The 57,671-nt window shown below is 51.6% G+C and carries 52 protein-coding genes and 1 tRNA gene (1 of these 53 cut by a window edge); 29 read left to right on the top strand and 24 right to left on the bottom strand.

Annotation, left to right across the window (positions count from 1 at the left end; genetic code table 11):
- Positions 1–282 precede the first annotated feature (282 nt).
- From AUP42_RS03375 to AUP42_RS03320, 12 genes are all read left to right on the top strand, one after another.
- Positions 283–1,371: an extracellular solute-binding protein gene (locus AUP42_RS03375; protein WP_114110188.1), complete on the top strand. Its 1,089-nt coding sequence runs from the start codon at positions 283–285 to the stop codon at positions 1,369–1,371.
- 134 nt (positions 1,372–1,505) lie between these two features.
- Positions 1,506–2,618: an ABC transporter ATP-binding protein gene (locus AUP42_RS03370; protein ID WP_062949359.1), complete on the top strand. Its 1,113-nt coding sequence runs from the start codon at positions 1,506–1,508 to the stop codon at positions 2,616–2,618.
- Positions 2,615–3,496 (top strand): ABC transporter permease, encoded by an 882-nt coding sequence (locus AUP42_RS03365; protein ID WP_062948902.1) that lies wholly within the window; start codon positions 2,615–2,617, stop codon positions 3,494–3,496. Before AUP42_RS03370 ends, AUP42_RS03365 begins: the two co-directional genes overlap by 4 nt.
- Before the next feature lie 12 nt (positions 3,497–3,508).
- Complete coding sequence (locus AUP42_RS03360) at positions 3,509–4,369, top strand: ABC transporter permease (protein WP_062948900.1); 861 nt, start codon at positions 3,509–3,511, stop codon at positions 4,367–4,369.
- 445 nt (positions 4,370–4,814) lie between these two features.
- Positions 4,815–6,113: an extracellular solute-binding protein gene (locus AUP42_RS03355; protein ID WP_062948898.1), complete on the top strand. Its 1,299-nt coding sequence runs from the start codon at positions 4,815–4,817 to the stop codon at positions 6,111–6,113.
- A gap of 80 nt (positions 6,114–6,193) precedes the next feature.
- Entirely contained in the window at positions 6,194–7,072 is an 879-nt protein-coding gene (locus AUP42_RS03350; protein ID WP_062948896.1) for an ABC transporter permease subunit, read from the top strand.
- 11 nt (positions 7,073–7,083) lie between these two features.
- Positions 7,084–7,938 carry a sn-glycerol-3-phosphate ABC transporter permease UgpE gene (ugpE, locus tag AUP42_RS03345; RefSeq protein WP_062948894.1) on the top strand — a complete coding sequence of 285 codons (855 nt, stop codon included), beginning with the start codon at positions 7,084–7,086 and terminating at the stop codon, positions 7,936–7,938.
- Positions 7,939–8,000: 62 nt separating this feature from the next.
- Positions 8,001–9,071: a sn-glycerol-3-phosphate import ATP-binding protein UgpC gene (locus AUP42_RS03340; protein WP_062948892.1), complete on the top strand. Its 1,071-nt coding sequence runs from the start codon at positions 8,001–8,003 to the stop codon at positions 9,069–9,071.
- A 168-nt stretch (positions 9,072–9,239) separates the two neighbouring features.
- On the top strand, positions 9,240–9,713 hold the full coding sequence (locus AUP42_RS03335) for a GAF domain-containing protein (protein WP_062948890.1): 474 nt from the start codon (positions 9,240–9,242) through the stop codon (positions 9,711–9,713).
- A 59-nt stretch (positions 9,714–9,772) separates the two neighbouring features.
- Positions 9,773–10,297: a single-stranded DNA-binding protein gene (ssb, locus tag AUP42_RS03330; protein WP_062948888.1), complete on the top strand. Its 525-nt coding sequence runs from the start codon at positions 9,773–9,775 to the stop codon at positions 10,295–10,297.
- Positions 10,298–10,441: 144 nt separating this feature from the next.
- Positions 10,442–11,317 carry a hypothetical protein gene (locus AUP42_RS03325; RefSeq protein WP_062948886.1) on the top strand — a complete coding sequence of 292 codons (876 nt, stop codon included), beginning with the start codon at positions 10,442–10,444 and terminating at the stop codon, positions 11,315–11,317.
- 103 nt (positions 11,318–11,420) lie between these two features.
- Complete coding sequence (locus AUP42_RS03320) at positions 11,421–11,840, top strand: NUDIX domain-containing protein (protein ID WP_231858141.1); 420 nt, start codon at positions 11,421–11,423, stop codon at positions 11,838–11,840.
- Here AUP42_RS03320 and AUP42_RS03315 read toward each other — a convergent pair.
- Complete coding sequence (locus AUP42_RS03315; RefSeq protein WP_231858140.1) at positions 11,837–12,346, bottom strand: YchJ family protein; 510 nt, start codon at positions 12,344–12,346, stop codon at positions 11,837–11,839. The two genes, AUP42_RS03320 and AUP42_RS03315, sit on opposite strands and share 4 nt — an antisense overlap.
- 625 nt (positions 12,347–12,971) lie before the next feature.
- Between AUP42_RS03315 and rpoH the strand changes: the two genes are divergently transcribed.
- The gene (gene rpoH / locus AUP42_RS03310) at positions 12,972–13,841 is read left to right on the top strand and encodes an RNA polymerase sigma factor RpoH (protein WP_037992565.1); all 870 of its coding nucleotides are present in this window, start codon (positions 12,972–12,974) and stop codon (positions 13,839–13,841) included.
- 96 nt (positions 13,842–13,937) lie between these two features.
- Here rpoH and AUP42_RS03305 read toward each other — a convergent pair whose 3' ends face one another.
- Positions 13,938–14,381, bottom strand: a complete 444-nt coding sequence (locus AUP42_RS03305; RefSeq protein WP_062948882.1) for an NUDIX hydrolase — start codon at positions 14,379–14,381, stop codon at positions 13,938–13,940.
- Positions 14,371–14,637 (bottom strand): hypothetical protein, encoded by a 267-nt coding sequence (locus AUP42_RS03300; protein ID WP_062948880.1) that lies wholly within the window; start codon positions 14,635–14,637, stop codon positions 14,371–14,373. Before AUP42_RS03300 ends, AUP42_RS03305 begins: the two co-directional genes overlap by 11 nt.
- Before the next feature lie 202 nt (positions 14,638–14,839).
- On the opposite strand from AUP42_RS03300, the gene AUP42_RS03295 reads away from it, so the two are divergent.
- Positions 14,840–15,688 carry a DUF502 domain-containing protein gene (locus AUP42_RS03295; protein WP_062948878.1) on the top strand — a complete coding sequence of 283 codons (849 nt, stop codon included), beginning with the start codon at positions 14,840–14,842 and terminating at the stop codon, positions 15,686–15,688.
- A gap of 58 nt (positions 15,689–15,746) precedes the next feature.
- On the opposite strand, the gene recG is transcribed toward AUP42_RS03295, so the two are convergent.
- On the bottom strand, positions 15,747–17,834 hold the full coding sequence (recG, locus tag AUP42_RS03290) for an ATP-dependent DNA helicase RecG (protein WP_062948876.1): 2,088 nt from the start codon (positions 17,832–17,834) through the stop codon (positions 15,747–15,749).
- 233 nt (positions 17,835–18,067) lie between these two features.
- On the opposite strand from recG, the gene AUP42_RS03285 reads away from it, so the two are divergent.
- Both AUP42_RS03285 and mfd read left to right on the top strand, forming a co-directional pair.
- The gene (locus tag AUP42_RS03285) at positions 18,068–18,343 is read left to right on the top strand and encodes a succinate dehydrogenase assembly factor 2 (RefSeq protein ID WP_062948874.1); all 276 of its coding nucleotides are present in this window, start codon (positions 18,068–18,070) and stop codon (positions 18,341–18,343) included.
- Positions 18,344–18,347: 4 nt separating this feature from the next.
- Entirely contained in the window at positions 18,348–21,845 is a 3,498-nt protein-coding gene (gene mfd, locus AUP42_RS03280) for a transcription-repair coupling factor (RefSeq protein ID WP_062948872.1), read from the top strand.
- 56 nt (positions 21,846–21,901) lie between these two features.
- Here the strand turns inward: mfd and AUP42_RS03275 are convergent, their stop codons facing one another.
- From AUP42_RS03275 to AUP42_RS03230, 10 genes are all read right to left on the bottom strand, one after another.
- Positions 21,902–22,588: a DsbA family oxidoreductase gene (locus tag AUP42_RS03275; protein WP_062948870.1), complete on the bottom strand. Its 687-nt coding sequence runs from the start codon at positions 22,586–22,588 to the stop codon at positions 21,902–21,904.
- A 3-nt stretch (positions 22,589–22,591) separates the two neighbouring features.
- Entirely contained in the window at positions 22,592–23,815 is a 1,224-nt protein-coding gene (locus tag AUP42_RS03270) for a phosphopentomutase (protein ID WP_062948868.1), read from the bottom strand.
- Positions 23,816–23,872: 57 nt separating this feature from the next.
- A complete protein-coding gene (gene deoC / locus AUP42_RS03265) occupies positions 23,873–24,706 on the bottom strand; it encodes a deoxyribose-phosphate aldolase (RefSeq protein ID WP_062948866.1) in 834 nt (277 codons plus the stop codon).
- An 88-nt stretch (positions 24,707–24,794) separates the two neighbouring features.
- The gene (locus tag AUP42_RS03260) at positions 24,795–25,934 is read right to left on the bottom strand and encodes a succinylglutamate desuccinylase/aspartoacylase family protein (RefSeq protein WP_062948864.1); all 1,140 of its coding nucleotides are present in this window, start codon (positions 25,932–25,934) and stop codon (positions 24,795–24,797) included.
- A 140-nt stretch (positions 25,935–26,074) separates the two neighbouring features.
- Positions 26,075–26,821, bottom strand: a complete 747-nt coding sequence (locus tag AUP42_RS03255) for an ABC transporter permease (RefSeq protein ID WP_197468238.1) — start codon at positions 26,819–26,821, stop codon at positions 26,075–26,077.
- 3 nt (positions 26,822–26,824) lie between these two features.
- Positions 26,825–27,487 (bottom strand): ABC transporter permease, encoded by a 663-nt coding sequence (locus tag AUP42_RS03250; RefSeq protein ID WP_269451387.1) that lies wholly within the window; start codon positions 27,485–27,487, stop codon positions 26,825–26,827.
- Positions 27,488–27,604: 117 nt separating this feature from the next.
- Positions 27,605–28,402: a lysine/arginine/ornithine ABC transporter substrate-binding protein gene (locus tag AUP42_RS03245; RefSeq protein WP_062948861.1), complete on the bottom strand. Its 798-nt coding sequence runs from the start codon at positions 28,400–28,402 to the stop codon at positions 27,605–27,607.
- Positions 28,403–28,486: 84 nt separating this feature from the next.
- Positions 28,487–29,248 carry an ABC transporter ATP-binding protein gene (locus AUP42_RS03240; protein ID WP_348772122.1) on the bottom strand — a complete coding sequence of 254 codons (762 nt, stop codon included), beginning with the start codon at positions 29,246–29,248 and terminating at the stop codon, positions 28,487–28,489.
- Positions 29,249–29,677: 429 nt separating this feature from the next.
- A complete protein-coding gene (locus AUP42_RS03235) occupies positions 29,678–31,621 on the bottom strand; it encodes a methyl-accepting chemotaxis protein (RefSeq protein ID WP_062948858.1) in 1,944 nt (647 codons plus the stop codon).
- Positions 31,622–31,839: 218 nt separating this feature from the next.
- Positions 31,840–31,929 (bottom strand) — tRNA-Ser (locus AUP42_RS03230).
- Here AUP42_RS03230 and AUP42_RS03225 point away from each other — a divergent pair.
- The 8 genes from AUP42_RS03225 to AUP42_RS03190 all read left to right on the top strand — a co-directional run bounded on the left by AUP42_RS03225 (position 31,902) and on the right by AUP42_RS03190 (position 40,613).
- Entirely contained in the window at positions 31,902–33,182 is a 1,281-nt protein-coding gene (locus tag AUP42_RS03225) for a lytic murein transglycosylase (protein ID WP_231858138.1), read from the top strand. The two genes, AUP42_RS03230 and AUP42_RS03225, sit on opposite strands and share 28 nt — an antisense overlap.
- A 49-nt stretch (positions 33,183–33,231) precedes the next feature.
- A complete protein-coding gene (locus AUP42_RS03220) occupies positions 33,232–34,296 on the top strand; it encodes a septal ring lytic transglycosylase RlpA family protein (protein ID WP_062948854.1) in 1,065 nt (354 codons plus the stop codon).
- Between the two features lie 147 nt (positions 34,297–34,443).
- Entirely contained in the window at positions 34,444–35,616 is a 1,173-nt protein-coding gene (locus tag AUP42_RS03215) for a D-alanyl-D-alanine carboxypeptidase family protein (protein ID WP_062948852.1), read from the top strand.
- Positions 35,613–36,269 carry a dTMP kinase gene (gene tmk / locus AUP42_RS03210; RefSeq protein ID WP_062948850.1) on the top strand — a complete coding sequence of 219 codons (657 nt, stop codon included), beginning with the start codon at positions 35,613–35,615 and terminating at the stop codon, positions 36,267–36,269. Before AUP42_RS03215 ends, tmk begins: the two co-directional genes overlap by 4 nt.
- A 3-nt stretch (positions 36,270–36,272) precedes the next feature.
- Positions 36,273–37,376, top strand: coding sequence for a DNA polymerase III subunit delta' (locus AUP42_RS03205; protein ID WP_062948848.1), 1,104 nt, complete (start codon positions 36,273–36,275; stop codon positions 37,374–37,376).
- 86 nt (positions 37,377–37,462) lie between these two features.
- The gene (gene metG / locus AUP42_RS03200) at positions 37,463–39,028 is read left to right on the top strand and encodes a methionine--tRNA ligase (protein ID WP_062948846.1); all 1,566 of its coding nucleotides are present in this window, start codon (positions 37,463–37,465) and stop codon (positions 39,026–39,028) included.
- Positions 39,025–39,840, top strand: a complete 816-nt coding sequence (locus AUP42_RS03195; protein WP_062948844.1) for a TatD family hydrolase — start codon at positions 39,025–39,027, stop codon at positions 39,838–39,840. Before metG ends, AUP42_RS03195 begins: the two co-directional genes overlap by 4 nt.
- On the top strand, positions 39,840–40,613 hold the full coding sequence (locus AUP42_RS03190) for an MBL fold metallo-hydrolase (RefSeq protein WP_062948842.1): 774 nt from the start codon (positions 39,840–39,842) through the stop codon (positions 40,611–40,613). The genes AUP42_RS03195 and AUP42_RS03190 overlap by 1 nt, the downstream gene beginning before the upstream one ends.
- A gap of 408 nt (positions 40,614–41,021) precedes the next feature.
- On the opposite strand, the gene AUP42_RS03185 is transcribed toward AUP42_RS03190, so the two are convergent.
- Positions 41,022–41,516: a MarR family winged helix-turn-helix transcriptional regulator gene (locus tag AUP42_RS03185; RefSeq protein WP_062948840.1), complete on the bottom strand. Its 495-nt coding sequence runs from the start codon at positions 41,514–41,516 to the stop codon at positions 41,022–41,024.
- A 319-nt stretch (positions 41,517–41,835) separates the two neighbouring features.
- Here AUP42_RS03185 and ectA point away from each other — a divergent pair, with 319 nt between their 5' ends.
- The 5 genes from ectA (at position 41,836) to mazG (ending at position 46,807) form a co-directional block, all read left to right on the top strand.
- Positions 41,836–42,384 carry a diaminobutyrate acetyltransferase gene (gene ectA, locus AUP42_RS03180; RefSeq protein WP_062948838.1) on the top strand — a complete coding sequence of 183 codons (549 nt, stop codon included), beginning with the start codon at positions 41,836–41,838 and terminating at the stop codon, positions 42,382–42,384.
- A gap of 114 nt (positions 42,385–42,498) precedes the next feature.
- A complete protein-coding gene (gene ectB / locus AUP42_RS03175; protein WP_062948836.1) occupies positions 42,499–43,782 on the top strand; it encodes a diaminobutyrate--2-oxoglutarate transaminase in 1,284 nt (427 codons plus the stop codon).
- 66 nt (positions 43,783–43,848) lie between these two features.
- Positions 43,849–44,250, top strand: a complete 402-nt coding sequence (locus AUP42_RS03170) for an ectoine synthase (protein WP_062948834.1) — start codon at positions 43,849–43,851, stop codon at positions 44,248–44,250.
- 85 nt (positions 44,251–44,335) lie between these two features.
- Entirely contained in the window at positions 44,336–45,835 is a 1,500-nt protein-coding gene (locus AUP42_RS03165; protein ID WP_062948832.1) for an aspartate kinase, read from the top strand.
- 147 nt (positions 45,836–45,982) lie between these two features.
- Positions 45,983–46,807 (top strand): nucleoside triphosphate pyrophosphohydrolase, encoded by an 825-nt coding sequence (gene mazG / locus AUP42_RS03160; RefSeq protein WP_062948830.1) that lies wholly within the window; start codon positions 45,983–45,985, stop codon positions 46,805–46,807.
- 17 nt (positions 46,808–46,824) lie between these two features.
- Here the strand turns inward: mazG and AUP42_RS03155 are convergent, their stop codons facing one another.
- The 9 genes from AUP42_RS03155 to AUP42_RS03115 form a co-directional block, all read right to left on the bottom strand.
- Positions 46,825–47,631 (bottom strand): inositol monophosphatase family protein, encoded by an 807-nt coding sequence (locus tag AUP42_RS03155; RefSeq protein WP_062948828.1) that lies wholly within the window; start codon positions 47,629–47,631, stop codon positions 46,825–46,827.
- Positions 47,632–47,687: 56 nt separating this feature from the next.
- Positions 47,688–49,019: a GTPase HflX gene (gene hflX / locus AUP42_RS03150; RefSeq protein WP_062949353.1), complete on the bottom strand. Its 1,332-nt coding sequence runs from the start codon at positions 49,017–49,019 to the stop codon at positions 47,688–47,690.
- A 7-nt stretch (positions 49,020–49,026) separates the two neighbouring features.
- Positions 49,027–49,281 (bottom strand): RNA chaperone Hfq, encoded by a 255-nt coding sequence (gene hfq, locus AUP42_RS03145; protein ID WP_062948826.1) that lies wholly within the window; start codon positions 49,279–49,281, stop codon positions 49,027–49,029.
- Between the two features lie 120 nt (positions 49,282–49,401).
- Positions 49,402–50,088 carry an HAD family hydrolase gene (locus AUP42_RS03140; RefSeq protein WP_062948824.1) on the bottom strand — a complete coding sequence of 229 codons (687 nt, stop codon included), beginning with the start codon at positions 50,086–50,088 and terminating at the stop codon, positions 49,402–49,404.
- Positions 50,089–50,153: 65 nt separating this feature from the next.
- Complete coding sequence (gene trkA / locus AUP42_RS03135; RefSeq protein WP_062948822.1) at positions 50,154–51,533, bottom strand: Trk system potassium transporter TrkA; 1,380 nt, start codon at positions 51,531–51,533, stop codon at positions 50,154–50,156.
- 42 nt (positions 51,534–51,575) lie between these two features.
- The gene (locus tag AUP42_RS03130; RefSeq protein ID WP_062948820.1) at positions 51,576–52,958 is read right to left on the bottom strand and encodes a sigma-54-dependent transcriptional regulator; all 1,383 of its coding nucleotides are present in this window, start codon (positions 52,956–52,958) and stop codon (positions 51,576–51,578) included.
- 51 nt (positions 52,959–53,009) lie between these two features.
- Entirely contained in the window at positions 53,010–55,283 is a 2,274-nt protein-coding gene (locus tag AUP42_RS03125) for a sensor histidine kinase NtrY-like (RefSeq protein WP_156484560.1), read from the bottom strand.
- Positions 55,280–56,728: a nitrogen regulation protein NR(I) gene (gene ntrC / locus AUP42_RS03120; RefSeq protein ID WP_062948818.1), complete on the bottom strand. Its 1,449-nt coding sequence runs from the start codon at positions 56,726–56,728 to the stop codon at positions 55,280–55,282. Before ntrC ends, AUP42_RS03125 begins: the two co-directional genes overlap by 4 nt.
- A protein-coding gene (locus AUP42_RS03115; RefSeq protein ID WP_062948816.1) for a two-component system sensor histidine kinase NtrB crosses the window boundary here: on the bottom strand, positions 56,725–57,671 show its 3' portion. It continues 199 nt past the right edge of the window; the window shows 947 of its 1,146 coding nt (coding positions 200–1,146); the start codon falls outside the window, past its right edge — the gene reads right to left on this strand; its stop codon occupies positions 56,725–56,727. Before AUP42_RS03115 ends, ntrC begins: the two co-directional genes overlap by 4 nt.

The following is a 57,671-nucleotide window of genomic DNA, read 5'->3' as shown; positions in this document are numbered from 1 at the left end:
ATGAAGGGGCTGCCGGTTTGGCGGCCCCTTTTTTATTCGCAAACAGATACCTTTCGGTGCTGAAACCCGGAAAAATTGTTGCAGAAGTTTAACTTGCGGAAAGTCTGGTTCCGCAGCGAGAATTGAAATGAATTGTTCAAAAGAACGCAAAATGATCGATTTTGCTTTCGTTTCAACAAAGTTTCTTGCGATACTGGTGCGGTCCCGGAACGTTTGCAATGTCACAGAATACATTGACGCCGGACAGGGGAAGTGCCGTCACGTCAACAGAGAGGTAAAATAATGTCGAAAAAGCATGGCGCACTGCGCGGTTCTCTGCTTGGGCTTACCGCCCTTGCCGGAATGGTGATGCTTGGCCAAACCGCACAGGCCGAAGAACTTCGGTTGCTGACCTGGGGTGGGTATGCACCGGATGACGTCGTCGAGATGTTTGAAAAAGAGACGGGCATCGACGTTGAAGTCACGCTTTCGAACAACGAAGACATGATTTCCAAGTTGCGTGCAACGGGTGGCGGCGGTTTTGACCTCGCTCAGCCGTCACAGGATCGCATTTCAGGTGCACAGCTTGAATACGGCATTTATAAGCCGATCGACCTTTCCAAGATTGATGCCGCCAAATTCATTCCGTCGATGCTTGAAGCAACCAAGAAAAACACCACGCTTGAGGGCGAGGTTTATGGTGTTCCGCATGTCTGGGGCACCAGCGGCCTGATCGTTGACACTTCCAAGGCTGGTGACGTCAAGGATTACACCGATCTTTGCAATGCCGACATTTCTGGCAAGGTTTCCTATCGCCTGAAACGTCCGACATTGATCGGATTTGCCTTTGCAATGGGGATGGACCCGTTCGCGGCTTATGGCGACGAAGCGAAGTATCAGGAAATTCTTGATGCTGTTGAAAAGAAACTGGTCGAATGCAAACCGAACGTCAAAACCTACTGGGAAGGGGGCGATGCGCTTCTGAACCTTGTGCGTTCGGGCGAAGTGGTTGCTGCAATGGCATGGGATACCGGTGGCTGGAAGCTCAATAACGACAACGCCGATATCACGTTTGTTGCCCCGGCATCTGGTGCTCTGGGCTGGATCGATACCTTCGTGCTGCCGCGCAAATCCGAAAACGAAGATGCCGCTTACAAGTGGATCAACTTCGTTATGCAGCCTGAAATTGCTGCGAAAATTACGGCAAGTGCCGGTAACTTTACCGCATCGAAAGGTGCAGACGAGTTTGCCGATGACAAGCTGAAGGCACAGTTCCAGAGCAGCTTCCCGGCCGAAGCTCTTGATAACATTAAATGGTATCCGACAGTTCCTGCAGGTTTGGAAACCCTTGAAGGCAAAACGCTTGACCGTGTGAAAGCAGCACAGTCGTAAGCCAAGATGTTCTGGTCCTGTTTGGATCGGATGATATTGTCCCCGGCAGAAGATGCCGGGGACATTGCATTTTTTTCCTTTCTGCGATGACCGGTTTCAGGCGGACATCGGCAATTCATTTCATGCAGGCTCCCATGGCAGATCAATTCGACCTTGAATGTCGCGACGTGGTCAAAAAATTTGATGCTTTTACCGCGGTAGATTCCATTTCACTCGCGATCCCCAAAGGGTCTTTCTTTTCCATTCTGGGTCCCAGCGGTTGCGGTAAAACAACGCTATTGCGCATGCTGGCCGGTTTTCAGGCACCTACATCCGGTGACATTCTGATTAATGGTTCATCGGTGCTGGGTGTCTCGCCAAACCGTCGGCCTGTGAATATGGTTTTCCAGCATTTGGCACTTTTTCCGATGATGAATGTTGCGGAAAACGTGGCATATGGCTTGAAACGTCGCGGTGTTGACCGGTCGACAATCGAGAAGAAGGTCAATGATACGCTGGCACGTGTCGGACTGCCGGACTCAGGTCCCAAACAGATCAGCCAACTTTCAGGCGGCCAGAAACAGCGTATTGCGATCGCACGCTGTCTTGTTCTGGAACCGGCGGTGCTGCTTCTTGACGAGCCACTCGGTGCTCTGGACCTTAAATTACGAGAGCATATGAAGGTCGAACTCAAGCAATTGCAGCACGAGATTGGCACAACATTCGTTTACATCACGCATGATCAGTCCGAAGCATTGGTGATGTCCGATCAGGTGGCGGTCATGAATGCCGGCCGATTTGAGCAGGTCGGCGCACCGCAGGACCTTTATTACAATCCGCAGACGGCTTTTGTCGCCGGCTTTGTTGGCGAAAGCAATCGTTGGAAGGGAACGGTCGGCACGACACAAGACGATCAGATTATGATCAATCTGCCGACCGGTGGTTCTGTTGTCGCATCCTGCACGGTTCATCCGGAACTGAGCGAGGGCCAAACGGTTGATGTATTTGTTCGTCCCGAGGCCATTGCAATTGACGGGCAGGGCAAAACCGATAATGCCATCGGAGCAAAGGTTGAGAATGTTCTGTTTAACGGTGCCGCCAGCAGTGTGCAGGTTCGCGATAGCGCAACCGGGCACGAAATGACGGTGGCCTTGCCGCAAACAGGCGCATTCGCCAATCTGAAAGCGGGTGATACTGTCAATCTGACGTGGGCTGCGGAACAAACACGCTGTTTTGCCGCGCCTGAAAAACTGGGGACCGCAGCATGACTACCTCCGCGTCAACCGGCAAGGCAGGGGCGATGCGATTTGGTGCCTTGCTGCTTGCCATGCCCTTGCTGCTTTGGCTGTTCCTGCTTGTGATCCTGCCGCATGTGGATCTGCTTCTGGTGTCGTTGCGTGAACGGATTTCATACGGCAAGTACGAATTTAGCCTGATCAACTATATCGAGTTTTTCGTCGAACCGCTTTACTGGAATACCTATGTCCGTACCGCGGTGATGTCGCTTATGGCGACAGCACTGACCCTGATCATCGGTTTTCCGGTTTCTTATTACATTGCCAAGGTCATGCGGGGCAAAGGCAAGAATGTTTTGTTCCTTCTATGCCTGATCCCGTTCTGGGTATCGGAGCTGGTGCGTACCTTTGGTTGGATGATCCTCCTACGCGAAAGCGGCGTGATCAGCAATTTCCTGCAATGGACCGGGATCGTGGATGGCCCGGTCGAGATGCTTTACAATGATGCGACCATCATGGTGGGGCTTGTTTATACATCAATGCTGTTCATGGTTGTGCCGCTGGTGTCGGTACTTGATAGCCTTGACGACAGCCTGATCGAAGCCGGATACGACCTTGGCGGCAATGCCTTTACCGTAACCCGCGATATTGTCATTCCGCATGCCATGCCCGGTATTGCGTCCGGTTGCATAGTTGTTTTCATGCTGACACTTGGTAACTACCTGACGCCCAACCTTTTGGGCGGCAAAGATAGCCTTTGGTTCACGGAACAGATTTATACCCAGTTCATCACCCGGTTTAACTGGGAATCCGGATCGGCATTCGGGTTCCTGTTGCTGGTTCTCTCATCCCTGATTGTCTGGATCGGCCTGAAACTTAGCCGCCAGACGCTTTCAGAAACCGTGAGCTGAGGAGGCGTTATCATGATTCCAAGTATTCCCCAGCCACGTTTCTACAAGGGCATCTATACCGGGTATATCGCACTGTTTTTCATCTATCTCAGTGCGCCGCTGATTGTTGTCGGCGTGTTTGCCTTTAACGACAGCCTGTTTCCATCCATGCCGTGGGAAGGTGCCACGCTAAAATGGTTCTTTGGCAGCGAGGGGCCATATATAGGCATTTTCAATGATAGCAAACTGCTTGAAAGCGTCGGGGTTTCCGCGTTTGTCGCACTTTGTGTGACATTGCTTTCGGTTACGGTCGGAACCTGTAATGCGTTCCTGTTTGAGCGTGCTCAGTTTCCCGGTAAAAACCTTCTTTATGTCGTTGCATTGTCGCCACTGGTTATTCCGGGGGTCATTCTGGGCATATCCATCCTCGTTTTTTCCAATGCCATTGCAAATGGTGTTGAAGAAACGATTGGGTGGGATCTTGATTTCCTGCGCCCGGGATTGTTTCTGGTGATTATTGGCCAATTTGCTTTCATCACCACGATAACCACACTGGTGATATCCGCACGTCTTCGGAAATTTGATATCAGCCTGGAAGAAGCCGCCCTCAATCTGGGGGCAACACGGCAGGCTGCGCTTTGGACGATTACCATTCCATTCCTGAAACCGGCTTTGGTCGGGGCAGGGATCGTTGCATTCCTGATGTCGTTTGAAAATTTCAATACAACATTGATGCTTGTCGGCTCGGATGCACCTTTGACCATTGCCATGTTTGACCGGCTCAAACAGGGATCAACGCCAGTACTGAATGCGCTTTCGCTGTTGCTGATGATTGTTTCCGGCGGTTTGGCATTGCTTTCAGTCTTTGTTCAGCGAGACAAGAATACCTCGTAAGCCGGGCAAGTCGACAGCATGAAGCCGTGTTCGCGAATGAACATTGAACGGGCAGTCGAAAGGCTGCCCGTTTTGCACATCAAAGCCAAATCTCTGCACCAGAATATTACAGATGCACGACATCGAAATAATTATGAAAACGGCTGAAATGCTTGAAAAGCATCGAATGAATGGAATCAGCGAGAATCAAGGTCGGTTTCAATAATTGAAAACCTTTGCAAGATGTTCGATTTATGAGATGTTCATATGAACATTTGAAGGGGTCGAATGCACACTAAAAACTAAAAAACGGCAGTTTTATCGGTCATTTCGCGCATCAAAAGTAAATTTCCGAAAACTGTCACTTGAGGAAACGTCCCCCTCGAATGAAAACAAATGCGTTGTATCAAGCCGGACAACAGGCGGCTTTGGTGCGGACAAGTTTTTATTTGGGAGATAGAAGATCATGTTTCGCAAAACCCTGATGGCTGCAGCAGCAGTGTTTGCCCTTGGCAGCACCGCCAATGCCGCAACCGAAATCACATGGTGGCACGCAATGGATGGCGCACTTGGGGGTGTCGTTGACCAGATTGCAGCCGACTTCAATGCCAGCCAGGACGAGTACAAGGTTGTTGCCATCAATAAAGGTGGCTACGAAGATACGATGACTGCCGGTATCGCGGCGTTCCGCGCGAAAAACCAGCCGCATATCATCCAGATTTTTGATGCCGGTGCTGCAACCATCATTAACGCAAAGGGTGCGACCTATCCGGTTGCCGATTTGCTGCAGAAATATGGTGTTGGCTTCGACATCAATGATTATATCCCGGGTGTCCGCTATTTCTATGCTGACTCGAACGACAAGATGATCGGCATGCCGTTCAACAGTTCGACCCCGCTTTTGTATTTCAACAAGGATGCACTTGCCAAAGCCGGTGTCGAAGTTCCGAAAACCTGGCAGGAATTCGAAGAGGTAGCGCCAAAGTTGAAAGAAGCAGGCTATGAAGGTCTTGCTGAATCGCACAGCCCTTGGATTTTCTTCGAGAACTTCATGTCCCGTCATAACCTGCAGATGGCAACTGCTAATAACGGTTACGACAGCACCGATGTGAAGCTGCTCTATAACAACGATGCGCTGAAAGATCACTGGCAGCACGTCAAAGAGTGGAAAGATGCCGGTTACTTTGGCTATTATGGCCGTGCATGGGGGGCAAACCAGGATGCCTTCCTGCAGCAGAAAGCCGCAATGTGGATCGGTTCGTCCGGCTCGTTCGGTGGTTTGCAAAAATCTGCACAGTTTGAATTCGGTACCTCGACCCTCCCATATTGGGAAGGCGTTGGTGATGCGCCAAAATCCACCTTTATCGGTGGTGGGTCGCTGTTCGCTTTTTCCGGTCACTCGGATGAAGAATATAAAGGCGTTGCCAAGTTCTTCGAATTCCTGACAAAGCCGGAAACCCAGTATTACTGGCACAAGGAAACCGGCTACGTTCCTATCACGACCGCTGCTTACGAACTGGCTAAGAAAGATGGCTATTACAAGGAAAGCCCGGACGCTGAAGTGGGCATCCAGCAGCTGTCTGAAGAAGGTGGCGAGTGGACAAAGGGTTACCGTCTTGGTTTCTATGTCCAGATCCGTGAGGTCATCTATCGCGAAGTCGACAAGATGATGAATGGTGAAGCAACCATTGATCAGGCCTTTGCCGCGATTGAGGAAGAAGGCAATGCGTTGCTGAAACGCTTCAACGACACCTATTCGAACTAATCAGTATCTCGCTGACAGGGCGGCTTTAAACAGCCGCCCTGTTTTTCGATTCCTGGACCAGTCTTGGGGTTGCGTCAGCAATGAAACGCGTACAATTCGGGCATAGCCCGGTTCCTTATTTTTTTATCGCACCACAAATTCTGATTATTGCGATATTTTTCCTGTGGCCCGCGGCCCAGGCCGTTTATCAGTCTTTTCTGCTTGAAGATGCATTCGGTCTGTCTTCCCAGTTTGTATGGTTCCGAAATTTCGAAGATGTACTTGCCAGTGGGGCTTGGCTTCAGTCTGCGATATTCACCGCAGTCTTTTCCTTCCTTGTGGCCTTTATTTCCATTGCGATTTCGCTGTTTCTGGCGGTTCGCGCCGATGAAGTTATTCGCGGAGCCAAGTCATACAAGACGCTTTTGATGTGGGGGTACGCCGTTGCGCCGCCTGTGGCCGGCTTGCTGGGTAATATGTTGTTCAATCCGCTGATGGGCGACCTTTACAAGCTGTTCAACAGTTTCGGTTTCGAATTCAACCACATCCAGAATGCTGGCGATGCCGCCTTTGTCGTGACGCTGATTGCCGTCTGGAAACAGGTCAGTGTAAATTTCATCTTCTTCCTTTCGGGCTTGCAGGGGATTCCGAAATCGGTAACCGAAGCGGCGACACTGGATTGTAAAAGTGCCGAACGCCGTTTCTGGACAATTACATTTCCGCTTCTGGCGCCGACGACTTTCTTCCTTATGGTCATTAATCTGACTTACGCGTTCTTCGAGACATTCGGGATCATTGACGTTTCGACCAAAGGATCGCCCGGCGGTTCAACCGCGACCCTTGTTTACAAGGTATATGTTGACGGGTTCCTTGGCGCGGATATGGGCGGCAGTTCGGCGCAATCGGTATTGCTGATGATTATGGTAAGTGTGCTTACCGTGTTCCAGTTCCGCTTTATCGAACGCAAAGTGCACTATTAGGGGGACGCGTCATGTATCAGTCAAAGTGGCGTACAATCACCAATCACCTGATCTTGATCATTGGATCGTTGTTCATGATCCTGCCTGTCTGGATTGCATTGGTGTCTTCAACTCATACTCGCGAGTATCTTTTCCAGCATGGTTTGCAGTTCTGGTTTGGTGGGCATTTCATTGAGAATTATGGGGCAATCCTGTTTGACAGCGCCGCAACCAAGGGGCGGGTAACCGCACTTGAAATGTTGTTTAACAGCATGGTCCTCGGGCTTGGTTTTGCAATTGGCAAGGTTATCATTTCAATGATGGCGGCCTATGCGATTGTATATTTCCGGTTCAGACTGGCGGTGCCACTATTTTGGGTCATTTTCGCGACGCTTTTACTGCCGCTTGAGGTTCGTATCGTACCGTCTTACGAAGTCGTCGCTAATCTTGGTTTGCTCAATACCTATACGGGCTTGATTCTGCCTTTGATTGCTTCGGCAACCGGCACATTCTTCTTCCGGCAGTTTTATAGGTCGGTGCCCGATGAATTGCTCGAAGCCGCACGTTTGGATGGGGCAGGGCCGTTACGGTTTTTCATCGATATTCTGGTGCCGCTTTCGGTCACCATGATCGCAGCGATTTTCATCATCATGTTCGTTGTTGGCTGGAACCAGTATCTCTGGCCGTTGCTGATGACTACCGATGATCAGCTTTATACCATCGTGATCGGGATCAAGCAGGTATACAACTCGCTCTATGAAGGCGGGCAGATACCGCAATTCCCCAAGGCATTCGCATTGACGATCATGGCTACCATCCCGCCGGTGCTGGTGGTGGTAATTTTCCAGCGCATGTTCGTCAAAGGTCTGGTCGAAACCGAAAAATAGGCTCGATCAATCATTTGATGTCAGTGATTTAAAATACACAGATCCGCATACAGGATACGAAAATGGCAACTGTTACCCTTAATCGGGCTGAAAAAACCTACGCCAACGGCTTTAAGGCCCTGCATGGTATTGATCTAGAAATTGGTGACGGGGAATTCACCGTTCTGGTGGGGCCGTCCGGCTGCGGAAAATCGACACTTCTGCGCATGATTGCCGGGCTTGAAGGCATTTCAAGCGGCGAGATCAAGATTGACGACCGGGTGGTGAACAATGTCGCCCCTGCTGATCGTGATATCGCCATGGTGTTTCAAAACTACGCGCTTTATCCGCATATGACCAATTACGCCAACATGGCTTATGGGCTCAAGAACCGCGGATACAGCAAAGTCGAGATCGACACCCGCGTTCGTGATGCAGCGAAGATTTTGCAACTTGACGATTATCTGGAACGTAAACCACAGCAGCTTTCAGGCGGTCAGCGCCAGCGCGTTGCGATGGGCCGCGCGATCGTGCGTGAACCCAAAGTCTTTTTGTTTGACGAACCGTTGTCCAACCTTGATGCCAAATTGCGTGTTGATATGCGACTTGAAATCAAGAACCTTCAGCAACGCCTTGGTATTACATCTGTTTATGTGACTCATGATCAGGTTGAAGCCATGACATTGGCAGATCGCCTGATTGTCATGAATGCCGGTATCGCCGAACAGATCGGTACGCCGATTGAAATCTATGAAAAGCCTGCCAGCCTGTTCGTTGCAAGCTTCATCGGATCACCATCAATGAACTTCCTTGATGGTAAGGTTGCGGATGACAAAAGCCATGTTGTTCTGGGCGATGGCAGTAAGATTGATCTCGACCACGTAATTGACGCAGGCCGCGATCTTGTCGTTGGTGTGCGCCCGGAACATTTCACGCTTAAGGCCGATGGTAGCGGTGCATTGAAAGCCCGGGTTCGCATGATCGAGTCACTGGGGGCGGAAACCTTGATATATCTTGAGTTCGGCAAGAAGAATGAAAATGTGACCTTGCGTATGCAAGGCACACATCAGTTTGATAAAGGGCAGGAATTGTCGCTGGCAACCAGTGCAAATCTGGTTCACCTGTTCGACAAGGACAGTGGTAAACGCCTTTGATTTTCGAGTTCCCTGGTCCGTCGCAAGACGGTCTGCAGCGGCCCCGGTGCATTCATTGCGCCGGGGCTGTTTTATAAGATCACACTTGTTTGGAAAGGGTGATTTTGTTCTTGTCTCCATGCGGGCAAACAGGTAGTTCCTAGGCGCTTATAAACGCAGGAGCATCACGTGAACGCCGAACAGAAACAGGCTCTTTATCTGGAAGCCGAAAAAGAACTGATCAGCATCACCGAGGGCGAAAAAAACGTCACAGCCCTGATGGCAACGGTTAGCTGCATTCTGGCGCAAAAGTTCGACTATTATTTCTGGACAGGCTTCTATATCGTTGATCCGGAAAAAGAAAATGAACTGGTCGTTGGGCCGTATCAGGGAACTTTGGGCTGCCTGCGCATTCCGTTTGGCCGTGGTGTCTGCGGTATGGCTGCTGCGACGCTTGAAACCCAGCTTGTTGAAGATGTTCATGCCTTTCCCGGGCATATTGCCTGTGACAGCCGGTCGAACTCAGAAATCGTGGTGCCGGTTCTGAATACGCAAGGACAGTTGATTGCGGTGCTTGACGTCGATAGTGTCGACATCGGCTCGTTCGACGAGACTGATCGCGTTGCACTTGAAACTTTAATGCAGCGCATTTTTGCGCAATGATAACTCACCAGTTTCGTACATACGAAACGGCGGACAACACAAACTTTGGAAGATAACCCATGGCTGGCAGTGTCAATAAAGTCATTCTCGTCGGGAACCTCGGCCGCGACCCTGAAATCCGTTTCACCCAGGCGGGCAAAAAGATTGCCAATTTCAGCATTGCGACTTCGGAACAATGGCGTGACCGTCAGTCGGGTGAGCGCCGCGAGCGCACCGAATGGCATCGTATTGTCGTCTTCAACGAAGGCCTTGCCGACGTTGTCGAGCGCTTTGTGAAAAAAGGCAGCAAGCTTTACATCGAAGGCCAGCTCCGCACCCGCAAATGGCAGGGACAGGATGGCAAGGACAACTACACCACCGAGATCGTTCTTGAAGGCTTTAACTCGAACCTGACCATGCTGGATAACCGCGGCGAAGGTGGCGGAATGGGTGGTGGTTCCGGATCGGGCGGCGGATACGGTGCAGATAACGGTGGTGGATACGGCGGCGGTTCCGATGCTGGCTGGGGTAACAGCGGATCCTCCTCGGGTAGCGGTTCGGCACCGGCTGGCGCACCGGATCTTGATGACGAGATTCCATTCTAAGAAAATATTTGATTACAAGATTTCATTGATGCCTCCGAACATGCTTTTGTCCGGGGGCATCTTTGTTTAAATGCTAAGCAACACTAGGTTTTTTAGGTCTGTGTTAGTGTTCCGGATCGTGATTGGCGAGAAGTTGCACATAAAATGATATCCAGCGGCAAGCTAAGTCTTGAATTCATAAAGCGTCAGGCAGAAGAGGAACAAATCCTGCCGACGAACTTCAAACAGGTCAAACTGACGAAAAAGTACCTGCTGCCCCGTTTAAAGGAACTTTATGACGACATGCTGCGTCTGAGACTGCAGTTCGATCAGGAATTCGACCCGGCGAACCATCCACAAAAGGGGATTTATCCGAAAGGCTATTGTTACGAGATAACCAAGGGGGTCAAAGACCTGCTGGAACATGAACTCCGATCACCAAAGACAGCAGGACTTGCGGCGTTGCGCGATTTCTGTCTGCAGGGGGGGGGGATTGCCAAAAGGGTCTGGGGCAATCTGCGCCACGAATATTTTCAGAACGCATTCCAGTTCGGAGATCTTTATGTCGATGTTTCCAACGATACTGTAACGATCACCAAGCCAAAGGTGGAAATTCTTCCACTTGGCAAAGCCAGATTCCATTCGATTTCTGATTACGATATTTACGGCAGCTTGGCGGAAAAGTACTGGAACGGTCAGGTATATCCGAACCGGCACTTACCGGAGCTTGCCGTCATGTTCCCGATCCTGTTCGTTTCGGCCGAGGGAAACTTGCAGATGCACGCAAATTACCAGACCATCCTGTATCGGAATATGCAGCTTGATTTTGCATTGGCCGAGAAGTTCCTGAACAAGGGCAGGTTTCGTGATCGGATATTGCCTGAACACCATGTCAAACGTCTGTCGTCCGAGTTCGGTGGTCTTGAAATACCGGTATCAAATGATGACCTTAAAAAGTACTTCTCGGATGCTCGCCGCACAGAATTGCGTCTGGATGCAGTTCGGTGTCAATTGCTGCTTGATCAGGCACGGACAATTTGAAATTGTCGTAACTTCAAACATCTGAAGTGTTCATTTGAACATATTTGCAAGGCCGCAATCCAGGAACATCAATTTGGTTGGACCGATCTTTGGCAACCCTGACATGGGTAGAAATTATATCGTGCAAGACTGTGTCTATGCCGTCATCCTGAACGATGCGGGCGAAGTTGCCGTTGCGCGTACCCCAAAGGGGCTGGTGCTTATTGGTGGTGGGGTGGAGCGCGGAGAAAGTGAACGCGATGCATTGCATCGCGAAGCCTATGAAGAATCCGGTTACAAGATCGATATCCATAATCGCCTTGGTATTGCGTCACAATACGTCAATAACTTTGCCAAGGGTCGATTTCGACTAAAACGCGGTGTGTTTTTCCTGTGCAAATTTACCGAACGTTTGGGGCCTCCGGTTGAACCAGATCATGAATTAATCTGGTTGACCTATGACGAAGCCTATCAACAACTAATCCGTCCGTTTCATCGCTGGGCCCTTGAGATCGGTGTTATGGGCGAACAAGCGTCATCCTAGCCGCAGCATTTTTTGTATTTCTTCCCAGAGCCACACGGGCAGGGATCATTTCGACCGGTATTTGTTGGGCTGGCCGTGATATTGCCGGGCGATGTTTCGGGAAATTCACCATCGATATACAACCAGTGACCATTACGCCGTTCGAACCGGGATATTTCATGTAGCGCGTGATCCCGCCCGTTGTCACGAAATCGGGCAATAAATTCGACCATCCCGTGCTGATCGAGGATGCCACCTTTGTGAGTGGCAATAATTTCTAGGCCTAGCCATTCATTGTGATCTGCCTTTATCTGCTCAGGATCAAATCCGGATGCCTTTTCCGGAGCAAGGGTCGCCAGCAGGTAATCGGCATCGCTAGTGACAAAAGCACTATACCGAGACCGCATCAATTGCTCTGCCGTTGAGGCTTTGCGCTTTCCAGACAGTAGTTCACCGCAGCATTTGCCAAAGATTTTGGGGGCACCACATGGACAGGGGGATATTGCGTCTGCTTTCGCCATGTTCATCTATAGCTGTCCTTTGGTCATGTATGCTGTTGCCGGTCAAAATGGTCTTAGGGTTGATGCTGGGGGAATGGCAACAGGTTTCGCGCGGGGCACGCGAATAAGCGAGACTTTATCTAAAGCGCAAAAACTCTGTGAAAAACAATACAGCGTGCCTTTTTTTTGCCGCATATCGATCCTAGCGTGAGTTTGTCAGCATTGATAATATCCGACTGGATTTATCGGGTAAATTATGTAAAATGCTGATATTGAAAGTTAAATATAGCTGAAATCCGGTCAGGTTTATCTTGACGAATTTACTCGGGTTTAGATATATTAACTTTTGCGGGTGGGGGCCCAATGGCACCGCCGGATAGTGTTCCGGCCTAATGGCGGACATGTAAATTGTCGATTTGCTTCGAGGAAGGAAGAGACACGATGAATATGAGTTATCTTTGCGTCTGCTGTCCTCTCCCATAGGGCCTATGGGATGAAATTGCGACCGGACGGAACCATTTCCCAAAATGACTGCCGGTCGTCCGAGTGATTAAGTTCACAACTGACAGTGTTTGCGCGTCATCTAGAGTCTGTTTGAATTCGTAGGAAGAATTGTCAGGCGTGATGCGTAAACCTCTCTGGAGGACATGATATGAGCACGATTAAATTACCTGCAGTACCGCAGGATGACGGATTCTCTGGTTACCTGAGGCAGGTCTGGAAGTTCCCGATGCTCAGCGTAGACGAAGAATATATGCTTGCACGCCGCTATCACGAGCATGATGACACCGATGCAGCTCACAAGCTGGTCACAAGTCACCTGCGTCTTGTTGCGAAAATTGCCTTTGGTTATCGCGGCTATGGCTTGCCGATGGCTGATCTGGTTGCAGAGGGCAATACCGGCCTGATGCGTGCCGTTCAGAAGTTTGACCCGGAACGCGGTTTCCGTCTTTCGACCTATGCAATGTGGTGGATCAAAGCGGCTGTGACCGAATATATCCTTCACAGCTGGTCTATGGTGAAACTCGGCACGATGGCCGCACAGAAAAAGCTGTTTTTCAGCCTGCGAAAAGCCAAAAAGCAGCTCAACATTTATGATAATGGTGAACTGTCACCCGAGCAGGCCGATGCGGTTGCAGAAAAGCTTGGTGTAACCGGCAAGGAAGCGTTGGAAATGAATCGTCGCCTTGCAGCGCGTGATTTCTCGCTGAATACGCCGATGCCCAAAGACGAAGGCATGGAGTATCTTGATACCCTGTCATCCGATGCACCCAGCCCGGAAAGCATTGTGGCCGACGCCGAGGAACGTGTTCTGCATAACGACATGCTGAAAAGTGCAATGGGTGAATTGCCTGAGCGCGAGCGTGAAATTATCGAAGCCCGTTTCCTGAGCGACGATCCGATCACGCTTGAAAAGCTCGGCGAAAGGTTCGGTGTAAGTCGTGAACGTGTGCGTCAGCTTGAAGCACGCGCTTTCAAGAAAATTCAGGAATCCGTTCTGACGCAGCATGCTGCGGCATAACCAGACTCCGAACGCAAACAGAGAAGGCGGCATCACAGGATGTCGCCTTTTTCTTTATGGTAATGTGATTTGCTTCACGATGGGATCATGGTCGGGTCATCGGCGCAAAGCGCGAGAGCGATTGATCATATCACGGGTTTTATCCCAAAGCTGATAATTACCAAGTTCTGTCGGTGATACCCACCGGGCATTCGCGGCGTCACCACCGGCTTTTAAATCTGCTTCCAATGCTTCTGCGACAAAGTCGATCAGGGTGTAGTGATATTGCACCCGACCGTTTTTATCGGGTGTTATCAGATCGACGGTATCAATCAGGATCGGTTCGGAAATCGTGATTCCAGTTTCCTCAAAAACTTCGCGATGAACCGCTTCACGCAATGTTTCCCCAAGTTCCTGCGCACCGCCCGGAAGGCTCCAACTGCCTTTGTTTGGCGCCTTGCCGCGCTGGATCAAAAGAACATTATCGCCGTGCCATACAACAGCGCCAATGCCAATGATGGGCCGTGTCAGATAGTCGCGTTTGTCGATATCAGATGTCATCGTCTTCTTCGATGTCTTCATCAGGATCGACAACATCATGGACGACCTGGCCTGTCATTTCACGGGCCCGGATAGCTGGTCGCCCGAGAAACTGATCATCGGACTCCGGACGTAGCGACATGACAAAATCGACGCTTGGTGCATCCCCCAAAGCAAAATGCCGGGCAGTCTCATAATCAGGAGCCGTAACTTTGGCGGTTCGTATGCCAACAGAGCCATTGTCATCATATATGTATTCAACAATCCAGACCTGCAAAACAACTCCTATACGATGGCGGTTTGGTGTCACCCGGTTTGTTTGGTTGCGCCGCAAACTTGAATGCTGCTATCACTTCAGGAAAGGGGAGTTTCCCCTGATCAATAGTCGCAGCATTGCCATATTCCTACTGACAAATGGTGAATGCAAACATGTATTACAGGCAGTGCCATGTAATGCGACCCATCTTCACAGGTGATCAATGACTGCCAATCGTGACGACCAGCATGAAACGGACAATGAAAGTTCCGGTCATGCACTGCCAAGCCCGGGGCTTTTCGCCCGTGTGCGTGCCTATTTTCTGACCGGTGTTCTCGTTAGCGCTCCGCTTGTCATTACATTCGGACTGGCATGGTGGTTTATCGAATTCGTTGACAGCAAGGTCATGCCGCTGATCCCGGGACATTATAACCCGGTCTATTACCTGCCCGAAGGCTATCAGGAATATGGTATCCCGGGATTTGGCCTTTTGGTGATCTTGATTTTCATCACGGTCGTCGGCTGGTTCACCACCAACTTTGCCGGTCGTGCCCTGATCAAGCTTTATGAGCGTATTCTGGCTCGTATTCCTGCCGTGCGTAGCATTTATGGCGCGGTCAAGCAGATCCTTGAAACGGTTCTTGCCAATCAGTCCAATGCATTCAGACAGGCGGTTTTGCTTGAATACCCACGTCGTGGCATGTGGGCAATCGGCTTCATTACAGGCCAAACCAAAGGTGAAGTGCAAAACCTGACGGAAGATACTGTGATTAATATCTTTCTTCCGACGACACCGAACCCGACATCAGGATTCCTTTTGTTCGTGCCGCGCAGGGATATCGTAATCTTGGATATGACGGTCGAGGAAGCGATTAAAATGGTTATGTCCGGCGGGATTGTAACGCCACCGGATCGCCGCTCGGCAGAGGCACAAGCCAAACCGGTCGTATCAGCCAAAACATACGAAGACCTTGATGTTCTGCGCGAAAAAGAAAATACACCGGTTCTGGTTTCCAAGCACCCGGAACCGGGAAACGAAAATGCAGATGACAAGAGCCGAGAAGACGCTTGAAGCGGCCTGAAATCTATAGAATGAGAAGGGCGCTGCAATTTGCAAGCGCCCTTTGTTTTTATCCTGATCGGAAATAGCGAACGGCTTCGTCGCGTTCGAAAAGATACAACAACAACCGTAATGCTTCTCCGCGTGGCTTTTGCAGGTCAGGATCAAGTTCGACAATCAGGCGGGCGTCGTCGCGGGCGATTGCCAGAAGATCACCGTGCATTTCCAGACTGGCAAGGCGATAGGCCTGCAATCCGCTTTGCCGGGTGCCCAGAACTTCGCCCGCACCACGCAAGCGAAGATCTTCCTCGGCAATGATGAAGCCGTCTTCTGTCTCGCGCATGATCTTGAGACGGGCTTTGGAAATCTCGCCTAAAGGTGAACCATACAGCAGCAGGCAGGTTGATGCCGCGTCTCCGCGCCCGATCCGCCCACGCAACTGATGAAGTTGTGCCAGACCAAACCGTTCGGCGTGTTCGATGACCATGATTGTTGCGTCGGGCACGTTCACCCCAACTTCAATCACCGTTGTCGCGACAAGAATAGACAGATCACCGTGGGCGAAGCGCTCCATCACGGCATCCTTGTCCTTGGCTTTCATTTTTCCGTGGACAAGTCCGACACGGCTTTCGCCAAACAGGTCGACCAGAATGCGATACCGTTCTTCTGCAGCCTGCAAATCGAGGAATTCGGAATCCTCGACCAAGGGGCAAACCCAGTAGATTTTGGTCCCGGTGCGCATGGCGCGACCGATGCCTGATATGACATCGTCAACCTTGTCCGCAGGTAGAACACGAGTATCAACCGGCTTTCGTCCCGGCGGTTTTTCGTCCAGCCGCGATACTTCCATATCCCCGAACGCTGTCAGGGTCAGAGTTCGGGGGATCGGTGTTGCGGTCATGACCAGGACATCGACTGCCTGTCCTTTGCCAGCCAGCATAAGGCGTTGATGTACGCCAAATCGATGCTGTTCATCGACAACGGCAAAGGCCAGGTCGTGGAACTGCACGTCTTCCTGGAACAGCGCATGCGTACCAACAGCAACCTGAAAAGTTCCATTGGCAAAGCCCTCAAGTGCTATCTTGCGACTTTTGCCTTTATCGCGCCCTGTCAGGATGGCGCAGGTCACGCCGATCTTTTCCAGGAGGGGGGCAATGGTTTCAAAATGCTGGCGGGCAAGTATTTCTGTCGGCGCCATTAATGCGGCCTGACGACCGGTTTCGATTGCGTTCAGCATGGCCATCAGCGCGACAACCGTTTTCCCCGAACCAACATCCCCCTGAAGCAGGCGCAACATGCGACCGTTGCTGCTCATATCCTCGTAAATGTCTTTCAGGGCGCGTTGCTGCGCACCCGTCATGGCAAAGGGCAGTTCTGCTTCAAGCGCCTTGCGCAAACGGCGATCACCCTTTGTCGATATTCCGCCCAGTTTACGCATTTTGGCCCGGATAAGCGCAAGGGCAAGCTGATTTGCCAGCAACTCATCATAGGCAAGTCGCTTGCGGGCAGGGTGGTCAGGTGACAGATCACTCTCATTTTCAGGATTATGAACCTGATGCAGGGCGGATTTCAGGTTCGGCCATTTGTGGCGTGCCTGTAAAGCGGGATCATGCCATTCCGGCAGTTCTGGCACCATTGTCAGGGCTGCCCGGGTCGATTTGGTTAGTGTTTTACCTGTAACACCGGCAGACATCGGATAAACAGGCTCGACCGTCTGAATTTCCTCGCGCTCGGCCTCGGTCCCGATCCGGTCAGGATGGGTGATCTGATATTCGCCCCGATAGTGATCAATTTTGCCCGATACAATTCGTTTTTCACCTGTTGGTAAAACTTCATTCAGGTATTTGGCGCGCGCATTGAAAAATGCCAAAACCACCGGGCCACTCTGGGTTTTGCAAATTACCCGATATGGACGGCGGCGGTTCGGCGGAGCGTCATGGCGTTCGACCCAGACATCAAGCGTAACAATCGACCCGTCAATTGTTTCTGTTAGCGGCGGTGAAAAACGCCGGTCAATCAGCCCGGATGGCAGATGCCAGAGCAAATCGACAACATGCTCACCACCAATCAACCGCGCGAGCAAAGGCTTCAGGCGCGGACCAATACCGGGCAGGCTGTCGATTTCAGCAAAAAGCGGGAATAAAATTTCCGGACGCATGACAGTTTTCGTTGAGTTTTCAGATGAGAACGTTAATAGAACAAATCGGTTTACGTGCTGGGTATACAACAAAATTATCGTGCGACAACCGACAAGTCACGAGCCAATGCAAATTGGATGGATGACAGCATGGACCAATCGGTGAATTTACCGTACAAACCATGCCACAAAAGACAATCTGTGCCTTTGGTTTTGTGCCAAGGCATGGGACCAGAAAAGACAGGAGATCGAACGTGAGTATCGACAGCAAAGAACTTGAAGTACGACGCAAGAAGTTGCTGTTTCGCGGCGGCCATCGCGGCACCAAGGAGAACGATATCCTGATCGGCCGGTTTATGGATGCACACCTCGCGACCCTGTCAGAGGCGCAACTCGAACGTTTTGAAACACTGATGAATGACGTTCCCGATGCCGATTTCTTTAAATGGGCAACGGGTAAAGAACCGGCACCGGAAGAATACGATACCGATGTGCTGCACATGATTCAGGAACTGAGCAACGCACGTTAAAACATTGAGCAAATTAAAAGAAATTATTTCGACTAAAGGTCGCAAACGGCTGTGTGGCGTGCCAGAGGGTGCCGACGCTTTGCTGCTGCGTGAATTGCTGGATGCATCGGTAAACAACTCAACAATCCTGCATGTCGTGCGCGATGATAAGCGCATGGCCCAGCTTGCGGAGGCACTTGCTTTCTTTGCGGGCGAGGTCGAGGTCTTAACCCTGCCTGCATGGGATTGCTTGCCCTACGACCGGGTTTCGCCGATTGCCGAAGTAACGGCACGCCGTGTTGAAACATTGACGACACTGGCCGAGGATATCAAACCGGCCAGTGGGCAGGGACGTATTGTTCTGGCAACAGCGGCCGCGATCATGCAGCGGGTTCCGCGGGTCGACGTCATGCGGGATGGCAAACTGACCTTTAAGTCAGGACAGGAACATTCGCGCGCCGATCTGACCGGATATTTCGACCGGATGGGCTATAACCGTGCCGAACAGGTTATGGAGCCAGGTGATTACGCGGTTCGCGGTGATATTGTTGATATCTTTGCACCCGGCATGAAAGAGCCCGTGCGGCTTGATTTCTTTGGGGACGAGATCGAAAGTATTCGCCGATTTGACGTTGAAACGCAGCGTACCGTCGGACGGATCAATGAAATCGCCCTTTTGCCCGTTGGCGAAGTGTTCCTCGATCAGGACAGCATTTCCCGGTTCCGCAGTGGATATCGCGAACTTTTTGGTGTCGTATCGCAAGCTGATCCACTTTATGAGTCGATCAGTAACGGCTTGAAATATGGTGGCATGGAACATTGGCTGCCGCTATTCCACGACGGTATGGACACTGTTTTTGCCTATCTGCCGGATGTAATGGTCAGTTTTGATCATCAATATGGCGAGGTTATCGAAAACCGCCTTGAGATGATTGACGATTATTATCAGGCGCGCCTGAACATAAAGGGCGGTGGGCTTTCGGGGGACAATGTTTACAAACCTGTTCCACCCGAACGGCTTTATCTGGATCAGGCCGAATTTGACCGGATGCTGAATGATCGCACGGTTCTTGAGCTTTCCCCCTATTACGAGGAAGAGAGTCCTGAGCGTGCCGTTTTTGATATGGGCGCACGACCGGGACGTGATTTTGGTGATGTGCGGGCACGCGCCGATACTAACCTTTATGACGAGCTACGCGATTTCATTTCTGTCCAGCGTGGGAAAAATCAGCAGGTTGTTATTGCGGCTTATTCTGACGGATCACGTGACCGTATGGTTTCCGTCTTGCGCGAACATGGTGTTGCCAAGGTTGTAACCGCGGAATGTTGGGAAGACATCACCGATGATCTGACACCGGAACAGCTCGCCATTGTTATTCTTGACCTAGAGCATGGTTTCCGCCGCGAAGGCCTTTGGATCCTATCGGAACAGGATATTCTGGGCGACCGCATGAGCCGCCCGGGCGGACGCCGTCGCAAGGCCGAAAACTTCCTGCGGGAAGCATCCGAGATTTCAGAGGGTGACCTCGTCGTTCATCTTGATCACGGGATCGGTCGCTATCTTGGTCTTCGGACCGTTACCGCAGGTGGTGCGCCACACGATTGTCTGGAACTGGAATATGACGGCGGGGACAAGCTTTTTGTTCCGGTCGAGAATATTGAAGTTCTGTCGCGATATGGCTCCGACGAGGGATTGTCGATTCTTGACAAGCTTGGCGGTGTTGCATGGCAAGCCCGCAAAGCCAAGCTGCGCGAACGTATCCGTGATATGGCTGGTAAGCTGATCAAGGTTGCCGCCGAACGCCACCTGCGCAAAGGGGCGGCCTTGACCGCCCCCGAAGGTAGTTATGACGAGTTCTGCGCAAGTTTCCCGTTTGCAGAGACCGAGGATCAGGCGCGTGCCATTCGTGATACGCTGGACGATCTCGCGGCGGGCAAACCTATGGATCGTCTTGTGTGTGGTGATGTCGGTTTTGGTAAGACAGAGGTTGCATTGCGTGCTGCCTTTGCCGCAGTGATGTCCGGCAAGCAGGTTGCGATTGTCGCCCCGACAACGTTGTTGTGCCGGCAGCATTACCTGACCTTCAGGCAGCGCTTTGACGGGCTTCCGGTCCGGGTTGAACAACTATCGCGTCTGGTAACCGGCAAGAACGCCAAACTGGTCAAGGACAACCTTGAAAGCGGACATGTAGATATCGTATGCGGTACGCACGCGCTTTTGGGTAACGGTGTAAAGTTCAAGGACCTTGGGCTTCTGACTATCGATGAAGAGCAGCATTTCGGCGTAAAGCACAAGGAACGCCTGAAAGAGCTTAAAACCGATGTTCACGTTCTGACGCTAACGGCGACGCCGATCCCGCGCACATTGCAGCTTGCGCTGACCGGAGTTAAAGAACTTTCGATTATTGCAACACCGCCGGTCGATCGCCTGGCTGTTCGGACCTATATCACGCCTTATGACCCGGTAGTCGTGCGCGAAGCGATCCTGCGTGAACGTCACCGTGGGGGACAAATCTTCTATGTGTGTCCGCGGGTCAATGAACTTGGACGGATTGCCAAAGAACTTGAAACGCTTGTGCCTGAAATCAAGTTTGACGTCGCACATGGTCAGATGGGCGCGCGCGACCTCGAACAGGTGATGACCGATTTCACCGATCGCAAATTTGATTTGTTGCTTGCGACCAACATCATTGAGTCCGGCATCGATGTTCCGAACGCCAATACCATGATCATCCATCGTGCTGACATGTTCGGGCTGGCACAGCTTTATCAGTTGCGCGGGCGTATCGGTCGATCAAAACAGCGTGCATATGCCTATCTGACGTTGCCGAATGGCAAGAAACTCACCGCAACGGCGCTGAAGCGACTTGAGGTCATGCAGACGCTTGACAGTCTTGGCGCCGGTTTCAATCTTGCCAGCCATGACCTTGACATTCGTGGGGCAGGGAACCTGCTTGGCGAGGAACAATCGGGCCATATCAAGGAAGTCGGGATCGAACTTTATCAGCAAATGATCGAAGAAGCCGTGGCAGAGGCCAAGGGAGAGATCGAAGCCGATGATGCGACATCCTTCGTCCCGCAGATCAATGTCGGAATGCCGGTTCTGATACCGGATCGCTATGTGCCTGATCTTGGTGTGCGACTTGGTCTGTATCGTCGTATCTCGGAATTACGTTCACGCGAGGAAGTCGATCAGTTCGCCGCCGAGATGATTGATCGGTTCGGCAAATTGCCGAAGGAAGTTGAAAATCTTCTGGATGTGGTCACGATCAAACAGTGGTGCCGGACATCCAATGTTGAAAAACTCGATGCCGGTCCCAAAGGTGCGTTGATCACGCTTCGGAATAATGAATTCCCGAATCCGGTCGGTCTGGTTGGTTTTATCCAGCAACAGGTTGGCGTGGCACGTTTGCGTCCGGATCACAAGATCGTCTATGCCGCTGGTTGGGATGGTCCGACAGATCGTCTGGAGGGTTTGAAGCGTCTGATGCGTCGTTTGGCCGATATTGCGGCAAAGGCATAAATAAAAGGCAGGTCCGGAAACGGTACCTGCCTTTTTCTTTCCGAATGAGGCGTATGTCAGACGGGGGTTTCTTCCTGGCGCGCCAGACGGATCATACGTTGCAGGATATCGGGTTCCTGTGCCCCGGACAGAGCATGGCGGCTATTAAACAGGAAACAGGGCACACCGGTTACCCCCATTTGATGGGCGACACGGTTTTCCTGCGATACGAATTCACGATCCATATCACCACCAAGATAATCAAGGATTTCGTTTCTGTCCTCGCCATGGGAGACGGCAATTTCGCACAGAACGTCATGATCACCAATATCGCGTCCATCAAGGAAGTAAGCGGTGAACAGGTCTTCAACAAGATCGTTGCCGACGGCGGGACGTTCGGCACAAACCTTATAGATCAGACGATGGGAATCTGTTGAGTCCGGTGTCAGGCGAATGGCATCAAAATTGAAGTCGATCCCAACGGCTGCCCCTGCAGCTTCGATCGCCTTGTAGACACGGGTTGCACTTTCTGTGCCACCGAATTTGGCTGAAAGATACAATTTCCGGTCAATACCACCATTTGGCATATCGGGGTTTAACAGGAATGGACGCCAGGTAATCGGCATGTGGTCCAATTGCTCGCGCGCGAGCGCCTTTTCCAGCCGCTTTTTGCCGATATAGCACCAGGGACATACCGTATCGATGATCGCCTCAATCCGGATCGCCGCCATCGATGCTTCGCTATGTCCAAGTTGCCAATTCATGTTTTATCCATTCAGGAAAGAAGTACCCGCCGCAAGTGGCGCAATACCAAGATGGTCTGCAATGGTTTGCCCGATATCAGCGAAACTGTCGCGCATGCCAATCGGACCGGGTTGAATGGCCGGACCAAACGCCATAATCGGCACGAACTCACGTGTGTGGTCATTGCCGCGCCATGTCGGGTCACAGCCGTGATCGGCAGTAACGATGACCAGATCACCGGGTTTCAGCGCCGCACGCAGTTCGGGAATACGGGCATCGAATTCTTCAAGTGCGTTGGCATAGCCAGGTACATCACGACGATGGCCGAATTCCATATCAAAATCGACCAGATTGGTGAAAACGATGCTGTTATCAGGGGCCAGATCAATTTCGGTCATCATGGCGTCAAAAAGGGCCATATTGCCCGATGCCTTGACCTTTTTTGAAATGCCGCGCTGCGCATAGATATCTGCAATTTTACCCACCGATATGACCGTCCCGCCAGCCTTGCTAAATTTATCCAGCAGGGTTGGTTTATGCGGCGGAATGGCAATGTCGCGGCGGTTTGCCGTTCGTTTGAAATCAGCAGGGCTGCTACCCACAAACGGGCGGGCGATAACACGGCCAATATTGTAAGGCGCAACCAGTTTAAAGGTGATCTCGCAAACCTCGTACAATCGATCCAGGCCGAAATGCTCTTCGTGGGCGGCAATCTGAAACACGCTATCGGCCGAGGTATAGCAAATCGGCATGCCGGTTTTGATGTGTTTCTCACCAAGCTCGGCAATGATCGTCGTGCCAGACGCATGACAATTGCCCAGAATGCCGGGCAGTTTTGCCTGTTCGATCAGGGCATCGGTTAGCTCCTTGGGGAAGGTCGGGACTTCAAGTGGAAAATAGCCCCAGTCAAAATCAACAGGAACACCGGCTATTTCCCAATGTCCGCTTGGCGTATCCTTGCCGCGGGACAGTTCTTTGGCGTGGCCATAGGCCCCGATGATCGCACCCCCATGCTCAAGCCCCGGCGGAACACGCCCGGTTGCATCCCTGGCAGCTTCGCCAAGGCCCAGTGCCGTCATGTTTGGTATGTTCAGGGTACCTTTACGAATATCATTGTCTGCCAGCCCCTTGGCGCAGTTTTCTGCAATATGGCCCAAGGTGTCCGATCCCTGATCACCAAACTTGGCCGCATCCGGGGCTGCACCGATACCGAAACTGTCTGCAACAATGATGATGGCGCGCGCCATTCCGTCTTCCTTCAGCTGTATCTGCCATTCGTGCTGATTGGCAGATAGTCATTATTCTCAGTAGTTGCCAGTCGTTCTGGGTACCGATGCCTGATCAATACCGCAAGTTTCCAACAAGGCTGTCAAGACGCCGCTAGCACCGAAGCGGAACGTTGCAGGCTCTGCCCAGCCTTCACCCATGATCTCGTCCGCAATGGCAAGAAAGAGTGCTGCGTCATCGGTTGTTTTGACACCGCCAGATGCCTTGAAACCGCAGGCAAGGCCATCTTCCTCGCGGGCGTCGCGGATGGCTGTGATCATTGCCACCGCGGCCTCGGGCGTTGCGCCAACCGGCACCTTCCCGGTCGATGTTTTGACGAAATTCGCACCATGCTTGATCGCAAGGCGGGCTGCGTCATAAACCTTTGAAAGATCGTCAAACTCGCCACTTTCAAGGATAACCTTCATCGTCGTCATCGGGCCGCAAGCCATGCGGGTTGCCTCAATCACATCAATGACGGTCTGAATGTCCCCGGCAAGAAAAGCTTTGTAAGGCAGAACCAGATCAACCTCGTCCGCACCCTTGGCAACTGCGTCAGCGGTTTCGTCGCCGACACGCTGCGCATTGGTACCACCAGCCGGGAAATTGACTACGGTTGCGGTTTTAACGCCGCTTTGTCCCAGTGCCCGCCATGCGGTTTCGACGAAAGGGGCGTAAACGCAAACAGCGGCAGTATTGCCTGCTGGGCTTTGTGCGCGATCACACAGTGCTTCGATCTTTTCGACCGTGTCATCGTCATTCAGACTGGTCAGATCAAGAACAGAAATGGCCAGACGCGCGGTATCCGCATCGCTTTTTGCGGCAGCTTTGGCAGCTGTAATGACTTCTGAAACAGAATTCGGGTCGAACATGTCGGTATCCTTAAAACGCGCAGGACGCGAAGTGTTGAGATCGGCATGAATTATACCGAACTCTTGCTATCGCGTCCTCTAAAGAAGGTCAACGGGCGGTCAGCAGAAGTCCTTCACGCCCTGGCAGAACATCTGCCCCGGCCACCGAGCACAGCAAACCACCCGGCACCACAAGGCGCCCACCAACGCGGGCATACATGAAACCATCCGTGCGGCTGGAAAACGGTGTTTTGTCACCGGTTTCGCAATCAAGAACATAACCCAGTTCCTGACCTGCCTTGACATGCACGCCGGCATCAACGGAAAAAACGATCATCCCGCCATGGGTTGCCGTTACGCGATCAACGCCGGCAAGTGGCGTTGCTGTGCATTTTGCCTCGGGCAGGGGACCGGGATCGCCCCCGATAACACCGCGACGTTGCAGAAAGGCAAACAGGTTCTTGGCATCCTGACTGGCAAGGTGATCATAAACATCCTGTTCGCCGCGCAATTCAATGGTTGTTGAGAGCGTTGCCATCGGGATAGGGAACTTGTCACCGTAGACACGACGCAGTTCGACCCACGGGCGGCTGAAAGCTTCGTCGAACGGGTTCGCACCGCTTTCTTCGGCAATCAGACATGCTTCCGCACCGATTTGGGCAGAAAGGTCTGCTGCGTCCGGCCAGTTGGAATCGCTCGTGTAAAGGTGCATTGCAGCTTCCCAGTCGCAATGCAGGTCAAGAACATAGTCTGCATCAATTGCGAGTTCCGCCAGCGTCAGACGCAAATCCTCAAGGTCGGTCAAGGGCCCGGCATTAACGCGATGCTCTTTGATCAGTCGGCGAAGTGCGGCACGCACACATTCGACGTTGGCATCGGGATCCTGACCAAGTTTCCCATCAACTGCAGCAATAAGTTCCTTGCACAGGTCAGGATAGTGCCGGTTGAAGTTCTGGCCGGTGCGCATTTCAAAGCGACCAAGCGGCTTCATGTCAACATATTGGGTGAAACCGATCGGGTTGGCGAATGGTACAACAACGATTTCCCCCTTGATCTGGTTGTTTTCTTCGGCCGTTTTCAGAAGAATTTCCAAATGGTGCAGGGCGATAACTCCGGGCAGTTCATCGGCATGTAGTGCTGCCTGAAGATAAGCTTTCGGTCCTTTGCCGGGGGTGCCGTAGCGACGGACGGTAAGCGCGCGGGCAGTACCCATTTGCGGGCGAAGCAGTTCAATGCGTTCCTGTTGCATGATATTCCTGTGGGAGTTGGTGGCGGCGTTAGAAGCAACTCTGGCAACAACAGGTGACGCAGTTGCCAGAAATACTCATGTCCCGAACAATCAATGTTTGTGGCTTCTCGACATCGAACAGCCCGGGACTTGACTGGAAATCAGATATGTCCACCGGCTTTCGCAATGGTGGATTTGTTTTCTTTCCGGTTTTCGTTCCGGCGCAGGTATTTTTCAACACCCTTGAAGCCAAAGGTCAGGACATAAACGATAATCAGATAGATCACGCCTGCCGAAATGAAGGCTTCATATGGCAATGCGGTACGCGCAACAATTTTGCGGGCGGCACCGGTCAATTCCATCATGGTGACTGTTGATGCCAGTGACGTTGCCTTAAGCGTAAAAATCACATCGTTGGTATAGGCAGGCCAGATGATCTGCCACATACGCGGGAAGATGATCCGGCGATAAATGGTGGCAGGCCGCATGCCACACGCGCGAGCAGCTTCAATCTCGCCATTCGGAACGTTCTGGATACCACCACGCATGATCTCGGCCATGTAGGCCGCCGTATTCAGGACGAATGTCAGCAGGCAGTACCAGTAGGGATCACGCAGATAGGTCCAGGACCAGTGATCCTGTATACCTTCAATGTTGGCGATAAGTTGCCCACAACCGTAATACATCATGAACAGCTGTGCGATCAGCGGCGTACCGCGAAACACATAGATAAACGCAAAGGGCAGGGCCTGAACCCAAATAAGCTTTGAAACACGGGCGATGGCAAGCGGAATGGCAATCAGTGTGCCAAATACAACAGAAACTGCCAACAATTGCAGTGTCAGAAGGAAACCCTGCCACAGCCAGCTATCATATTTGGTCAGGACGTATATCAGATCTTCAAACATCGATTACGCCCTCGCAATGCCGCGGGAAGCCCGCTTTTCCAGTCGGTTGAAGACGAACAGCGATACAGTGGTAAAAGCCAGGAACATCGCCATTGCAACCAGATAAAATGTAAAGGGCGCTTTTTCTGTTCCTGCACCAACCGCTGCTTTACGCAGGATTTCCTCGACACCGACGACTGAAATCAGGGCCGTATCTTTGATCAGAACTTGAAATAGGTTATTAAGCCCGGGCAGGGCGAACCGCCAGAGTTGTGGTAACTTGATACGAAGGAATATTTGCGCTGGTGTCATGCCGCAAGCGGTTGCTGCTTCAATCTGGCCAACCGGGATAGATTGCATGGCTGCGCGAAATACTTCAGAGGCGAATGCACCCTGAACAAGTGCAAGAGCCGCCACCCCCGACCAGAATGCCGGGATATCAACGCGTACAGCTTCACCGCCAATAAGCTCGGCAAGGTTCTGCACGGCAATCGTGCCGCCAAAATAGATCAATAAAATAACCAAAAGCTCGGGAATGCCACGGATAATAACGGTGTAGCTTTCCCCGATTATCCGCAAGCTCCGGTAACGCGACAATTTTGCCGAAGCGCCCAGCAAACCGAGAATAATCATGAATGGCAGCACGGTCAGGCAAAGCTGGACTGTCACAAGCCCACCTTCAAGCATCTGCCAACCGCGGCCGTATAAATCAAACATGGTATCTCCTGCAAACCTTCATGCCACATCAACGTCGGGCAATAAGGGAAGGGCGGCACACTGGTGCCGCCCTAAACTGCCTTCCGATCAATTCGGGTGCAGGTTGATTTCTTCGAAATATTTTTTGTTGATTTCCTGATACGAACCATTGGCAAGCATTTCGGCCAGTGCCTTGTTCAGGATTTCTTTCAGGTCCTGATCTTCTTTGCGAATGCCGATCCCGGCACCTTCGCCAAAGAATTCTTTAGGCGCAAAAGTTTCCGACACGAAAGCATAGCCTTTGCCCTCATCGGACTTGACCCATTCAACGAGAACACCGGAATCTGCCAGTGTTGCATCAATGCGGCCAGCCGTAAGATCAAGCAGAGCGTTGTCCTGCGTGTCATACATACGAATTTCGGCGTTCGGGAAATTGTCTTCGAGGAAAGCAGAGTGAGTGGTCGAGCGCTGAACGCCGATTACGAGACCGTCAAGCGCGTCTTCAACAACCGCGCCATCTTTCCATGCCTCCACAGACATTCCTTCCTTACCAACGAATACCGCCGGCGTGGTGCTGTAGTAATTGGTGAAGTCGATGGAGCGTTTACGCTCTTCGGTGATCGACATCTGGGCGATAATCGCATCATATTTTTTTGCCAGCAGACCCGGAATGATCCCGTCCCAGTCCTGGGCTACGATTTCACATTCGATACCAGCCGTCTCACAAAGTTTTACCGCGAAATCGACGTCAAACCCCTGCAGTTTGCCATCCTTGTCGACATAGTTGAACGGAGGGTATGCACCTTCGGTCGCAATAACGACCTTTTCCCAGGCTGCACTTGCTGCCGATGCACTCAGTGCTACACCTACGGCTGCTGCGGTCGCAACCTTGATCCAGTTTTTCATTCATAGTCTCCCTTGTTGTTGAGAACAGGCCGTATCGACACTGTCCTTGTCGGTCGGTTCTTTCGCGGAACCAGCCCTTCCAGATCAGAAATCACGCTGAAGGAATTGTTTCATACGTTCTGATTTTGGATTTTCGAATACCTCTTTCGGCTCTCCAAACTCTTCCACCAGTCCCTGATGGAGGAACATGACGTGGCTCGATACCCCTTTGGCAAAACCCATCTCGTGCGTAACGACCAGCATCGTACGGCCTTCTTCGGCAAGGTCGGTCATGACCCGAAGAACTTCCCCTACAAGTTCAGGGTCAAGCGCGGACGTCGGTTCGTCAAACAGCAGAACTTCCGGCTCGATTGCCAAGGCGCGGGCAATTGCGGCGCGTTGCTGCTGCCCGCCGGAAATGTGGCCGGGATAATAGTCGCGGCGTTCATACATGCCCACTTTGTGAAGCAGAGCATCGGCACGTTCGACGGCTTCTTTTTTCGGAATGCCAAGAACATGCACCGGCGCTTCGATCACATTTTCCAGAATGGTCAGGTGGCTCCAAAGGTTGAAGCTTTGAAAGACCATGGCCAGTTTGGTGCGAATGCGTTGAAGCTGTTTTTTGTCGGCCGGTTCCTGACTTCCATCTTTCAGGCCGCGCATCTTGATCAGTTCGCCATGAACATGCACGGTGCCGGAATTCGGTGTTTCAAGAAGGTTGATGCAGCGCAAAAAGGTACTTTTGCCAGAACCGGATGAACCGATGATCGAAATAACGTCACCGGTATTCGCGGTCAGATCAATACCTTTGAGGACTTCATGCTCCCCAAAGCTTTTGAACATCCCTTCGACCTTTAGGGCGGGTATGTTTGTGCTCATATCGAGATAAAGAGTCCCCTGTTGAAAGTTCTTGTTGTTTCGGGCCTGCCCGATCCGCACCAAATCGATGCTTCACCCCTTTGGACAATCCGAATCACATTCTTCCCCTGAATAATTGCCTTTCCGGGCACTGTAATTCTACTGATTTTTTGCAGTTATATGAAGAAAACAGCCCTCTCCGCATTATATTTGGCCGGGGTTGGGAAACCTTAGCAAATATACTGCTGCCCTAAGTGTTTTTACGCAATAAAAATTCCCAACATTTCCGAGAGTGCCGAATCACACTTGGTCTTGGCGCAAATTTTTGCACCTGAACGTGGCATTTTAGTTTTCGACCATTTTTGCAGCAACCAGAGAGTAAGCAAAAGGCCCGCACCGTGATCAATGTACGAAGCGGGCTTTGATTGTTGCTCCGGCTCAATTATCGCGAACTGTTTTGAGGAAGCCAATCACTTCCCGGCGAAGCTTTCCGGCCAAAGCCTGCATTTCATTTGACGACTGCAAAAGAGCGCGGGCTTCGTCGCTGACCATGGTTGAAGCATCGGAAACGGCTGATACATTCCGGGACACATCCTGCGTTCCCGAAGCGGCGCGTTGCACACTATCCGCAATTTCCTGCGTTGCAGCTCCCTGTTGCTCGACAGCGGCTGCTATCGCATTGCAGAACTCGTTAATCCGTTCGATTGTTGTGGTGATATCGCTGATTTCCGTTACGGAGCGGGTAGACGAAGATTGAATGCCATCGACCTGTGTCTGAATGTCGCCGGTTGCTTTGTCTGTCTGATTGGCAAGGGACTTCACTTCGCCTGCTACCACGGCAAATCCTTTGCCGGCATCTCCGGCGCGCGCAGCTTCGATGGTGGCATTCAGAGCCAAGAGGTTTGTCTGCCCAGCAATATCCTGAATTAAGCCGACAACCTTTCCAATTCGTTCTGCTGCATCGGCAAGCTCCGTGACGGTCTGGCTGGTGTTATTCACGCCTTCAACCGCCATGCTTGCAACCTGGATGGACTGCGTAATTTGCGCACCTATTTCTCTGATCGCGGCTGATAGCTCTTCGGTTGCGGCTGCAACTGTTTGAACGCTTTCGGTCGTCTGGGCTGCGGCCTCGGAAACAGCGGATGCCCGCGCATTGGATTCTTCTGCGCTCGCCGTCAGCTGTTTGGCAACATGCTGGGTTTGCTCGGACGCATGTGCGACAGTTTCAACAATAGAAAGGACATTTTTCTCAAAGCTGTCCGCCATTTGACTGAGTGCTCGCCTGCGTTCCTCGGCCAACCTCTTTGTCGATTCCTCATTCTCTTTGGCGAGGCGCTCCATCTCGATTGCATTATCCTTGAACACAACGACGGCAGCAGCCATTGAACCGATTTCATCCTTAAGTTCAGTTCCGGGGACTTCAACACTGCGATCCCCATTTGCAAGGCGTGTCATGGCATCTGTCATGCTCAGAACTGGTCTGGATACCCATTGGCGTACCAGAACGCCCATAAGTCCCATTATCGCAAGAACCGCAACAATTGCTGTGATAATCGATGTCTGTCGGAAATTTGTAAGTGATGCATAAGCAAGGTCGCGATCAATGGCAAAACCAAGATACCAGCTTACAGCGGGCAGGCCTTCGACCTTGAAGAAAGTGAAAATTTGATCACCAGTGCTATTCAGGACGTCATCCATACTTTCTCGAACAGTCGGGGTGCTTTGCGGAAAGGCTTCCGCCATCGGCTTAAGCGTGAAATTGGCATCCGGATGGATCAGGATGGTTCCCTGATCATTGACCAGAAACCCATATCCGATCCCGCCCAGATCAACGCTGCGCACCAGCTCTCCCAGGGTGGTGATGTCAAGATCACCACCTACGACACCGAGAATTTTCCCATCAGAAGAAACCGGTGTGGTTGCTGTAACAATCAGTTTTCCGGTTGATGCATCGGTGTATGGCTCTGTTAGCGTGCTGCCACCAGCGGCAACCGCGTCCGCATACCATGGTCGTTTGCGCGGATCGTAATCGGCAGGCAATTCATCCGGGGGAAACATCAGCATCTCGCCCGATGCGCTACCAAAATACGAGAACATGAATGTATCAGCGAGGGCAGGGCGACTGACCAGATCCTTCACACTGTCACTGTCATTTTTCTGCGCAATATTTTGACCGAGGCTTTCTACAAGCAACTTCCGGCCATCAATCCAATTTGCGATCCCGGTTGTTGCCAGAGAACCCGTTTCAACCAGTTTGGACTGAAGTGACGCCTGAATCGCAGATTTTTGTTGAAGGTCGAAATACAGAATGAATGCCACAAATGTGGTCACAACAATCAATGCCGCAGCCAAAAGAATACGGCTGCCAATGTTCAGTGACATCAGGTTTTCTCCGGTGATACACTCGCCCTGTTTGTATCAGGTTGGCATCATGTAATCCGGTTACAAGAGTACTTAAGTGCCCGAAATATTGATAAAAGGCGTGTAAATTTATCTGGCTGAGTCGTGTGATTGAGCTGAACCGGTTTAGACGTGCAAGTAAGCTCCATGACAAACACTTGTCTTGGCGTGGTTCAACATTCGACAACTGATCAGGGAGGTGGCGGAGAGACAGGGATTCGAACCCTGGGTACCCGTAAAGGCACGCCGGTTTTCAAGACCGGTGCATTCAACCACTCTGCCATCTCTCCGCATTGTGGTGGCGTTTATCGCCCTGCGCGCCCTCAATAAATTGCCGGGCTGCACCTGTCAATATGTCAGTTTCTGCTTTGCAAAGTTTCTTGCGTACCCAAATTACGCGAAGGTTCGTGCCAGACATTTAACAAGTCTTAACGTGTGGGGCGGTATCAGCAATACACAGAACTCAAAACAAGTATATCAGCCTGGTAAAGCATTAACCGGGAACGTCAAACCAAACCGGCACGAGGCGAGCAAAATGAATTATCGGACCATCTGTACTGTGGCTTCAATTATCGGCATGCTCGTGACGGTTTCACCAGCTTTCGCCCAGACCAATACGGACGAGTTGCCAGCCTTTACGACAGAAGGCTTTGATGCCTGGCTGGCTGATTTCAAAAAAGATGCGGCATCAAAGGGCATTTCCCAGTCGACACTGGATGTTGCCTTTGCCAATACGCAACCAATTCCGAAAGTGATTGAGTATGATCGCAGCCAGCCAGAGTTCAAACTGACATTCGAGCAGTATCTGCAACGGGTTGTGCCGCAGTCACGTATAAATGAAGGTCGGCGTAAATATGCCGAAAACCGTGCAATTATTGATGCTGCTGCCAAAAAATACGGTGTTCCGGGACATTACTTGACCGCATTTTGGGGCATTGAAACCGGTTTTGGGCGTCATACTGGCGGATATTCTGTCGTTGATTCGCTTGCAACCCTTGCCTTTGAAGGCCGCCGGGCAGAGTATTTCCGCACGGAATTGATCAATGCGCTCAAGATTATTGACGCAGGACATATCGCTCCTGAAAAAATGGAAGGCTCTTGGGCTGGGGCCATGGGACAGGCGCAATTTATGCCTTCCACTTTCCTGAACTATGCCCGTGATGGAGACGAAGACGGAAAGATTGACCTTTGGGGAGCCAAAGAAGATGTTTTCGCATCTGCCGCGAACTATCTATCAACGGTTGGCTGGAAAGCCGACGAACGATGGGGCCGCAAAGTCAGTATTCCTTCTGACCTTGATAAATCAGTTATTGGACGCGAAATTCGCAAACCGATCAGTGAATGGCAGAAACTTGGTGTTCGTATGCCGGATGGGTCCAGTCTTCCTGCTGCTGACATGGAAGCGTCAATTGTCATCGTAAATGACGATGCCGGACCCGCTTATATGGTTTATAACAATTTCCACACCATAATGCATTGGAACCGGTCGACCTATTTTGCAATTGCAGTTGGTACACTTGCTGATGCGATCGCCGGTCGTTAATTGCTTTAGCCGATCATACGCGGTTCACTATCTGGACGGGAACAACTGAATGCCGAAAAACGTGCGCAAGGCGTTTATGCAGGGCTGGAACAAAGGGCGTTGGGCTGCTGGTGCACTTGCCATTACCGTTTTATTGGCCGGTTGCGCCGAAACGCAGCTTGCTGTCCATGGAGTTAAACGTATTGGCGGTGCACAGCAGCAGCCGGTACAGGTTGGTACCTATAAGGTCGGTAATCCTTACGAGATTGCCGGGCAGTGGTATTATCCCGCTGCTGACTATGAATACAAGGAAACCGGTATTGCTTCCTGGTACGGCCCGAAATTCCATGGCAAGAAGACCGCGAATGGCGAAATCTTTGACCAGTACGAGGTATCTGCAGCCCACCGTACACTTCCCATGCCAAGTGTGGTACGTGTGACCAACCTTGAAAACGGACGTTCGCTTAAGGTGCGCATCAATGATCGCGGTCCGTTTGCGCACAGTCGAATCATTGATATGTCCCGTCGTGCTGCTCAGTTGCTTGGTTTCGAGCAGAAAGGCACAGCCAAAGTCCTGGTTGAAGTCATCGAAGATGAAAGCCGCCAGATCGCGGCCATAGCCCAAGGAAAAGCTGCCCCGGCTGTGACTGTTGCCGAGCAGCAAACGGTTTCCGCGGCACCGCGTGATACGGTCGAAACCGTTAGTCTGGATAATGACGGGCCGATTACCGACAGCGGAGAACCGACGAAATCGACCATTAAACTAACCCCGCCGACAGATTATGGGGCATCACAGGCTGTCTCGCAATCGCCTCTTGATGGTACGGTGGAAGAAAGTGCAGTGGTTCGTGTGGAGCCGGTTTCGCCGTCTTCGATCTATGTGCAGGCAGGCGCATTTTCGGTTTACGACAATGCACTTAACCTCAGGAACCGCTTATATGACATGGCCCCAAGCAAGATAGAGCCGGTCGAGGTCAAGGGGACAACCTTTTATCGCGTTCGACTTGGACCATTAAACACCGTTCCCGAAGCGGACATTCTGCTCGAACGGGTAATCGCGACAGGACAGAATGGCGCAAAAGTCGTTGTGGAATGTGCTGACGGCGCTTTGCAAAACAGTGTTTCCGGTTGCTAGGGTTTATCTGGTCACGATAGTTCGAATTTTGCAGAAAAGTTGAAGCGGTTGCACAATTTTGCCGGATTTGCGACATAGAGACCGATCTTATCCCGCTGAAAAACAGAGCGGTATGACAGTTAATTTAAAGAACAAGGTTAGGACGTTATGAGTTTGATGCCGCCAATTCCGTTCAAAACGAAACTGAACCGGGTAGTGGCCGGGGCCGCGATATTTGGTTCTGCCATGGCGATGTCCCTGACCAGCGTGCACGCGCTTGAGACGACCGCGCGCGAAGCTTATTTGATGGATTATGACACCGGCACTGTTCTGCTCGACAAGAATGGGGATGTTTTAACTGAACCTGCGTCGATGACCAAAATGATGACGGTTCACTTGTTGTTCGAGCGGATCAAAAGCGGCAGCGTATCGCTTGACGATACATTCCACGTCAGTGAAAAAGCATGGCGCAAAGGTGGATCGAAAATGTTCGTCGAAGTGAATTCCGACGTTTCGGTCAATGACCTGCTGCATGGTATTATTGTTCAGTCTGGGAATGATTCTGCTATCGTTGTTGCAGAAGGGCTTGCTGGTACCGAAGAGGCATTTGCCGAGGAAATGACCGCTGAAGCGCGCAAGATCGGTATGACGAAGTCTGTTTTCAAAAATGCGACTGGCTGGCCGGACGAAGGGCATCTTGTTACGGTGCATGATCTGGCAATCCTGGCCCGTGATACCATTAAGAACTTTCCCGAACTTTATAAACTCTATGCGGTGAAGGAATTCACCTATAACGGGATCCGCCAACCGAACAGAAACCCTTTGCTGGGTACCAGTGCCGGCGTCGATGGTATGAAAACCGGTCATACGGAAACAGCAGGCTATGGATTGACGGCAACTGCGGAACGCGATGGGCGTCGTCTTATTCTTGTCGTTAACGGTCTTGGTTCTGTGCGCGAACGCAGAACAGAGTCACAAAAACTGCTGGATTGGGGATTCCGCGAGTTTGACAATTATGACCTGTTTGATGCAGGCGAAGTCGTCAGCAGCGCGAATGTCTGGCTGGGGTCAGAAACCAAAGTCGATCTGGTCACTGATCAGGATATCCTGTTGACGCTGCCCCGCACGAACCGTGACGATATGAAAGTTTCGGTCGTTTATGAAGGCCCGATCCCGGCACCGATTACCGCAGGGCAGCAAGTCGCAACGCTGAAGGTTGAACTTCCCGGTAACGAACCACATGAATTCCCGCTTTACGCCGCAACCGAGGTTGATCGTCTTGGTTTCATCGGACGCATCGGTGCGGCAATCAAATATCTGCTGTGGGGAGCGAACGGTTGAGTTCGGTACCAGGTTTGTTCATCAGCTTTGAAGGTGGTGAAGGTAGCGGCAAGACAACCCAGATACGCCGACTTGAAAGCTGGTTTCGTCAGCGCGGACGCGAGGTTGTCGTCACGCGCGAACCTGGCGGCTCCCCCGGTGCGGAAGAAATCAGAAACCTGTTATTGACCGGTGACCCCGGACGCTGGGACGCCGTGACCGAAGCCCTGTTGATGTTTGCGTCGCGCCGCGATCACGTGGAACGGACCATCCGCCCGGCTCTTGCAGAGGGTAAGGTTGTTTTGTGTGACCGCTTTGCTGATTCTTCGGTTGCATATCAGGGATTTGGGCATGGTCTTGGCGCCGAGTTTATCCGCAATCTTTGGCAAATCGCGATTGACGGTTTCAAACCTGATCTGACCCTGATTTTCGATCTCCCGGTAGAGGTAGGTTTGGAACGGGCAGGGGCGCGGTTTACCAATGTCAGTGCAGCAGAAGACCGTTTCGAGCGTATGGGAACGGAATTCCATCAACGGCTTCGAAACGGTTTCATTGAAATTGCCCGGAAAAACCCGGAACGGTGCGAAATTGTCGATGCAAACGGTGACATTGATCTGGTTTGCGAACGGATGATTTCGGTTGTTTCAACCAGATTATCCGGACGGGGGATTTGATCGATGGCCGTTGAAGAAAAAGAAGAAGAGGGTGCGTTTCCGGTACCTCGGCGGAATGCCCATTTTGTTGGCCATATCGACGCGGAACAAACGGTCCTGGATGCCTGGAATAGCAAACGCATGCACCATGCGTGGCTGCTGTGCGGGCCGCGCGGTGTCGGGAAGGCAACTTTGGCTTACCGCATGGCACGTTTCGTTCTATCTGGTGGTGGCGATCAGGGGTGCGGGCTGTTTGGCGATGCCCCGAAAGGTCTGCATATCGATCCGGAAAATCCGGTTTTTCGTCGTATTGCAGGCGGCGGGCACGGTGATCTCAAAGTTATTGAGCGCCAATATGACGAAAAGAAAAAACGCCTTCAGGGTGAAATTACAGTCGATAGCGTCCGCACTGTCGGGAGTTTCATGTCAAAAACCGCCGCAGAAGGTGGTTGGCGTATCGTGATCGTTGATGCAGCCGACGAGCTGAACCGTAATGCTGCCAACGCAATTCTGAAGGTTCTGGAAGAACCGCCAGCCAATGCAATGATGATCCTGATCGCCCATCAACCCGGCAGGCTGTTGCCGACCATCCGGTCGCGGTGCCGCCGTATGAACCTTAGCGCGCTTGAGGATCATCAGGTGGTTGAATTGCTGGGCCGTTATTGTCCGGATATTGATCTGGGGGATCGTGATGCCTTGGCAGGTTTGGCCGAGGGCAGCATTGGCCGGGCTCTGCAACTGCATGATGTTGGCGGGCTTGAACTTTATACCGAAATGGTTCGTCTTTTGGCTGCACTGCCAGATGCAGACGTGCTGGCACAACATAAATTCGCCGAACGGTTTTCCCCGGCTGATCGTGATGCTGCCTTTGCCACGGTAACCGATCTTCTGCACTGGTGGTTGGGGCGTCTGATCCGATTTGCCGCAACGGGGCAGGCACCACGCGAAGTCATTGAAGGTGAATTGCCCGCCATGCAACGCATGGCTGCTGCGCAACCGCTTGATCAATGGATTGAGGTGTGGGAAAAGATCAGCGAATTGATGAGTGCCACGCGTGGATTGCATCTTGATCGCAAACAGGCTTTGCTGAATGCATTCTTCATGCTTGAAGAAACCATGCGGAACTGAAACGAGCACCAATCAACCGAAATTATGACCATAACGGCCCATTTCGGGCCGTTTTGTTTCACGACTTGCGCGAAGGATTTGCGATCATGACCGGGCACAAACAGCCCTATTACATCACAACACCGATCTATTACGTCAATGACAAGCCGCATATAGGTCATGCCTATACCACGCTGGCATGCGACGTGCTGGCCCGCTTCAAGCGCCTGGACGGTTATGACGTGATGTTCCTGACCGGCACTGATGAACATGGTCAGAAGGTTGATAAATCGGCCGCGGCCAAGGGCATTGATCCGCAAACCTTTACCGATCAGGTTTCGCAGAATTTCCGCGATCTTGCCGTGCATATGAATTACTCGAATGATGATTTCATTCGCACGACCGAAGAACGCCACAAAAAAGCCTGTCAGGCGCTTTGGAATACATTACTTGAAAAGGGCGAGATTTATCTTGGCTCTTACGACGGCTGGTATTCCGTTCGCGATGAGGCGTTTTACGGTGAAAAAGAGCTGATTGAAAAAGACGGCGAGAAAGTTGCGCCGACCGGTGCCCCCGTAGAGTGGGTTTCCGAGCCGAGCTATTTCTTCAAGCTGTCTGCCTGGGGTGATCGTCTGCTGAAATTCTATGACGACAATCCCGATTTTATCGCCCCGCAGTCACGTCGCAATGAAGTGATCAGCTTCGTGAAAGGTGGCATGCATGATCTGTCAGTATCGCGGACCAGCTTCAAATGGGGGGTGCCGGTACCAGGTGATGAAGACCATGTCATGTATGTCTGGCTTGATGCATTGACCAACTATCTGACTGCTATCGGTTATCCGGATGTGGACCCGGCCAAGCTTGAAAAGTTCTGGCCTGCCGATCTGCACATGGTTGGCAAGGATATCCTGCGTTTCCATGCGGTTTACTGGCCTGCATTCCTTTTGGCGGCCGACATTGCACCGCCCAAACGTGTTTTTGCGCACGGCTGGTGGACCAATGAGGGGCAGAAAATCTCGAAATCACTGGGGAACGTCATTGATCCCTATGATCTGACGGATCGCTACGGGCTGGATCAGACACGTTATTTCCTGCTGCGCGAAGTCCCGTTTGGCAACGATGGTGATTTCTCTCATCGGTCGATGGTAAACCGCATGAACAGCGAACTGGCCAATGATCTTGGCAATATGTGCCAGCGCGTTCTTTCGATGATCCACAAAAACTGCAACGCTTCGGTGCCGACCGCCGGCACGTTCACCGATGCCGATCAGGCCATTCTGGGCAAGGCATATGGCATGCTTGATACCGTGCGTCCGCTATTTGACGCACAGGCATTCCACAAAGGCATCGAAGCGATCTGGGAACTGGTTGGCGATGCGAACCGGTATGTTGATGAAATGGCCCCCTGGGGCCTGAAAAAAACAGATCCGGCACGAATGGAAACGGTTCTGTATGTCCTGGCCGAAGTCATTCGCCATGTCGGTATCCTGGTACAGCCGCTGATGCCGGCATCTGCTGCAAAAATCCTTGATCAGCTTGTTCTGCCGATCGATCAGCGCGGATTTGAACAGCTTGGCGCAGACCATGCCTTGGTCGCAGGGACCGATTTGCCAAAGCCGGAAGGCGTATTCCCGCGCTATGTCGAAACCGAGGACGAAGGAGAGAAGGCATGAATGTCGCGCTCGTCGACAGCCACTGCCATCTGGACTATCCCCAGTTTTCCGAAGACCTTTCGGGCACGATCGCGCGTGCCCGAAATGCTGGCGTTGGCATGATGGTCAGTATCGGCGTAAAGCTGTCGACATTTGAAAATGTTCGCGCGGTTGCCTCCAAAGCAGACCATATTTATTGCACGATCGGCGTTCATCCACATGAAGCCGGCGAGGAGGGGCTCTCATCGCCTGATCGCCTGATCGAAATGGCATCTGACCCGAAAATCATCGGTATCGGTGAAAGCGGTCTGGACTATTACTATGACAACGCCCCGCGGGACGCGCAGCGTGAAAGCTTTCGAGCACATATCGCTGCCTGCCGCGAAACCGGTCTGCCACTGATCGTTCATACGCGTGATGCAGATGACGACACCATGGATATCCTCGAGGACGAATATGAAAAAGGGCCGTTTACCGGCGTCATTCACTGTTTCTCGAGCTCGGCAGCACTGGCGCAACGAGCGCTTAAGATCGGTTTCTATATTTCCTGCTCGGGCATTATAACCTTCAATTCGGCCCGGGAAATTCAGGCAGCGATCGTAGACGTACCACTTGATCGTTTGCTGGTGGAAACTGATGCACCGTATCTCGCTCCGGTTCCCAAACGCGGCAAACCAAACGAACCAAGTTATGTTGCCCATACAGCCGCAAAACTGGCCCAAATCAAGGGTGTCAGCCCGGATGAAATAGCCCGTGCGACCACGGATAATTTCTTTGCTCTGTTTACCAAGGCGGACCGGAAGCATCTTCTGTCGCCGGAGGCAGGCGTATAGTGACGAAAATCACCATTCTGGGCTGCGGATCATCAAACGGTGTCCCATCCGTTGGCTTGGGTTGGGGAAAGTGCAATCCGGAAAATCCGAGGAACCGGCGTCTGAGAAGCTCGATCCTGATTGAGCAGGCGGGCAAAAAGATACTTGTCGACGTAACGCCGGATTTTCGCGAACAGGCATTGCGCCATGATATCAACCATATCGATGCAGTGCTGTTCACCCATGCACATGCCGACCACGTGCATGGCATAGACGAACTTCGCTGGATCAATGTCGCTATGCATCGTCCACTGGATATCTATGCGGCAGCCGAAACCATTTCGGACATTGATCATCGCTTTGCCTATGTGTTTGAACCTTTGGCCGATGGCATTGACTTCTACTATAAGCCAGTCTTGGTCCCGCATGTCATATCCGGGGCATTCGAAGCCGCAGGGGTCCCAATAACCGTTTTTCGTCAGGATCACGGTTATGGCGAGACGCTGGGTTTCAAGGTTGGCAATTTTGCCTATTCAACGGATGTCGTCGATTTCCCGGAAGAATCACTAGAACATCTTTACGGGCTAGATGTCTGGGTCGTTGATTGCCTGCGTCATAAACCACATGCCACGCATGCTCATCTGGAGAAGGTGTTGGAATGGGTTGCGGAATTCAAACCCAAACAGACTTACTTCACCCACATGAGCATTCTGTTTGATTATGACGAGGCAATGCGCGATACGCCCGATCATGTAGAGCCTGCATATGATGGTCTCATTATAAATGTGGACTGAAGGCTAGGAAATCTGAAACGGACAATAACGGGCAATCTGATCCCACAGAGGGCGGTATTTCGCATACCGCTAAGTTCTATAATATATATTATGACAAATTATTTGTTATTTAATTACAGTATGTTATTCGAATTTCAGCTTCGGCCATAGTGACGCGTATCGAAACTTATATTGATCAGCGCACGACAGTATGTCCGGATTTACGGGAGCACGAAACAAGCCTTGGTTTCTCGGTTGCACTGGCGGCGACCCGCCATGATAAATCTCCGGAGGAAATGGCAGCAAGCATACCGCACGCCATTAATACACTGTAGGCATCTGGGCCCTTTGGAAACACTTTTATAATGCAGGGTTTTTCCGTTATTTCATGGCCTTGTTGCAGAATCATCAATTTATTGATGAGAAATTTTAGGTTCTTGGAGGCTCGGCCACCTTCTCTACAATTACCTCATGATCCAGCAATGGTGCGGCATCATAATCGCTGGCATCCATCATCCCGGAAACACGCTGGAGTGCTGCGATTAGAAAGCTTTGCTCCCATTCCTCCAGTGCCTTGAATTTATCAGAAAACCGGTCATGCAGTGCCATAGGCGCGCGATCAAGGACATTGCGACCATGGTCAGTCAGTTGAACAAATACCTTGCGCTTGTCCGTGTCCCCTCGTGCACGCCTCACCAAATTCATGGCCTGAAGCTTGTCAACCAATGCCGTAGCCGATGCTTGGGCAAGATTGACCTTGCCGGCGATTTCCCCAACAGTCATCTCACCGAATTCTTCCAGGGATTGCAGAACAATCAGTTGCGATGTCTTGAGCCCCGTGACCTTGCCCAGCTTTTTTGCGTGAATGTCGCTGGCACGCAGAATCCGACGAATTGAAATGAGCGCTTCGTGCAACTTATCCATGCTGCAGTTCCGATATTTGTTGTTTTGATTTCACTGAAGTAATAGCGGTCAAATCGGTGGCCTGCAACGTTTTCCGCTCTATTTCCATAGATGTTCTAAGTATAATTCAATCGGATTTCGCTAAATTAAAAGCTGACCATGTTTTGGTTTATGGATTAAATGCTGCGCGTGAAAATCAAATTTTTCCACAATAAAATCAATCTATTATAATGTTTCACGTTTTCGTCACCGTTGATATATTGACGTTTTTCCATCGATATTCTATATATTCCTCGCGACATGAAAGATCGCATATCGAAATAATGAGGCAGATAGACCGATGAAAATTGCCACCACAAGCGGCAATCGCGGCCACAAAGCCAATCTTACGATCCGGAAACCCAAGGCCGTAGATGGTGCCGCAGTCAATGAGCTGATCGCGGAATGCAAGCCACTGGATGAAAATTCAGTTTATTGCAACCTCCTGCAGTGTTCGCACTTTGCCGACACCTGTGTGATCGCCGAACTTGACGGTCAACCTGCGGGCTTCGTTTCCGGCTACATTGTACCGGAAAATCCTGAACGCCTGTTTATTTGGCAGGTTGCCGTATCGCCCAAGGCGCGCGGTTTAAAACTGGCGAAATCCATGATCCTCGAAATTCTGGACCGCCCGATCTGTCATAATGTGACCGAGCTGCAGACGACAATCACATCGTCCAATGCGCCTTCACAGGGTGTTTTCCGTTCTGTTGCACGTGAACTCGAAACCGAGGTCAAGCGCAAGGTCCTGTTCGAGCGTGAAACGCATTTCGATGGTGCTGCTGCCAGTGAAATACTGTGGCAGATCGGCCCGTTCGAACGCGCAGATGTTGCACGCGTCGCGGCCTGATTATCCGCCCCTACTTTTCTGAATTCTGATGCCATTTAATTGGAACAACCGGCTTGACCGGACGTTTGGCATGACAGAACCATTTTTTATTTTCCCAATCAAAAAGAGGGAATTATGACTGTATTTGATCGTCTTGAGTCGGAAGTTCAGAGCTATGCGCGCTCCTTCCCCGTAACCTTTGAAAAGGCTGAAGGTGCTTGGCTGACCGATACTGACGGCAAGCGTTATCTCGATTTTCTGGCTGGTGCCGGTAGTCTGAATTATGGTCACAATCATCCTGTGCTGCAGGAAAAACTGATCGACTATATCAAGTCGAACGGCATTACCCACGGATTGGATATGCATACCAAGGCCAAGGCAGCTTTTCTCGAAGCAATGGAAAGCAAAGTGCTGAAGCCGAGAAACATGGATTACAAAATCCAGTTTACGGGGCCCACTGGTACGAATGCAGTTGAAGCGGCTCTTAAGCTTGCCCGCCGCGTGAAAGGACGTGAAACCGTCATTTCGTTCACCAATGGTTTCCACGGCGTGACACTTGGTGCATTAGCCATTACTGGCAATGAACACCACCGAGGCGCGGCCGGTGTGTCACTTGACAATGCGGTTGCCGTACCATTCGACGGCTACATGGGCGACGGTGCCGACACGACCGAGTATCTGGACCGCGTACTTGGTGACAATTCCAGTGGCATCGCCCTGCCCGCTGCCATCATCGTTGAAACCGTTCAGGGTGAAGGCGGTTTGAATGCAGCAGATTTCGGTTGGCTACAGAAACTGGAACAGGTTTGCCGGAAGCACGACATCCTGCTGATCGTTGATGACATTCAGGCTGGTTGCGGTCGCACCGGGACTTTCTTCAGCTTTGAGCCCGCCGGGATCAAGCCGGACATGGTGACGTTGTCGAAATCTCTCTCGGCTTATGGCTTGCCGCTGGCTGTCGTTCTGATTAAGCCAGAATACGATGTCTGGCATCCGGGTGAACATAATGGCACGTTCCGAGGTAATAACCATGCCTTCGTAACGGCGGCCGCGGCTCTTGATCATTTTTGGTCGGACGACAAGTTCGCTAATGATGTTCGCGACAAGGCTGATTTCCTTGGAAAGCGTCTTGAACAGATTGCCGACCGTTATGGTGATGGCAAAATCTATCGCAAAGGTCGTGGACTGATGCAGGGCATCTGCTTTGAAAGCGGTGAACTCGCATCTAAAGTTACCAAGGAATGCTTCGCGCACAATCTAGTCATTGAAACCAGCGGCCCGGAAGACGAGGTTGTCAAATGCCTTGTGCCGCTGATCATTTCTAAGGACGATCTGGCCCATGGTCTGGACATTCTTGAAATGGCGACAGCCAAAGCAATGGGCAAGGAAATTTCTTCGGCAAAAGCTGCTGCCGAATGATTTTGGCCGGGGCAATGCATTGGCGTTGCCCCGCCCCGTAACTGAAATTAAATCAAAGAGTTAAATATGATTGTTCGTACACTGAAAGAATGTGAAGCATCAGGGCGCCGGGTCGTTGCCGAAAACTGGGAGAGCACCCGCCTCTCACTTGCCGATGATGGGATGGGTTTCTCGTTCCATATCACCACGATTTATGCCGGCACAGAAACCGAGATTTGCTATGCGAATCATTTCGAGACGGTCTATTGCATTTCGGGCAATGGTGAAGTTGAAACCATAGCAGATGGCAAGAAATACAAGATTGTACCGGGCACTGTTTATATTCTTGATAAACACGACCGCCATTATTTGCGCGGCGGTACTGAGGATATGGTTGTAGCCTGCGCATTCAATCCGCCACTTAACGGGCGTGAGACGCATGATGAGAACGGCGTCTACCCGCTTGATGGTGATGCTCTTGCCAGCTAGGGCTTTGAACTTGGGGCGGCCATCACGGTTCGCCCCAAGCTCTGACGACGTAGATTTTCAAGGAAACGCCCCCAAAGGAGGCACCATGCTTTCAGCCCAGAAAAAGACTGCCGCAAAAACGGACGCTGGGCATAGCGTTCACAAGATCGGCGGAACGTCGATGTCGCAGGTCAGTGCCGTGATGGACAATATCCTTGTCGGCAATCGCAGCGACAGCGAACTTTATAACCGCGTTTTTGTGGTTTCGGCTTATGGCGGTTTTACCGACATGCTGCTGGAAAACAAGAAAACCGGCGAAGCTGGCGTTTATCAACTTTATGCGGGCTCTGAAACCGATTGGGCATGGGGTGATGCCCTGACCAAGGTTTCTGAGGAGATGTGTGCGATTAACGAAGAAATCTTTGGTGATGCGCCTGAACTCAAATTGGCCAACGCCTTTGTTCAGGAACGTATCGAGGGCACACGCAGTTGCCTGATGGATTTGCACCGCCTTTGCAGTTTTGGGCATTTCAAGCTTGAAAAGCACTTGCTGACGGTACGTGAGATGCTGAGCGCGATCGGTGAATCACATAGCGCGCACAATACAATGCTGCTGCTTCGTGCCAAGGGGGTGAACGCAGTCTTTGCCGACCTTTCCGGCTGGCGTGAGCCGGAAGCATCAACGCTTGATGGTCGTATCGAAAAGGTATTTTCCGATATCGATATTTCCAAGCAGCTTCCGATTGCCACGGGATATGCCCAGTGCAGCGAAGGTCTGATGAGCATTTATGGCCGCGGCTATAGTGAAGTGACATTTTCGCGTATCGCCTGCCTGACGCAGGCGCGCGAAGCAATCATTCACAAGGAGTTCCACCTGTCGAGTGCGGATCCACGTATCGTTGGCGAGGATGCCGTACGTCCGATTGGTCGCACCAGTTATGACGTCGCCGATCAGCTGTCGAATATGGGGATGGAAGCCATTCATCCGCGTGCAGCCAAGGGGCTGCGTCAGAATGACATTCCGCTACGGATCGCCAATACGTTTGAACCGGAACATCCGGGGACTGTAATTGATGATCATTGGGATCCGGATGACAGCCGTGTGGAAATCGTGACTGGTGTGCCGACGGCATTCGAGATCGAGGTTTTCAATCAGGACATGGTTGGTGTTGCTGGTGGTGAAGAGACCATTCTAAGCGTTCTGAAGCGTTTCAGGGTTCCAACTGTCACCAAAAACCTTAATGCAAATACGATTACGCATTATGTGTCAGCCCCGCTCAAACAAATCCGTCGCTGTGTCGACGAGATTGAGGCGAAACAACCCGAAGCCAGTGTAAAGACACGTAAGGTGGCGATTGTTTCCGTAATTGGTGCGAACATTGATCAACCCGGCCTGTTTGCCCGTGCGGTTAGCATTCTGGATACAGACGGTATCGAACTTGTGGCAAGCCATTATCCCAGCCGCAGGGTCGACTTGCAGTTCGTGGTTGCCGAAGGCGACTTCAACAAGGCAATCAAGGCACTGCATCGCGGCCTTATCGAAGGCAAGAAAAGCAAATCTGACGATAAAGGCTCCGACAGAGCCGAAGAGCTTGCTGCTGCCTGATTACGTTTATTCTCTATAAAAAGCAAAACCCGCCAGCAGATACGCTGGCGGGTTTTGTTTTGCTATATCGGGCGGCTTGCCAGACAGGATCAGGCACGTTAGGACAGAACACCAATCACATGCCAATGACACCGGGGCAAAAGAAATATGACCGATCATAATAGCAAGGCAATCAATGCATTACTGGATGTCATGGCAAGGTTGCGTGACCCGGATGGAGGTTGTCCTTGGGATCTGGAGCAAAACTTTGCGACCATTGCCCCTTACACTATTGAGGAAGCCTATGAAGTCGCTGATGCGATAGCCCAGAATGATATGAACGAATTACGCGAAGAACTCGGCGACCTGCTGCTGCAAGTCGTCTTTCATTCGCAAATGGCATCTGAAGAAGGCCATTTCACTTTCGAAGATGTTGCAAACAGCATTGTATCAAAGATGATTGTCCGTCATCCGCATGTGTTTGGTGATGGTGACGCCAAAACCACCGATGGCGTCAATCAGATCTGGGAAAAGATCAAGGCCGCAGAGCGCGCAGAAAAGGCCGAGACGAAAGGGCATGAACGCCATAGTGCTCTTGATGGTGTAGCAAGCGCCCTGCCCGCACTGATGCGAGCCGAGAAGCTTACAAAACGGGCCGCGCGCGTCGGATTTGACTGGCCCTCTCCAGACGAGGTTTTTGACAAGCTGCACGAAGAAATCGGCGAGCTGCAGGCGGAACTGACCGAAAACCCCAATCACGACCGGATTGAAGACGAACTTGGCGATATGCTGTTTGTCATGGCAAATCTGGCACGCAAGCTGGGCGTTGACCCGGAAGTCGCGTTGCGTCGCGCAAACCACAAATTCACACGCCGTTTTCATTTCATCGAAAACGAATTGGCCCGTGATGGGCGAAGTGCAAGCCAATCCGATCTGGAAGAAATGGATGCGCTATGGAATGAGGCCAAAAAGGCAGAGCGCAATAACGGCTGAAGGATAAAAAGGCGATGCTATCCGAACAAAGGTAGCAGAATCTCGTTCATTTCTGCCCAAAGTTCCGGCGATGATGCACATAGTAACCCAGGTGCATTGCCATTGGCGTGATATTCATCTGATCCTGCTGCGGTGATATGTTTGGCAACACCACCCGCCTCACGCACCAGCAAGGTTCCGGGGGCATGATCCCACGGTTTCAGGTTGCGATAGGCACAGAAGTCAAAAAGCCCTTGGGCAATTTCCTGATATTCGGCCCCACAGCAGGAATAGTGGGCAACCTCATCAAAGAAATCGAGATGTCCGTAATGCCTGCGGATACGGTCACGGGCAAACGAGATCAGGAAACCCTTGGCATCTTTTGCCACTTGAATGTTTGAGCGAACATGCACAGGGGTGCCGTTATGGAGCGTCCCTGCCCCTTTCTCCGCGACTGTTGCTGAACCTTCAATTGGATCAATGATCCAGGCAGCGACGGTTTCATCGCCATGATAAAGGGCAACCATGCACCGAAACGGCTGACGATGATGTGCAAAATTCTTGGTCCCGTCTACAGGGTCGATGATCCAGACCGGTGCATCATTGGAAAATACACGTTCTGGTAATTTTGGATCGGCGTGGGCCGCCTCTTCACCCAGCGCAACACTGCCAGGCAAAAGGTCGCAAAAACGTCTTGTCAGAACCCGTTCTGCCTCCGTATCGGCGATTGTCACCAGGTCCATGGCATGGCTCTTGGTATCGATATCGCTTTCTTCCAACTGGCCAAAGCGTGGTGCTATTTCCTCGGCCGATACTTCGCGGATAATTTCGGTAATCTTATCCATATCGACGCTTCGCACGCGTTGTTCCTTTCCAGTTTTTAATTGGGGTCCGATCCTGCTTATACGAGGTGAGGATCGAACCCGGATTTTGCACACCAGTCTTCAAAACGCCCGACGCGACTATCATCAATGCGAACCTGCACCGAAATACCATCCTCGCCATCCAGACGCTTCAGGACTTCTCCTTGCTCATACAGCCGTGCCAGTGCCTTTCCGTCCGAATAAGGAACAAGCACTTCGAAAATCGGCATATCCTCGGTTAGACGATCTTCGATCAATGCCAGCAAGGCATCGCAGTTCGTGCCTTTGATCGCGGAAATCGCGATTGTGTTGGCGTTTCGCGATGAATATTCCTGTACCGCTGTCAGGTCTTCGCCTTCAAGCTGATCGCATTTATTCAGCGCTTCTACCAGTTCTTCGCCATCAATCGCTTTTTGCAGTCCCAATGCTTTAAGAACTTCAAGAACATCAAGCTTTTGGGCCTCCGCTTCGTGCGAAGACGCGTCGCGAACATGCACGATCAGATCGGCTTCAAGAACTTCTTCAAGCGTGGCCCGGAATGCGGCCACAAGATCATGAGGCAGGTCCGAAACGAATCCCACGGTATCAGACAGGATGACCTTTCGACCGCTTGGCAGCTCCAATCCACGCATGGTCGGATCAAGCGTTGCAAACAACATGTCTTCGGCAAAAACATCAGACACCGTTAATTGATTGAACAGTGTTGATTTTCCTGCGTTGGTGTACCCGACAAGCGCCACAATCGGATAAGGGACCCGACGGCGCGCTTCGCGGTGAAGTTCACGCGTCCGTTTGACTTCTTCCAGTTCGCGGCGGAGCTTTGCGAGCTTGTCTCCAATCAATCGACGGTCGATTTCGATCTGACGTTCACCCGGACCGGCAAGGAAGCCACGACCGCCGCGCTGACGTTCAAGGTGTGTCCATGTCCGAACCAGACGAGACTTCTGATAGCTTAGCAACGCCAGTTGAACCTGCAATCGCCCCTCGCGGGTGCGCGCACGGTCGGCAAAGATTTCGAGGATAAGGCCCGTCCGGTCGATGACCTTGCATTTCCATTCACGCTCCAGATTACGCTGCTGGATCGGGGAAAGCTGACCATTGATCATAACAATGTCGGCTTCTTCGGCTTTGATCTGATTGCCCAGACGCTCGACCACACCAGTCCCGAACAGGGTTGCCGGTCGTGTTTTCGCAATGGGCACAACATCTGCGCCCACTACATCAAAATCCAGTGCGCCGGTCAGGCTGACGGCTTCTTCCAGTCGCGACGACGCGTCGCGCCAAGATCCAGCCTGATCCGCACGTTTAAGTTCCGGATGGAAAACGAGGACCCGGGGGCTGTCATTTTCGCCGTTAGCCCCCGCAGTCAGAGATTCGTCAGCTATTTTCTTCGTCCGCAGGCTGGCTCGGATCAAACAGTTTAATCGGCGTCGTCGGCATTACTGTCGAAATCGCATGTTTGTAAACGAGCTGGGTGTGAGCATCGCGCCGCAGCAAAACCGAGAAATTGTCAAACCAGGTAATGATGCCCTGCAATTTGACTCCGTTGACCAGAAACACGGTAACCGGCGTTTTGTTTTTACGGCAATAATTCAGGAATACGTCCTGAACATTTTGTGATTTTTCCGCCATTGGTTAGACCTAGCCTTCTTTTATGAGCGTTTTTATCGTTTCGGGTGGTCAAGGAAAATGCAGAACCGATGACTTTTCTGTCTGTTACGGCTCCGGCCCCATTTTTATGACCTGACTGAACTATAAGACTTTCGCAAAGCTTTTTACAAGCCTTACAAGCGCTTCGCAATCGGGGAAATGCCAATCTGGGCTAAGAGTCGCGGAATTCGTGGCATCCCCGTGACCGGTAATTTCGTCTCCGATCAATATCGCCGTCGCACCGACATTCCGCGCACACTGAATATCGACCACACTATCACCAACAAACCACAGATTCTCATATTGCGCCGCAGCAGAGTCGCCCATGGCCAGATGTACTGGATCAGCCGCCGGTTTGTCATTTTGGGCATCTGTCGCACCGACAACGCCACCAAAAAAATGGCCCCAATCAAGATGGACAACTTCGGAACGCAGGAAATTTCCGTTCTTGTTGCTAACCACCCCGAGATAAGCCCCCTGTTCACGAAGTGCCATTAACAGATCATAGGCCCCCGTCAGCGGGGTCAGGGTTTCAAGATGAATTGCCTTGAAATGGGCATAGAACCTGTCTTTGGCTTCCTCCCAGCGATCATCTCCAAACAAGGTTGGAAAGCTGTCGCGCAACGAGCGTGCTACACGCGTTTTGGTCTCTACCAAATTCCAACGTTCTTTGCCAAAATCATCAAATGTCAGATTAAGCGCTGCCTGAATGGTTTCCCAGCTATCAACAAGCGTGTTGTCCCAATCAAAAATAACCGCTTTAGGAGGAAGAAGCATTTTATCTGACATAGAAATATCCGCGCATCAAAGTCGGTTTCATTCGTGCAAGGAATGTTTTCCTCACCGCTGTTTTTTTAGAAATATTCAAGTCGAACAGCGAACATTTTCTCGACTTTCTTGATCTGTTCCGAACCAGCAAAGACGACAATCCGGTCATTGGCCTCAATTACAGTGTTTGCACGTGGCATAACCACTTCATCATCTCGGAGGATGGCCCCAAAAACCACGCCTGCGGGCATGGCGATATCCTTGATGGCCTTGCCTACAATTGGCGCCGTCTCGAGTGCTTCGGCTTCCAGAACCTCGCCAAATCCCTCGGAAAGACTGTGTACAGCACGAATTCGACCACGTCGTACATGATGCAAAATGGTCGAAACTGTTGTCATCCGCGGGCTGATAACAACGTCAACGCCAAGTTCCGACACCAGCGACGTATAAGTGCTTTTGTTGATCAGGGTCAGTGCACGCGGGCAGCCGTATCGCTTCGCCAGAAGTGACGACAGAATATTGGTTTCATCATCGTTGGTCAGTGCCACAACGGCTTCTGCGTTTCCGACATTTGCTTCTTCCAGCAGTTCCGGATCAAGCACGTCACCGCGCAGAACCACGCTTTTCTTCGGTAATTTCTGTGCAACGAAACGGGCACGTTCCGGATCAGCCTCGATCAGACGCGTGGTTACACCGGGGAAATTCTGATTGATTTCCTCGGCAAGAAACAGCGCGATGTTACCGCCACCGAATATCACAATCCGTCGCGCTTCCGGATCTTCGTGCCCAAAGGCCGACATTGCACGATCCACCTGATCGCTGGACACGGCCAGATAGACCAGATCGCCCGCCAGCATCTGATCGTCACCCTTGGGATAAACCGGCTTGTCATTGCGGATCATCCCAAGGATCGAAATATTCAAATCAGGGAAAAGCTGGTGTAATTGCCGAAGCGGTGTATTGATTACCGGGCAATCTTCATTACACCTCAGCCCAAGGATTTTGACTTTGTCATCCGCAAAGGGGATCATGTCAAAGGCGCCCGGCGCACGCAAACGACGTGCGACAGCACGGGCCACTTCCATTTCCGGCGAAATGACCACATCAATCGGCAGTTTTTCACGGCCGAACAAGCTGGCCCATTCCGGTTGCAGATAGGTTTGACTGCGAATTCGGGCAATTTTTGTCGGCACATTGAACAGGGAATGCGCAACCTGACAAGCCGTCATGTTGACTTCATCGGCAAAGGTCACGGCGATCAGCATGTCAGCTTCATCGGCACCAGCTTGCTGTAAAACGTCAGGATGCGATCCAAAGCCAATGATGCCTTTGACTTCCAACGTATCGGAAATCTTGCGAACAAGTTCTTCCGACTGATCGATAACTGTCACATCATTGTTTTCTGCAGCAAGATATTTGGCAATGTGGAAGCCCACCTGCCCGGCGCCGCAAATGATGACCTTCATTGTTTCGTCTCCCGTTCAAAAGCTCCGGATCGCGATGGCGGATTATTCCGCACGCTCCCCATTCACGCCCAGACTTTTGAGTTTTCGATGCAAGGCAGAGCGTTCCATACCGACAAAGCTTGCAGTTTTGGAAATATTCCCGCCAAAACGTTCCACCTGCGTTTGAAGATATTCCTTTTCGAACATCTCGCGGGCTTCGCGTAGAGGCAATGCCATGATTTCACTGGTTTTATCAAAATTCAAAGATACCGGAACATCTTCAAACAACTCCGATGGCAGCATTTTGCCACTGATGACATCCGTACTGTCATCTGGTGCCATAATCATCAGGCGTTCGATTACGTTGCGCAATTGACGAACATTCCCAGGCCAGTCGTATGAATGCAATGCGGCGAGCGCTTCGGCGGAAAGCTTGCGTTTTGGGAGCCCGGTTGCCTCTGCATAGCGTACAAGAAACCATTCTGCGAGGTCAGGGATATCGTCACGACGCTGCTGCAGGGACGGAACCTGCAACGGCACGACATTCAGACGATAGTACAAGTCCTGGCGAAACCGCTGCTCCGCAATCCTTTCTTCCAAATCTCGCGCAGTTGTTGCAATAACGCGTACATCCACGCTAACGGGGACAGAACCACCGACACGCTCGAATGTCTGCTCCTGCAGAACGCGAACGATTTTACCCTGCGTTTCCAATGGCATATCTGCCACTTCATCAAGCAGCAAGGTTCCACCATGTGCGAGTTCCAGCACACCTGTACGTGCTTCCCGATTGGCCGCGGCGACGGCACCAAACAGTGATTCTTCCATTGTATCGGGCGAAATATTCGCGCAATTCAAAACAACAAAAGGTGCTTCGGCACGGGCAGAATTTTTGTGGATCAGACGCGCAACGACTTCCTTTCCCGAACCCGCCGGGCCCGAAATCAAAATTCGGCTTCCGGTGCGGGCCACACGGTCAATCGCCTGGCGCAATCCATTAATGACAGAAGAACAACCAACCAGTTCGGTGTCTCCCCCTGCCCGCATGGTCAGTTCGCGGTTCTCCCGGCGCAGGCGGGCATCGTCGATTGCGCGTTCGACGACCAACAACAGTCGATCCGTATTGAATGGCTTCTCAATGAAATCATATGCACCGTTACGTGACGCTTCCAGTGCCGTTTCGATGTTGCCATGTCCCGAAATCATGACGACAGGCACTTCACTATGTTCACGCTTGATCAGTTTCAGAGTCTCGATACCATCGTGATCGCTTTCGTCCATCCAGATATCAAGAATCACCAGACTCGGCCGCCGTGCGGCAACCTCTGACAACGCTTCCTGGCTTGAACCTGCCTGGCGGGTTTTGTGCCCTTCGTCTTCGAGGATTCCGGCGATCAGTGCCCGGATATCTTCTTCATCATCGACGATCAGAATATCGTGCGCCATGTCGTGACCAATATGCCCGTATCTAAAATTATTGCTGATGAAACAACAGGATCAGTTGTTCAAAGAGGTGCTATTTGCAGTTTCTTCTGCAGTTATATGCTTACCTGCGACTGGAAAGGCCAGTGTAACCGTTGCTCCGCTTTCAACACCGTCAGCAAGTATAAGCTCTCCGCCATGGTCTTCCATGATTTTCTTGACGATTGCAAGCCCCAGACCTGTACCTTTTGACCGCGTTGTTACGTAGGGTTCGGTTAGTCTTTCACGATTTTCAACCGGCAAACCTTTGCCATTATCCGAGACCGTAACGTAGATGCGTTGATGTTCATCAGAGCGTGTCACAGAAATTTCAATACGGCCCGGCGGCAATTCGCTTTCGCCCCCTTCACGTCCGTCAATCGCCTCAGCGGCATTTTTAAGGGTATTGGTTAGGCACTGATTGACCTGTCGAGCATCGCATGAAACTTCAATATCACGGCCTGCTTTCGGATCGAAATCATACGTTATTTTATTGTAGGCCTGCTTTTGTAGGAATACCGCACTTTTGACCAGATCAACAATCTTTTCGGATTTCATCTTCGGTGATGGCATTCTCGCAAAACTTGAGAATTCGTCGACCATACGTCCGATGTCTCCGACTTGACGAATAATCGTGTCGGTACAGGTTTTAAACACTTCGGTATCGCTTTGAATTTCCTTGAGATATCGACGCTTTAAACGCTCTGCCGATAATTGTATCGGTGTCAGCGGGTTTTTGATTTCGTGCGCGATGCGACGCGCAACGTCGGCCCAGGCGGCCATACGCTGCGCGGTCTGAAGTTCCGTTACATCGTCAAAAGTCACAACATAACCGAAAATAGACCGGTCTTCCGCGCGCTCGACCGTTACCCGCGCCAAAAGCATCAGGGCCAAACCATCCCGTCGGATTTCAATCTGCCGCGATTTGCTTCGATCACCTTCCTTGTGCAGATCGTCGAAAAGTTCGGAGAATTCCGGGATTACCTCGCAGATTGACTGCCCGATAGCCCCGTCAAGATCAATCCCCATAAGGTCGGAAGCACTGCGGTTTGGCAGATTGATGTGGCATTCTGCATCAAGCCCGATCACCCCGGCAGTCACACCACCCAGAATTGCCTCGGTAAACCGACGGCGCTCGTCATTCAGACGATTGGCCGCTACCAGTTCGGTACGCTGCGTATCAAGCTGGGATGTCATGCGGTTGAAAGCACGGGTTAGTGCTTCAAGTTCGTCTTCCTGGCCTGCAAGCGGAACACGGAAGGTCAAATCGCCGTCACGGACCTTTTCTGCCCCCACAATCAATTGGGAAATCGGTTCGACCAAGCGTGTTGCAACCATAAGACCCAAAGTCACTGCAGCCAGAAGCAAGACAACGGCAATCAGCACGAAAATCATCACGAAGGTGATGACAATCCCGGACCGTTCACCTTCAAGGTTTTCGTAGGCAGTTACCGCCTTTCTGGCCTTGTCGATACGCTCAAGGACATTGGGATCCACAAACCGGCCGACCAGAAGATACCCGTCAATGAAACTGTCGAGATGCGCCATGGCGCGAATACGGTTGTCCGTATTCCCCAAAAGCAGAACAACATCATTGTTTCGCGCCCGATCATAGACTTCCTGTGGAATTGGTGACAGGACCGGATCGTAGGAAAAACTGTAGTCGGACTGCGCAAGTACGGCACCGCTTCCGTCAATTATCACGGCTTCCGGCAATCCACGAGCGTCGGCCTGAGCCGTCAGTATCCGGTTGATACGTTCTCTGTCTGTCGCAAAATTGACGCCAAGACGTTGAAGGTCATTGGCCGTTGCCAGAACATCGGCCCGGATAAGCTCTTGGTGTTCTTTTAGGTATGCCTCTGCAATGACCATGCTTTCTTCGACGGCAGTTCTGATACGATCACTGAACCATCCCTGAATACCGAAATGCAGAAACAATGCGGAAAAAATAGCAACGATAATGGCCGGGGTCACCGCCACCAGCGAGAACAGTAGAACCATTCTTGTGTGAAGCTTGGCACCGGCCGTACCACGCCGTCGTTCCGCCCAAATCTGAACGAGCTTGCGCGCAACCAGTGTGGCAAGCGCCAAAACAAGAATAAGATCAATGTTTAACAGCAGGATGATCAGACGTGGTTCCGGCCGCAGCGGAGCAGTACCAGTCATGGCAAGATAGGTCGCCAGAACCGATACAAGCCCGGCACAGACCAGACCAATCGCAAACTTGCGCGACTGGCTTAATCGACCCAGAAATCTGACAAACCCTGAACGCATCAGACGACTGGTGACGGGTCGTCCGGCTTCGGTCATTTTGCGCCTCTGACGACTTCCAGTCCCAGATCGCGGATTTTCTTGCGCAATGTATTCCGGTTAAGTCCCAGAACCTCGGCCGCCTTCACCTGATTACCACGGGTAGCTTCCAGTGTAACAGTCAGCAAAGGACGTTCCATTTCGCGCAATATACGATCATACAGGCCGCTTGAAGGAAGGTCTTCGTCATGGGCATCATAGTATTCGCGAACATGACGTTCGATCGATTCCGCTAGAGACTGCGGTTCCCCAACCGGTGCGGATTCACTGATGCTGTTTTCCGAAAACTCCGTTTCGATAACATCGACGCCAATCACGTCATGCGAATAGAGCGCAGTCAAACGGCGAACCATATTTTCCAGTTCGCGTATATTTCCAGGCCATCGATGGGCTTTTAAGCGCGCCATGGCCTCGGCTGAAAGTGTCTTGCGAGGCAACCCCTCTTCACTGGCCTGCATGAGGAAGTGATTGACCAACTCGGGAATGTCTTCCAGCCTTTCACGCAATGACGGTAGCCGGATTGGAACGACATTAAGACGATAGAACAAATCTTCGCGGAAGGTGCCTTCGCGGATCAGCTTGCGCAGATCCCTGTGGGTTGCAGCGACGATGCGGACATTCACACGGATCGGTGTGCGCCCGCCAACACGGGTATATTCGCCTTCCTGCAAAACACGCAGTAATCGGGTCTGTGCCTCAAGCGGCATGTCACCTATTTCATCAAGAAATAGCGTTCCACCCTCAGCCTGCTCAAACCGGCCTACCTTGCGCTCGTTAGCTCCGGTGAAGGCCCCTTTTTCATGGCCAAAAAGCTCACTTTCGATAAGCTCGCGCGGAATGGCCGCCATGTTAATGGCAACGAACGGGCCGTGGCGACGTCCGCCATATTCGTGCAGCGCACGGGCCACCAACTCTTTACCGGTGCCACTTTCTCCTGTCACCATGACGGTAAGGTCGGTGTTCATCAGACGGGCGAGAGCACGGTAAATTTCCTGCATAGCCGATGATCGACCGATCAGAGGTAGACGATCATCCCCTTCATCATCAGAGGATTTGGCATTCTCATCAGCCTGTGGTGTTTCGAGTGCCCGATCAACGATGCTTATCAACTCATTCAAATCAAACGGTTTTGGAAGATATTCAAAAGCCCCTCTCTGGGCTGCTTTTACCGCTGTCATCAGAGTGTTTTGCGCGCTCATGACGATCACACGCAAGTCCGGACGCAGTTTGCGGATACGCGGAACCATGTCGAGCCCGTTTTCGTCCGGCATCATCACGTCTGTGATGACCAGGTCGCCATCCCCGTCAGCGATCCAGTCCCACAAGGTCCGTCCGTGACCGGTGCTTCGTACCTCATGGCCCTGACGCGACAATGCCTGTGTCAGAACGGTACGGATTGCACGGTCGTCATCAGCAACAAGAATTCTGGCCGGGCTCGGGCTCATACGGTTTCTTCCTTGTTCTTAATTATATTGCCCGCACCGACATCTTCAGCCAGCGTGCGGTTATAGATTGGCAGCATGATCTGGAATTCGGCACCGCCCCCCGGTGCATCTTTAACCTCAATCACACCACCGTGGTCATTGATAATCTTGGCCACCAAGGCCAACCCCAATCCTGAGCCGGTTGGTTTTGTTGTTACGAACGGGTCAAACAGGCTTTCGCGCATGTCGGGTGCAATACCTGGTCCGTTGTCACGTACAGACACGACCAACGGCAAATGCACACGCGCATCACCGCCCGCAACAGCAAGGCGAACACCGTGCTGATAGCGGGTCGATATCACAATATGACCGCTATCATGATCAACCGCTTCGCCCGCATTCTTCAAAAGGTTCAAAAACACCTGAATAAGCTGATCCCTATTCCCGAAAACCGGTGGCAGCGACGGGTCATAGATTTCTTCGAATGCCAGATGTTTGCCAAAGCCGTTTTCGGCTAGCCTGCGGACATGTTCAAGCACGGTATGGATATTGACTGCACCGCGTTCCATCGGTTTATCAGAAAAGATTTCCATACGATCAACAAGGTCGACAATACGATCTGCCTCGTCACAGATCAGACGCGTCAGGACCCTGTCGTCCTCGTTTGAGGTCTGCTCAAGCAATTGAGCTGCACCACGGATACCCGAAAGCGGGTTTTTGATCTCGTGTGCAAGGATTGCCGCCATTGCACTTACCGAGCGGGCTGAGTTCCGGCTCAACAGCTGATTATCAATCTTTTGCGCGATAGAGCGCGGCTCGAACGTCAAAACGGCGCAGTCGGGTTCATCTGGCATCGAACCCACGGTCAGGTTTACTGTATGTTTGCCAATTTTTGGGCTCTCGATCAGAAGATTATGATCAGCCACCAGGGTCGCTTCGTCAATTGCCTGAGTGATTAGAGAAA

The organism is Thalassospira lucentensis, assembly GCF_001613805.1.
Taxonomy (GTDB): Bacteria; Pseudomonadota; Alphaproteobacteria; order Rhodospirillales; family Thalassospiraceae; genus Thalassospira; species Thalassospira lucentensis_A.
The sequence above is the reverse complement of the archived record's forward strand: the minus strand, read 5'-3'. Positions and strand labels throughout refer to the sequence as shown.

Excerpts from the sequence above, each read along its gene's own strand:
- AUP42_RS03375 (WP_114110188.1), top strand. The coding sequence starts at position 283 with ATGTCGAAAAAGCATGGCGCACTGCGCGGTTCTCTGCTTGGGCTTACC.
- AUP42_RS03370 (WP_062949359.1), top strand. The coding sequence starts at position 1,506 with ATGGCAGATCAATTCGACCTTGAATGTCGCGACGTGGTCAAAAAATTT.
- AUP42_RS03365 (WP_062948902.1), top strand. The coding sequence starts at position 2,615 with ATGACTACCTCCGCGTCAACCGGCAAGGCAGGGGCGATGCGATTTGGT.
- AUP42_RS03360 (WP_062948900.1), top strand. The coding sequence starts at position 3,509 with ATGATTCCAAGTATTCCCCAGCCACGTTTCTACAAGGGCATCTATACC.
- AUP42_RS03355 (WP_062948898.1), top strand. The coding sequence starts at position 4,815 with ATGTTTCGCAAAACCCTGATGGCTGCAGCAGCAGTGTTTGCCCTTGGC.
- AUP42_RS03350 (WP_062948896.1), top strand. The coding sequence starts at position 6,194 with ATGAAACGCGTACAATTCGGGCATAGCCCGGTTCCTTATTTTTTTATC.
- ugpE (WP_062948894.1), top strand. The coding sequence starts at position 7,084 with ATGTATCAGTCAAAGTGGCGTACAATCACCAATCACCTGATCTTGATC.
- AUP42_RS03340 (WP_062948892.1), top strand. The coding sequence starts at position 8,001 with ATGGCAACTGTTACCCTTAATCGGGCTGAAAAAACCTACGCCAACGGC.
- ssb (WP_062948888.1), top strand. The coding sequence starts at position 9,773 with ATGGCTGGCAGTGTCAATAAAGTCATTCTCGTCGGGAACCTCGGCCGC.
- AUP42_RS03325 (WP_062948886.1), top strand. The coding sequence starts at position 10,442 with ATGATATCCAGCGGCAAGCTAAGTCTTGAATTCATAAAGCGTCAGGCA.
- AUP42_RS03320 (WP_231858141.1), top strand. The coding sequence starts at position 11,421 with ATGGGTAGAAATTATATCGTGCAAGACTGTGTCTATGCCGTCATCCTG.
- AUP42_RS03315 (WP_231858140.1), bottom strand. The coding sequence starts at position 12,346 with ATGAACATGGCGAAAGCAGACGCAATATCCCCCTGTCCATGTGGTGCC.
- rpoH (WP_037992565.1), top strand. The coding sequence starts at position 12,972 with ATGAGCACGATTAAATTACCTGCAGTACCGCAGGATGACGGATTCTCT.
- AUP42_RS03305 (WP_062948882.1), bottom strand. The coding sequence starts at position 14,381 with ATGACATCTGATATCGACAAACGCGACTATCTGACACGGCCCATCATT.
- AUP42_RS03295 (WP_062948878.1), top strand. The coding sequence starts at position 14,840 with ATGACTGCCAATCGTGACGACCAGCATGAAACGGACAATGAAAGTTCC.
- recG (WP_062948876.1), bottom strand. The coding sequence starts at position 17,834 with ATGCGTCCGGAAATTTTATTCCCGCTTTTTGCTGAAATCGACAGCCTG.
- AUP42_RS03275 (WP_062948870.1), bottom strand. The coding sequence starts at position 22,588 with ATGAATTGGCAACTTGGACATAGCGAAGCATCGATGGCGGCGATCCGG.
- AUP42_RS03270 (WP_062948868.1), bottom strand. The coding sequence starts at position 23,815 with ATGGCGCGCGCCATCATCATTGTTGCAGACAGTTTCGGTATCGGTGCA.
- deoC (WP_062948866.1), bottom strand. The coding sequence starts at position 24,706 with ATGTTCGACCCGAATTCTGTTTCAGAAGTCATTACAGCTGCCAAAGCT.
- AUP42_RS03260 (WP_062948864.1), bottom strand. The coding sequence starts at position 25,934 with ATGCAACAGGAACGCATTGAACTGCTTCGCCCGCAAATGGGTACTGCC.
- AUP42_RS03255 (WP_197468238.1), bottom strand. The coding sequence starts at position 26,821 with ATGTTTGAAGATCTGATATACGTCCTGACCAAATATGATAGCTGGCTG.
- AUP42_RS03250 (WP_269451387.1), bottom strand. The coding sequence starts at position 27,487 with ATGCTTGAAGGTGGGCTTGTGACAGTCCAGCTTTGCCTGACCGTGCTG.
- AUP42_RS03245 (WP_062948861.1), bottom strand. The coding sequence starts at position 28,402 with ATGAAAAACTGGATCAAGGTTGCGACCGCAGCAGCCGTAGGTGTAGCA.
- AUP42_RS03235 (WP_062948858.1), bottom strand. The coding sequence starts at position 31,621 with ATGTCACTGAACATTGGCAGCCGTATTCTTTTGGCTGCGGCATTGATT.
- AUP42_RS03220 (WP_062948854.1), top strand. The coding sequence starts at position 33,232 with ATGCCGAAAAACGTGCGCAAGGCGTTTATGCAGGGCTGGAACAAAGGG.
- AUP42_RS03215 (WP_062948852.1), top strand. The coding sequence starts at position 34,444 with ATGAGTTTGATGCCGCCAATTCCGTTCAAAACGAAACTGAACCGGGTA.
- AUP42_RS03205 (WP_062948848.1), top strand. The coding sequence starts at position 36,273 with ATGGCCGTTGAAGAAAAAGAAGAAGAGGGTGCGTTTCCGGTACCTCGG.
- metG (WP_062948846.1), top strand. The coding sequence starts at position 37,463 with ATGACCGGGCACAAACAGCCCTATTACATCACAACACCGATCTATTAC.
- AUP42_RS03195 (WP_062948844.1), top strand. The coding sequence starts at position 39,025 with ATGAATGTCGCGCTCGTCGACAGCCACTGCCATCTGGACTATCCCCAG.
- AUP42_RS03185 (WP_062948840.1), bottom strand. The coding sequence starts at position 41,516 with ATGGATAAGTTGCACGAAGCGCTCATTTCAATTCGTCGGATTCTGCGT.
- ectA (WP_062948838.1), top strand. The coding sequence starts at position 41,836 with ATGAAAATTGCCACCACAAGCGGCAATCGCGGCCACAAAGCCAATCTT.
- ectB (WP_062948836.1), top strand. The coding sequence starts at position 42,499 with ATGACTGTATTTGATCGTCTTGAGTCGGAAGTTCAGAGCTATGCGCGC.
- AUP42_RS03170 (WP_062948834.1), top strand. The coding sequence starts at position 43,849 with ATGATTGTTCGTACACTGAAAGAATGTGAAGCATCAGGGCGCCGGGTC.
- AUP42_RS03165 (WP_062948832.1), top strand. The coding sequence starts at position 44,336 with ATGCTTTCAGCCCAGAAAAAGACTGCCGCAAAAACGGACGCTGGGCAT.
- mazG (WP_062948830.1), top strand. The coding sequence starts at position 45,983 with ATGACCGATCATAATAGCAAGGCAATCAATGCATTACTGGATGTCATG.
- AUP42_RS03155 (WP_062948828.1), bottom strand. The coding sequence starts at position 47,631 with ATGGATAAGATTACCGAAATTATCCGCGAAGTATCGGCCGAGGAAATA.
- hfq (WP_062948826.1), bottom strand. The coding sequence starts at position 49,281 with ATGGCGGAAAAATCACAAAATGTTCAGGACGTATTCCTGAATTATTGC.
- AUP42_RS03140 (WP_062948824.1), bottom strand. The coding sequence starts at position 50,088 with ATGTCAGATAAAATGCTTCTTCCTCCTAAAGCGGTTATTTTTGATTGG.
- trkA (WP_062948822.1), bottom strand. The coding sequence starts at position 51,533 with ATGAAGGTCATCATTTGCGGCGCCGGGCAGGTGGGCTTCCACATTGCC.
- AUP42_RS03130 (WP_062948820.1), bottom strand. The coding sequence starts at position 52,958 with ATGGCGCACGATATTCTGATCGTCGATGATGAAGAAGATATCCGGGCA.
- AUP42_RS03125 (WP_156484560.1), bottom strand. The coding sequence starts at position 55,283 with ATGACCGAAGCCGGACGACCCGTCACCAGTCGTCTGATGCGTTCAGGG.
- ntrC (WP_062948818.1), bottom strand. The coding sequence starts at position 56,728 with ATGAGCCCGAGCCCGGCCAGAATTCTTGTTGCTGATGACGACCGTGCA.